50 protein-coding genes, 1 tRNA gene and 1 riboswitch (1 of these 52 cut by a window edge) are annotated in these 56,195 nt (G+C 68.4%); of the genes, 30 read left to right on the top strand and 21 right to left on the bottom strand.

Going from position 1 to position 56,195, the window contains the following annotated elements:
• On the top strand, positions 1–758 hold the 3' portion of the coding sequence (locus ACFQ50_RS05755; RefSeq protein WP_377994562.1) for a nitrilase-related carbon-nitrogen hydrolase. The gene continues 58 nt to the left of window position 1, outside the view; 758 of the gene's 816 nt are visible here — the last part of the coding sequence; its start codon lies beyond the left edge, outside the window; it ends in the stop codon at positions 756–758.
• A gap of 27 nt (positions 759–785) precedes the next feature.
• Here ACFQ50_RS05755 and ACFQ50_RS05750 read toward each other — a convergent pair whose 3' ends face one another.
• From ACFQ50_RS05750 to ACFQ50_RS05735, 4 genes are all read right to left on the bottom strand, one after another.
• Positions 786–2,213, bottom strand: coding sequence for a D-alanyl-D-alanine carboxypeptidase family protein (locus tag ACFQ50_RS05750; RefSeq protein WP_377994561.1), 1,428 nt, complete (start codon positions 2,211–2,213; stop codon positions 786–788).
• Positions 2,214–2,263: 50 nt separating this feature from the next.
• Positions 2,264–2,791, bottom strand: a complete 528-nt coding sequence (locus tag ACFQ50_RS05745; RefSeq protein ID WP_377994560.1) for a SixA phosphatase family protein — start codon at positions 2,789–2,791, stop codon at positions 2,264–2,266.
• Between the two features lie 46 nt (positions 2,792–2,837).
• Entirely contained in the window at positions 2,838–3,713 is an 876-nt protein-coding gene (locus ACFQ50_RS05740) for a winged helix-turn-helix domain-containing protein (RefSeq protein WP_377994559.1), read from the bottom strand.
• Between the two features lie 598 nt (positions 3,714–4,311).
• On the bottom strand, positions 4,312–5,436 hold the full coding sequence (locus ACFQ50_RS05735) for a hypothetical protein (RefSeq protein WP_377994558.1): 1,125 nt from the start codon (positions 5,434–5,436) through the stop codon (positions 4,312–4,314).
• A gap of 197 nt (positions 5,437–5,633) precedes the next feature.
• Between ACFQ50_RS05735 and ACFQ50_RS05730 the strand changes: the two genes are divergently transcribed.
• The 6 genes from ACFQ50_RS05730 (at position 5,634) to ACFQ50_RS05705 (ending at position 15,140) form a co-directional block, all read left to right on the top strand.
• Complete coding sequence (locus ACFQ50_RS05730) at positions 5,634–6,374, top strand: response regulator transcription factor (RefSeq protein WP_003801275.1); 741 nt, start codon at positions 5,634–5,636, stop codon at positions 6,372–6,374.
• Between the two features lie 3 nt (positions 6,375–6,377).
• Complete coding sequence (locus tag ACFQ50_RS05725; protein ID WP_377994557.1) at positions 6,378–8,012, top strand: ATP-binding protein; 1,635 nt, start codon at positions 6,378–6,380, stop codon at positions 8,010–8,012.
• A 104-nt stretch (positions 8,013–8,116) separates the two neighbouring features.
• A riboswitch (cyclic di-AMP (ydaO/yuaA leader) is annotated at positions 8,117–8,268 on the top strand.
• 5 nt (positions 8,269–8,273) lie between these two features.
• Positions 8,274–9,137 carry a hypothetical protein gene (locus ACFQ50_RS05720; protein WP_377994556.1) on the top strand — a complete coding sequence of 288 codons (864 nt, stop codon included), beginning with the start codon at positions 8,274–8,276 and terminating at the stop codon, positions 9,135–9,137.
• Between the two features lie 274 nt (positions 9,138–9,411).
• Positions 9,412–10,884 carry a glycosyltransferase gene (locus tag ACFQ50_RS05715; protein WP_377994555.1) on the top strand — a complete coding sequence of 491 codons (1,473 nt, stop codon included), beginning with the start codon at positions 9,412–9,414 and terminating at the stop codon, positions 10,882–10,884.
• The gene (locus ACFQ50_RS05710) at positions 10,881–13,022 is read left to right on the top strand and encodes a glycosyltransferase family 39 protein (RefSeq protein ID WP_377994554.1); all 2,142 of its coding nucleotides are present in this window, start codon (positions 10,881–10,883) and stop codon (positions 13,020–13,022) included. The genes ACFQ50_RS05715 and ACFQ50_RS05710 overlap by 4 nt, the downstream gene beginning before the upstream one ends.
• A gap of 6 nt (positions 13,023–13,028) precedes the next feature.
• Entirely contained in the window at positions 13,029–15,140 is a 2,112-nt protein-coding gene (locus ACFQ50_RS05705) for an ArnT family glycosyltransferase (protein ID WP_377994552.1), read from the top strand.
• 56 nt (positions 15,141–15,196) lie between these two features.
• Here ACFQ50_RS05705 and ACFQ50_RS05700 read toward each other — a convergent pair whose 3' ends face one another.
• The 4 genes from ACFQ50_RS05700 to ACFQ50_RS05685 form a co-directional block, all read right to left on the bottom strand.
• Positions 15,197–15,877: an HAD-IA family hydrolase gene (locus ACFQ50_RS05700; RefSeq protein WP_377994551.1), complete on the bottom strand. Its 681-nt coding sequence runs from the start codon at positions 15,875–15,877 to the stop codon at positions 15,197–15,199.
• 46 nt (positions 15,878–15,923) lie between these two features.
• On the bottom strand, positions 15,924–16,301 hold the full coding sequence (locus ACFQ50_RS05695) for a VOC family protein (protein WP_377994550.1): 378 nt from the start codon (positions 16,299–16,301) through the stop codon (positions 15,924–15,926).
• Between the two features lie 69 nt (positions 16,302–16,370).
• Positions 16,371–17,006, bottom strand: coding sequence for a uracil phosphoribosyltransferase (gene upp / locus ACFQ50_RS05690; RefSeq protein ID WP_377994549.1), 636 nt, complete (start codon positions 17,004–17,006; stop codon positions 16,371–16,373).
• A 12-nt stretch (positions 17,007–17,018) separates the two neighbouring features.
• Positions 17,019–17,852 (bottom strand): phosphatase PAP2 family protein, encoded by an 834-nt coding sequence (locus ACFQ50_RS05685; protein ID WP_377994548.1) that lies wholly within the window; start codon positions 17,850–17,852, stop codon positions 17,019–17,021.
• 60 nt (positions 17,853–17,912) lie between these two features.
• On the opposite strand from ACFQ50_RS05685, the gene ACFQ50_RS05680 reads away from it, so the two are divergent.
• Entirely contained in the window at positions 17,913–18,428 is a 516-nt protein-coding gene (locus ACFQ50_RS05680) for a nucleoside deaminase (protein WP_377994547.1), read from the top strand.
• A 10-nt stretch (positions 18,429–18,438) separates the two neighbouring features.
• Here ACFQ50_RS05680 and ACFQ50_RS05675 read toward each other — a convergent pair whose 3' ends face one another.
• The 4 genes from ACFQ50_RS05675 to ACFQ50_RS05660 are packed head-to-tail and all read right to left on the bottom strand — an operon-like array spanning position 18,439 to position 22,309.
• A complete protein-coding gene (locus ACFQ50_RS05675) occupies positions 18,439–19,665 on the bottom strand; it encodes a DNA glycosylase AlkZ-like family protein (protein WP_377994545.1) in 1,227 nt (408 codons plus the stop codon).
• Between the two features lie 24 nt (positions 19,666–19,689).
• Positions 19,690–20,856 (bottom strand): glycosyltransferase, encoded by a 1,167-nt coding sequence (locus tag ACFQ50_RS05670; RefSeq protein ID WP_377994544.1) that lies wholly within the window; start codon positions 20,854–20,856, stop codon positions 19,690–19,692.
• Between the two features lie 7 nt (positions 20,857–20,863).
• On the bottom strand, positions 20,864–21,262 hold the full coding sequence (locus tag ACFQ50_RS05665) for a 6-pyruvoyl tetrahydropterin synthase family protein (RefSeq protein ID WP_377994543.1): 399 nt from the start codon (positions 21,260–21,262) through the stop codon (positions 20,864–20,866).
• A gap of 3 nt (positions 21,263–21,265) precedes the next feature.
• Positions 21,266–22,309: a zinc-binding alcohol dehydrogenase gene (locus tag ACFQ50_RS05660; RefSeq protein ID WP_377994542.1), complete on the bottom strand. Its 1,044-nt coding sequence runs from the start codon at positions 22,307–22,309 to the stop codon at positions 21,266–21,268.
• A 137-nt stretch (positions 22,310–22,446) separates the two neighbouring features.
• Here ACFQ50_RS05660 and ACFQ50_RS05655 point away from each other — a divergent pair.
• Positions 22,447–22,536: transfer RNA gene (locus ACFQ50_RS05655), tRNA-Ser, on the top strand.
• Positions 22,537–22,737: 201 nt separating this feature from the next.
• Positions 22,738–23,343, top strand: coding sequence for a dihydrofolate reductase family protein (locus tag ACFQ50_RS05650; RefSeq protein ID WP_377994541.1), 606 nt, complete (start codon positions 22,738–22,740; stop codon positions 23,341–23,343).
• Positions 23,344–23,630: 287 nt separating this feature from the next.
• Here ACFQ50_RS05650 and ACFQ50_RS05645 read toward each other — a convergent pair whose 3' ends face one another.
• Positions 23,631–23,984 carry a hypothetical protein gene (locus ACFQ50_RS05645; protein WP_377994540.1) on the bottom strand — a complete coding sequence of 118 codons (354 nt, stop codon included), beginning with the start codon at positions 23,982–23,984 and terminating at the stop codon, positions 23,631–23,633.
• Positions 23,985–24,097: 113 nt separating this feature from the next.
• Here ACFQ50_RS05645 and ACFQ50_RS05640 point away from each other — a divergent pair, with 113 nt between their 5' ends.
• A complete protein-coding gene (locus tag ACFQ50_RS05640) occupies positions 24,098–24,685 on the top strand; it encodes an SRPBCC family protein (RefSeq protein ID WP_377994539.1) in 588 nt (195 codons plus the stop codon).
• Here the strand turns inward: ACFQ50_RS05640 and ACFQ50_RS05635 are convergent.
• From ACFQ50_RS05635 to ACFQ50_RS05625, 3 genes are read right to left on the bottom strand one after another with little or no spacing between them, the layout of a single operon-like run.
• Entirely contained in the window at positions 24,675–27,812 is a 3,138-nt protein-coding gene (locus ACFQ50_RS05635) for an efflux RND transporter permease subunit (protein ID WP_377994538.1), read from the bottom strand. The two genes, ACFQ50_RS05640 and ACFQ50_RS05635, sit on opposite strands and share 11 nt — an antisense overlap.
• 1 nt (position 27,813) lies before the next feature.
• Positions 27,814–28,266: a hypothetical protein gene (locus tag ACFQ50_RS05630; RefSeq protein WP_377994537.1), complete on the bottom strand. Its 453-nt coding sequence runs from the start codon at positions 28,264–28,266 to the stop codon at positions 27,814–27,816.
• On the bottom strand, positions 28,263–31,421 hold the full coding sequence (locus ACFQ50_RS05625) for an efflux RND transporter permease subunit (RefSeq protein WP_377994536.1): 3,159 nt from the start codon (positions 31,419–31,421) through the stop codon (positions 28,263–28,265). The genes ACFQ50_RS05630 and ACFQ50_RS05625 overlap by 4 nt, the downstream gene beginning before the upstream one ends.
• A gap of 474 nt (positions 31,422–31,895) precedes the next feature.
• On the opposite strand from ACFQ50_RS05625, the gene ACFQ50_RS05620 reads away from it, so the two are divergent.
• The 4 genes from ACFQ50_RS05620 (at position 31,896) to ACFQ50_RS05605 (ending at position 40,271) form a co-directional block, all read left to right on the top strand.
• Positions 31,896–32,561 carry a DUF4232 domain-containing protein gene (locus ACFQ50_RS05620; RefSeq protein WP_377994535.1) on the top strand — a complete coding sequence of 222 codons (666 nt, stop codon included), beginning with the start codon at positions 31,896–31,898 and terminating at the stop codon, positions 32,559–32,561.
• A 158-nt stretch (positions 32,562–32,719) separates the two neighbouring features.
• On the top strand, positions 32,720–34,210 hold the full coding sequence (locus tag ACFQ50_RS05615) for an FAD-dependent oxidoreductase (protein WP_377994534.1): 1,491 nt from the start codon (positions 32,720–32,722) through the stop codon (positions 34,208–34,210).
• 51 nt (positions 34,211–34,261) lie between these two features.
• On the top strand, positions 34,262–39,376 hold the full coding sequence (locus tag ACFQ50_RS05610) for a DEAD/DEAH box helicase (RefSeq protein WP_377994533.1): 5,115 nt from the start codon (positions 34,262–34,264) through the stop codon (positions 39,374–39,376).
• Positions 39,369–40,271 (top strand): Fpg/Nei family DNA glycosylase, encoded by a 903-nt coding sequence (locus tag ACFQ50_RS05605; protein ID WP_377994532.1) that lies wholly within the window; start codon positions 39,369–39,371, stop codon positions 40,269–40,271. Before ACFQ50_RS05610 ends, ACFQ50_RS05605 begins: the two co-directional genes overlap by 8 nt.
• 31 nt (positions 40,272–40,302) lie before the next feature.
• Here the strand turns inward: ACFQ50_RS05605 and ACFQ50_RS05600 are convergent, their stop codons facing one another.
• Positions 40,303–40,947 carry a YitT family protein gene (locus ACFQ50_RS05600; protein WP_377994531.1) on the bottom strand — a complete coding sequence of 215 codons (645 nt, stop codon included), beginning with the start codon at positions 40,945–40,947 and terminating at the stop codon, positions 40,303–40,305.
• Between the two features lie 60 nt (positions 40,948–41,007).
• On the opposite strand from ACFQ50_RS05600, the gene ACFQ50_RS05595 reads away from it, so the two are divergent.
• Positions 41,008–42,489, top strand: coding sequence for a PLP-dependent aminotransferase family protein (locus ACFQ50_RS05595; RefSeq protein WP_377994530.1), 1,482 nt, complete (start codon positions 41,008–41,010; stop codon positions 42,487–42,489).
• Between the two features lie 13 nt (positions 42,490–42,502).
• On the opposite strand, the gene ACFQ50_RS05590 is transcribed toward ACFQ50_RS05595, so the two are convergent.
• On the bottom strand, positions 42,503–42,931 hold the full coding sequence (locus ACFQ50_RS05590) for a DUF4188 domain-containing protein (RefSeq protein WP_377994578.1): 429 nt from the start codon (positions 42,929–42,931) through the stop codon (positions 42,503–42,505).
• Between the two features lie 4 nt (positions 42,932–42,935).
• On the opposite strand from ACFQ50_RS05590, the gene ACFQ50_RS05585 reads away from it, so the two are divergent.
• Positions 42,936–43,292 carry a TetR-like C-terminal domain-containing protein gene (locus ACFQ50_RS05585; protein WP_377994529.1) on the top strand — a complete coding sequence of 119 codons (357 nt, stop codon included), beginning with the start codon at positions 42,936–42,938 and terminating at the stop codon, positions 43,290–43,292.
• Between the two features lie 130 nt (positions 43,293–43,422).
• On the top strand, positions 43,423–44,376 hold the full coding sequence (locus ACFQ50_RS05580; protein WP_377994577.1) for an RluA family pseudouridine synthase: 954 nt from the start codon (positions 43,423–43,425) through the stop codon (positions 44,374–44,376).
• A 15-nt stretch (positions 44,377–44,391) separates the two neighbouring features.
• Here ACFQ50_RS05580 and ACFQ50_RS05575 read toward each other — a convergent pair whose 3' ends face one another.
• Positions 44,392–44,922, bottom strand: a complete 531-nt coding sequence (locus tag ACFQ50_RS05575) for an O-acetyl-ADP-ribose deacetylase (protein ID WP_377994528.1) — start codon at positions 44,920–44,922, stop codon at positions 44,392–44,394.
• A gap of 133 nt (positions 44,923–45,055) precedes the next feature.
• On the opposite strand from ACFQ50_RS05575, the gene ACFQ50_RS05570 reads away from it, so the two are divergent.
• Complete coding sequence (locus tag ACFQ50_RS05570; protein ID WP_377994527.1) at positions 45,056–45,685, top strand: DedA family protein; 630 nt, start codon at positions 45,056–45,058, stop codon at positions 45,683–45,685.
• 54 nt (positions 45,686–45,739) lie between these two features.
• Here ACFQ50_RS05570 and ACFQ50_RS05565 read toward each other — a convergent pair whose 3' ends face one another.
• Complete coding sequence (locus ACFQ50_RS05565) at positions 45,740–46,045, bottom strand: hypothetical protein (RefSeq protein ID WP_377994526.1); 306 nt, start codon at positions 46,043–46,045, stop codon at positions 45,740–45,742.
• A gap of 67 nt (positions 46,046–46,112) precedes the next feature.
• On the opposite strand from ACFQ50_RS05565, the gene ACFQ50_RS05560 reads away from it, so the two are divergent.
• From ACFQ50_RS05560 to ACFQ50_RS05510, 11 genes are read left to right on the top strand one after another with little or no spacing between them, the layout of a single operon-like run.
• A complete protein-coding gene (locus ACFQ50_RS05560; RefSeq protein WP_377994525.1) occupies positions 46,113–46,442 on the top strand; it encodes a hydrogenase maturation nickel metallochaperone HypA in 330 nt (109 codons plus the stop codon).
• Positions 46,443–46,445: 3 nt separating this feature from the next.
• Positions 46,446–47,387: a hydrogenase nickel incorporation protein HypB gene (hypB, locus tag ACFQ50_RS05555; protein WP_377994524.1), complete on the top strand. Its 942-nt coding sequence runs from the start codon at positions 46,446–46,448 to the stop codon at positions 47,385–47,387.
• Between the two features lie 31 nt (positions 47,388–47,418).
• The gene (locus ACFQ50_RS05550; RefSeq protein WP_377994523.1) at positions 47,419–48,477 is read left to right on the top strand and encodes a hydrogenase expression protein HypE; all 1,059 of its coding nucleotides are present in this window, start codon (positions 47,419–47,421) and stop codon (positions 48,475–48,477) included.
• Between the two features lie 28 nt (positions 48,478–48,505).
• On the top strand, positions 48,506–50,299 hold the full coding sequence (locus ACFQ50_RS05545; protein WP_377994522.1) for a nickel-dependent hydrogenase large subunit: 1,794 nt from the start codon (positions 48,506–48,508) through the stop codon (positions 50,297–50,299).
• A gap of 3 nt (positions 50,300–50,302) precedes the next feature.
• Positions 50,303–51,487, top strand: a complete 1,185-nt coding sequence (locus tag ACFQ50_RS05540; protein ID WP_377994521.1) for a NifU family protein — start codon at positions 50,303–50,305, stop codon at positions 51,485–51,487.
• 1 nt (position 51,488) lies between these two features.
• A complete protein-coding gene (locus tag ACFQ50_RS05535; protein WP_377994520.1) occupies positions 51,489–52,295 on the top strand; it encodes a DUF5947 family protein in 807 nt (268 codons plus the stop codon).
• Positions 52,292–52,945: a DUF6084 family protein gene (locus ACFQ50_RS05530; protein WP_377994519.1), complete on the top strand. Its 654-nt coding sequence runs from the start codon at positions 52,292–52,294 to the stop codon at positions 52,943–52,945. The genes ACFQ50_RS05535 and ACFQ50_RS05530 overlap by 4 nt, the downstream gene beginning before the upstream one ends.
• On the top strand, positions 52,942–54,342 hold the full coding sequence (locus ACFQ50_RS05525) for a hypothetical protein (protein WP_377994518.1): 1,401 nt from the start codon (positions 52,942–52,944) through the stop codon (positions 54,340–54,342). Before ACFQ50_RS05530 ends, ACFQ50_RS05525 begins: the two co-directional genes overlap by 4 nt.
• A gap of 11 nt (positions 54,343–54,353) precedes the next feature.
• Positions 54,354–54,458, top strand: a complete 105-nt coding sequence (locus ACFQ50_RS05520; protein WP_377994517.1) for a DUF6893 family small protein — start codon at positions 54,354–54,356, stop codon at positions 54,456–54,458.
• The gene (locus ACFQ50_RS05515) at positions 54,455–54,964 is read left to right on the top strand and encodes a hydrogenase maturation protease (RefSeq protein ID WP_377994516.1); all 510 of its coding nucleotides are present in this window, start codon (positions 54,455–54,457) and stop codon (positions 54,962–54,964) included. The genes ACFQ50_RS05520 and ACFQ50_RS05515 overlap by 4 nt, the downstream gene beginning before the upstream one ends.
• Before the next feature lie 14 nt (positions 54,965–54,978).
• Entirely contained in the window at positions 54,979–55,251 is a 273-nt protein-coding gene (locus ACFQ50_RS05510; protein WP_377994515.1) for a HypC/HybG/HupF family hydrogenase formation chaperone, read from the top strand.
• Positions 55,252–55,266: 15 nt separating this feature from the next.
• Here ACFQ50_RS05510 and ACFQ50_RS05505 read toward each other — a convergent pair whose 3' ends face one another.
• Positions 55,267–56,040 (bottom strand): DUF6390 family protein, encoded by a 774-nt coding sequence (locus ACFQ50_RS05505; RefSeq protein ID WP_377994513.1) that lies wholly within the window; start codon positions 56,038–56,040, stop codon positions 55,267–55,269.
• Positions 56,041–56,195: the final 155 nt, after the last annotated feature.

Below are 56,195 nucleotides of genomic sequence, written 5' to 3'. Positions count from 1 at the left end.
GCATGATCGGGGACGCGATCCAGGCTGCGGTAAAAGACGGCGTGCAGCTACTCGTCCTGCCGGAACTGGCCACCAGCGGTTACTACCTCCGGCCCGACGAGGCTGGGCGATGCGCCCTCGCCTCCGACGATCCCGTCTTCGGGGAGTGGGCGTCGCTGCTCGATCCGGGCATGGTGCTGGTCCTGGGATTCTGCGAACGCGGCGAGCATTCCCTCTTCAACAGCGCCGCCATCATGACACGCGCCGGTGTCATATCCGTGTACCGAAAGACACATCTCTGGGATGAGGAACAGTCGCTCTTCGAGGCGGGCAGCGCGCCGCCGCCGGTCGTGCCGACCCCGCTCGGGCCGCTCGGGGTGCTGATCTGCTACGATCTCGAGTTTCCGGAAATGCCCCGGTCGCTGGCCCTCGGCGGGGCCGAGATCATCGCAGTTCCCACGAACTGGCCTTTGGTGCCGCGGCCAGCCGGCGAACATGCCCCGGAAGTGGTCCAAGCCATGGCGGCGGCGAGAGCATCATGCGTGGCCATCGTCTGTTGTGACCGTGCCGGCACGGAGCGCGGCCATACCTGGACCCAGGGCACGTCAGCGATCGGCTGCGACGGATGGCCCGCCGGCGCGACCGACGCTGCGGGCCGGCTGGATACGGTCATCACCGTGCCGGCCGGACGCACCCGCATCGGACCGCGCAACGATACCCTCAGCGACCGGCGCCCGGCCCTATATTCGTCACGGCTACGGGCTGACCCCCACGGCTAGGGACGCATGTTCCGGGGAAGCCGCCGGCTACCGGAAGATGTTGTACGGCTGCCAGCCCGGTCCGACAGGCCGGAGACCCGTGAACTGGCTGTTGCCCAGGCTGTAATACACGAGGCGCCCGTCGGTGGTCTTGGCGGTGAGTCCGCGCGTCCCCGGCCCCTGGAACCCGAACGATGCGTGGGACTGGGCCAGCGCATTCCAGCCGGTCCCGACCCGGCGGCGGGCTTCCGCAACAAACTTTCCGGCGCCGTCGGACCTGTACAGCAGGAGTTCGCCGGACGCCCTGGTGACCAGCAGGTCCTGGCGGCGGTCGTTGTCGAAGTCGGCCATGGTCAGTTTCATGCCCTGGAATCCTTGCCCGAGCCGCAGCCGCGCGCCGAGCGCACTGCCCGTGGCGTTCGGGTAGAAGAACATGGCGCCGTCCGCTGCCGTGCCCACCACGCCCGGATACCGCTGGCCGCTGTGCCATTTCCCCACGGTGATGTTCATGGACTGCCACCCGGCGCTGCCCACGCGGACGGGGCTGAGGAACCCGCCGGAGAGCTTGCCGCGGTACACGGAGAGCGTCCCGGTCTTCCACTGGGCCACGATGTCGTTCACACCGTCGGCATTCCAGTCAGCGACGAAGCCGGCCTTAAGGCCGGACCAGCCCGGCCCGATCCGCACGCGGGTGCCGAAGCCGCCCCGGCCGTTGGCCGGGTAGGACCACAGCACGCCACTGGAATCGGCGGCTAGCACGTCGGCCCCGCTCCTGACGGTGGGGCGGGCGGCAAAGTACTGTTCCATGGTGGGGATGCCGCGGCTCTTCATGTCGGTGGCCAGCGGAACGCCGACGAACCTCAGGTGCCAGGGTTCGTATGTGTAGCCGGTGATGCCGGAGTAGCCCTGCGGGTAGCGCACGATGAAACCGTAGCGGTGGGCGTTCGCCGCCACCCAGCGCCCGCCCGGAGTGGTCCCGAAGCAGTCCGTCAGCCCACAGGCGCCGCCCGCATTGCCGACGTCCGCCGCCAGCCCGGTCTGGTGCTCGCTGTAGCCCGGCCGCGCCGAAATCTGGTCGGCGTAGGCCTGCCCGTACATTTGCACGTACGAGCTGTACAGGGCGCTCTGGGAGGCATAGGACCGGTAACCGCTGATGACTTCCAGGGAGTAGCCGGCAGCACGCGCCCCGGCGAACAGCTGGCCCAGGGCGCCCGTGACCTGGTGCCGCAGCAGATGGCCGGTGCCGTTCCAGCTGACGAGGTCCGACGGCGCGAACTGGCGTGGATTCAGCGGACGTGACTTGTTGACCAGGACCCATGCATTGCCGGGGTTCGAAACAACCTGCGTGGACAGCGGCTCACCGGACGGTGCCGCGGCTGCCTGCTGCGCCCCGGCGCAGAGCATCAGGAGAACGACGACGGCGGCAGCGCACCGCCGGGCACCGGCCCGGCACCGGGCGGTTACAGAATTCAGCATGGCGGCCCTTCCCCATTAGACGACGCTGGGGACAAGCCTACTCGTCCGCGCTAGTGTGGGCGCGGGACCTTGAAGTGCGTGAGCCTGGCGTCCTGGCCGTCCAGCTCGGCCCAGGGCTTGTCCGTCTCCAGCACGGTCAGGCCGCTGGTGGGAAAGCGTGTGGCGGCATCCATGTAGGCGTCGTGGTTGGAATCCCGTGAGGCCAGGTGCATGGCCAGGTCCTGCACGCCGGGCATGTGGGAAATCACCATCAGGGTGGTCACGGTGTCCGGCACGTGGTTGATGACCGCAAGCATGCGCAGCGCGGAGGCGCCGTACAGCCCGTCCTCAAGTTTCGGCGTCGGGGCCTTCTCGCCGAGTTCACTGCAAACCCACGTGCACGTCTGCCGTGTCCGGAGGGCACTGGAGCACAGGATGAAGTCCGGGACGATGTTGTGCTTGAGCAGCCATTTACCGGCAAGCGGAGCCTCGCGGTGGCCCCGTTCCTCCAGGGGACGCTCGTGGTCAGCCACCCCGCCGGGCCAGTCAGCCTTGGCATGGCGCATAAGGACCAACCGCTTCTTATGGTGCGCACTCATGGCCCAAGCCTAACGCCAGCCGCCTGGGCCGTTCGGGCGGAGGAGGCTAGATCGAGTACTCCGGCGCGGCCCAGACAACAACCTCCGGGTGCTCGTAGAACCGGTAGCCCTGGCCGCGGACCGTGCGCACGGTGTTGGCAAGGCGTCCCAGCTTGGAGCGGAGGCGGCGGATGTGGACGTCGATGGTGCGCTCGTTCGGCACCTCTTCGGCGTTGCGCCACAGGCCCTCGAGCAGTTCGTCGCGGCCCACGGTGCGGGTGCCGTTCTCCACGAGGTAGTTGAGCAGTTCGAATTCCTTGAACGTCAGGTTCAGGGACTCGCCGTCGAGGTGCACCTCGCGGCGGGCGAGATCGATCAGGACACCGGAGGGACGGGGATCCTGGGCTGGCTGGACGCGGGCAGTCTCGGTGCGCTGCCGGGCGTTGACGGTGGGGTCACCGAAAGTGGAACGGACGACGTCGAGCGCCGAGCCAGGCGCGCTGGCCGGCGCCACAGCGACGGCGGCGTAGCTTTCGGCGCCGGTAACCAGAGACTGGGCGTAGGCCCGGATCTCCTGGGCAAGCTTGGCGATCGAGGTGCCGGCGGCGGCCGCGGTCTCCTCGTCAATGCCCATGTACAGGACAAACCCGCGGGCGACGTTGTCGTTGGGAACCGGGCGGACCGGCGCGGTGGCGGCCGGGGCCACAAGAGGCGTGGGTGCGGTCAGCGGTGCGGCTTCCTCAGCCTGCACGGCGCGCAGCTGGCCGTAGGAGTTCGGGTTGTAGCCCTGGGGCGCGTAACCCGGGGCGGCGGGAATGCTGTTGGCCGGGCCTGCCGGGGCGAAGGCGGGGCGGGCGCCGAATCCCTGGCGCAGTCCCTGCGCCTGGCCAGCCTTGTTGGCGTTACGGACTGAGATGTGGACGTATCCGGATGCAACGGTCATGTTTGCTTACCTCAAATGTGAATGGCCGTCATCGCGGCTCGAATGCTTGGTTCCCCGCAATGATTCTGGGGAGGGGCGCCCTACGCTGGGCTGGGGGCGAATGCCTAAAAACTTCGTGGGGTGGTGAAAGTTAGGCGTGCATTCGACAACAGCGCATGTCGGCAGCAGCGGGTGTGCTGGGCCAATATTCTGCGGCTGCAGGTGCTGTTGAGTTCTTGTTCACATTTGAAAGTGTGCAACGTAACAATGAAAACTTGCAAGTAACAATGGACGGAACCGTCCGCATGCTGAGACAAACGGCCAGTTTGTGCGACAAATCACAGTTTTGAAAGCCGCCGATTTTTTGATCCTTTTTCCTGAACGGACGGTCGGAAAGCTACTCCTGCGGAATCTTCTTCGATTTTTCCGTAAATTCGCGCTGAATATTCAATGACATCTGAATTGCTGGAAACCCGCAGCGGCGATACGCCGATTGTCCAGCTATGACGCAGCCCGGACGAAGTTTTTTTGCCCACGCGCGGGTTTGGGGTCGTGGTCAAATCCGCCAGAACGACGGCGGCAGCGCCCGGTTCACCTGGGCGCTGCGCCTTCCCGTCGATCAGCTCGACTGGCTCGATCCGCTGGTTCCGCCCGACTGCGTCGCGGTCCCGCTCACCTGAACGCTCTCCGCCGGAAACGCCGAGCCATCCTTGCCGGCCACAATCCGCACGGTGGCTCCGGACACGATGTCGGCCACTGTCAGGCCGCCGGTTGCTGACTGCTGGCGCCTCTGCAACATATTGCTCACCACCGTGTCGTCACTGAGTGTGTAGGTCCGCGTGAACCCGTCGGCACTCTTTACTGTCACCGCACCAGAGGAAACGGTGGAAACGGTACCGAGCTGCGCCACCTTGGAGACGTACTCCCCGTTCTCCTCGACGACGTACTCCGAATGAACCGCCGCAGAGACGCCGCTGCCCATGCCGCCGAGGCCGTTGGGCGCGAAGTCGCCGCCCGGCGCCTGCATGCCGCCCGGGCCGCCCATCGACCCGCCATCCTGGGGCAGGCCGCCCTGGCTCAACCCGCCCTGTGTTCCGCCCTGCGCCAAACCGCCCTGCGGGCCGGCGGCCGTTCCGCCGGCAGCGGCCGCGTTGCTGCCCAGGCCGTACACGGTGGCTCCTGCGCCGGCGGCCAGAACCGTCGCCGCACCGGCCACGACCAGCCCGCGCTTCATGGTCCACGGCTTGCCGCTGGCAGCCGGTCCGCCGGATTTTCCGGCCGACGGCGGCCCTCCCCAGCCTGCGCCCGCGGCGCCGTCGGCCGGAGGCTGGGCCCCGCCGGCACCCCAGCCCGGGTACGGGGCCGGAGAGTTCGGGGCCTGGGCACTTGGTCCCTGGGCATCTGCGGCCTGGGAGGAAGGGGTTTGGGTGTTCGGATCGCCGCCCGGGGCGGGAGAGTTCGACACGACGGCGTGCGGTGCGGCATGGAAAGCGGCACCGCCGGAGGAGAACGTGCCGAGGGACGTCACCGGTTCAGTTGCGGGTTCCGCGGGTCGGGCGCCGGCTGAATGGGGGTCGTCCGTGTTGTCCTCCGCTGCGTAAGCGGAAGGTGCCGGACCGGCGTTCGCGGGGGCCGGCGTCGGCGTTCCCCCGCCAAAGCCCCAGCCGGCGGAATGCCCGTCCGGCTGCGGCGCCGGGGGCAGGGGCGTGGTTTCCGGAACAGGTGAATGCTGCTGTCCGCTCATTGTTATCTCCTTAGGGGTGCGGAAGTGTCCGTTCCAGACTGGAAAGCCTTCCTGTGTTTGGCCTGTGCGGCGCAAGAGCCATGGCTGTGACCTGAAAAATGCGCACGCGCTGCCTTTCAGCTCGCTAGGCTGGGATTCACAGCCGGCGCACAGGGTTGCCAAAGCGGCGGCTAAACACCAGAACGGAGAGTTGTCACATGGCCACTTCGCACTCCATGACCAACAACCTTCCCCAACTGACCCACCCGGACGGCTCCCCCATCCGCGCCCTGGTGGTCGACGACGAGCCGAGCCTCTCAGAGCTCATGAGCATGGGCCTGCGCATGGCCGGCTGGTCCGTGGCCGTCGCTGCCGACGGTCCCGAGGCAGTGAAACTCGCCAAGGAGTTCCGCCCGGACGTGCTGGTGCTTGACGTGATGCTTCCCGGGTTCGACGGCGTCGAGCTCCTGGGCAGGATCCGTGCCTTCGCGCCGGAGGTCCCGGCACTCTTCCTCACGGCCAAGGACGCGGTTCAGGACCGCATCGTGGGCCTCGCCGCGGGCGGCGACGACTACGTCACCAAGCCGTTCAGCATGGAGGAGGTCCTGCTGCGCCTGCACCGGCTGGTCCAGCGCTCCGGTGTGGCCGCCATGGATTCCGCTGAGCTTGTGGTGGGCGACCTCGTCCTGAACCTCGACACCCGTGAAGTCACCCGCGCCGGCGACGAGCTGCAGTTGACGGCCACCCAGTTCGAGCTGCTGCGGTACCTGATGGAGAACCCCAAGCGTGTGGTCAGCAAGGCCCAGATCCTGGACCGGGTGTGGAACTACGACTTTGGCGGCCAGGCCAACATCGTCGAACTGTACATCTCCTACCTGCGCAAGAAGGTGGATGCCGTGCATCCGCCGATGATCCACACGGTCCGCGGCGCGGGCTACGTCATCAAACCGGCAGAGTAGGCCGTGGCAAACCTTTCCGGTGCAGTCCGTACCCAGCGCCGAAGCTGGCTGAAGCCGGGCACCTGGCATCTGCGCACCCGCCTGGTCCTCGTGGCCATGGCCCTGCTGGTGGCGATTTGCAGTGCCATCGGCCTGTTCAGCTACGCCTCGATGGACTCCTTCCTGACCCAGCAACTCGACAAGCAGCTTACGGAGGCCGCCCGGCGGTCCAGCGACTTTGGCCGGCCACCGCTGGGCAACCCCGGCACCAAACCCGATCCGCTGGGCGCACGCGGCCAGCGGGTGGGGACGGTAACGGCCCGGATCGAGGGCGGCACCGTCATCAGCGCCGGTTTCATTGACAGCGACGCCACCCTCGCCTCGCTGTCCGCCGCGGACGACCAGGTCCTCCTGGAGCTCCGCCGCGACGGCGTGCCGGTTGAACGGAAGCTGTCCTCGGGCACCTACCGGCTCGTGGCCGCCCAGGCGCCCTACGGGGACGTCATCGTCACCGGGCTTCCCCTCGCCGAAAAGCAGAACACCCTGACCTCGCTGGTCTGGACCATCACCATCGTCTCGCTGGGTGGCCTCGTGCTGATCGGCCTGGCCGGGACGGTGCTCATCCGGCGCACCATGAAACCGCTGGAACAGCTCTCCGAGGTGGCCACGCAGGTGTCGCGCCTGCCGCTGGACGCCGGTGAGGTGGCACTCGCCGTCCGCGTCCCGCCGTCGAACGCCCATCCCGGAACCGAAGTGGGCAGCGTGGGGCACGCCCTGAACCAGATGCTGGACAACGTCTCCAATGCGCTGGAGGCGCGGCAGGAAAGCGAAATGAAGGTCAGGCAGTTCGTGGCGGACGCCTCCCACGAACTCCGCACGCCGCTCACGGCCATCCGCGGCTACACCGAGCTGATGCGCATGACCGAAAAATTCACCCCGGACGGCCAGAGGTCCCTTGCACGCGTGCAGAGCCAGTCCGAACGCATGACCGCCCTGGTGGAGGACCTCCTGCTGCTCGCCCGGCTCGACGAGGGCCAGCCGCTCAAGCTCAGCGACGTTGACCTCACGCAGCTGGTGATCGAGACCGTCAGTGACGAAAAAGTCATGGCGCCGGACCGGGCCTGGCATCTGGACCTCCCGGAGGAACCCGTGTCGGTCCGGGGTGACGACTCGCAGCTGCACCAGGTCCTCGTGAACCTGCTCTCCAATGCCCGCAAGCACACCCGTCCCGGCACCACGGTGACCACCGGCGTGATGCGGTCGGCTGACGGCAGTGCTGTGATTACTGTCACGGACGACGGCGCCGGCATCCCGCCGGAATTCGTGGACAAGGTCTTCGCGCGCTTTGCCCGCGCAGACGCCTCACGGGCGACGCCGGCGCAGCCGCCCCTGTCGCCTGCCTCCGCAACGGCGAAGGGTCCTGCCACCGGTGGCGCCAGCGCGCAAACAGCCCTCCGTACCGCGGATTCGCGGGGAGAAACAGGGCCTTCGCAGGCAGAACCTGGCGTCGCCTCGGCAGAGGGAACCAGCGGCCTGGGACTGTCCATCGTGCAGTCCATCGTGGAAGCGCACGGCGGCACGGTGGAGGTCACGTCCCGGCCCGGCCGGACGGAATTTGCGGTCCGGCTGCCCATGCAAGGCGCCGCGCCGACGCCGTGACTCCCGTTACCTAAATGTGACTTAATCAGAAGCCTCCTGTACCGTCGATATGGTGCGGCCGCCACTAGCGCCGCATCTCCGGATTGACGCCCAGCTCTGCCGCTTCCCGGATTCCGCTACATCAGGCAGAGGCGGGGGAACCAGAGTCCCGGGCTTTCCGCATCAGCCCTTGGGGTGAAGCCGACACGTGAATTTCCGTGCGGCCGGATGACCTCATCCGAACCCGACAGCTAACTCCGCAGGTGTGAGAGGCAATCCACCATGTCTGAATTTAAGACTCAGGCGCGCCCTGAACGCGCCTCAGATCAGTCTGACCGCACGACGTCACGCCAGGGCATTTCCCGGCACCGCGCCGAACCGGCCCGGCCTACGACGGCCTGGGGCCGTCTCACTTCCGGCCTTCCGTCCTTTGGCCGCCGGGCGGCTGTCCTGACCACTGCCGCCGCGGTGCTCGTTGGCGTCGGTGCCGCAGGCCACGCGGCCGACCAGGCCACGCCTTCCGCCGCCGAGCCGGCAGCGGCCACCGCGGACGCCGGGCAGACGCTGAGCTTCGACAAGACGCTGATCTCCGCCCTTCCGGCCCCGTCCGCGGCGTCCATCGCTCCGCAGTCCTCGTCCCAGGCCGCTGCCAAGGAGTCTGCGGCCAAGGCTGCCGCTGCAAAGAAGGCTGCCGCCGCTAAGGCCGCCGCCGCCCAGGCTGCTGCCGCAAAGGCCGCCGCGGCTAAGGCCAACGCCGCCGCCGTCCAGGCTGCCGCAGCGAAAGCTGCCGCGGCCAAGGCGGCCGCAAAGGCCCGGGCCGCTGCGCCTGTGGCCCTGAACGATCCCTCCGGCGCACAGGCCTACGCAGCCGCCAGGCTCGGATCCTTTGGCTGGTCCGCAGACCAGATGCAGTGCCTGCAGCGGCTCTGGACCAAGGAATCGGAATGGCGCACCACGGCCACCAATGCCAGCAGCGGCGCCTACGGCATCGTCCAGTCGCTGCCCGCAGAGAAAATGGCGAGCGCCGGGGCGGACTACCGCACCAACTACCGCACCCAGATCAACTGGGGCCTGGACTACATCAAGGAGCGCTACGGCTCCCCGTGTGGCGCCCTGAACTGGCACCTCGCCCACAACTGGTACTGACCGGTTTGCCGCGGCCGAACCGGCTGAGGGCGAGCATTTCTGCACCGCTTTAGAGTGCCCGAGGGCCCCGGATCCGCCAGGATCCGGGGCCCTCTTGCCGTCCGTGCCCACCCGCGGCCGGCAAAGAGGTGCAGAAATGCGGCCACCCACCGGCCGCTCATTCCGGCCGCCACAAGCCGCTCATTCTGGCCGCCAGCGAGCGCTGAGGAACTTCCACAGCCCCTGCACAGCTTCGCCCTAAAACCCTCATAACAGCGGCCGCCACTGTTGATGCATGACCATCACTGACCAGGCCTCCGGACCCCAGCCGCACCCACCGCTGCACACCCGGCCGCACGCGCTCCATGGAGCCGGCGCGGCCGGAGATGCCCCGTCCCAGACCCTCATCAGGCATACGCGGCGGTCGCCGATCGATACCTCCACCGCGGTACCGGTCCTGGACGTGACCATCCCGGTCTACAACGAAGAACGCGACCTGGAGGAGTGCCTGCGCCGGCTCCACGCCCACCTGCGCGGCACGTTCCCGCACTCGTTCCGCATCACCGTTGCGGACAACGCGAGCACCGACGGCACGCTCCAAGCGGCCGAACGCGTGGCCCGAGAGCTCCGCGAGGTCACCGTGGTGCACCTTGCGGAAAAGGGCCGCGGCAACGCCCTGCGGAAAGTGTGGCTGGCTTCGCCGTCGCCTGTCCTGGCCTACATGGACGTGGACCTCTCCACGGACCTGGCCGCACTGGGCCCGCTCCTTGCCCCGCTGATCTCCGGCCACTCGGACCTTGCCATCGGCACGCGGCTGACCCGCAACTCCCGCGTGGTCCGCGGGCCGAAGCGCGAATTCATCTCCCGCAGCTACAACTTCATGCTGCAGTCCCTGATGGGCGCCCATTTCAGCGATGCGCAGTGCGGCTTCAAGGCCATCCGCGCCGACATCGCCCAGCAGATCCTGCCGCACACCGTGGACACCGCCTGGTTCTTCGACACCGAACTCCTGGTCCTCGCCGAACGGTGCGGCCTCCGCGTCCACGAAGTGCCTGTGGACTGGACCGACGACCCCAATTCCAGCGTGGACATCGTCCAGACGGCACTCGCCGACGTCCGCGGCATGGCCCGGCTCAGCAAGGACATGGTCAGCGGCCGCATCCCCGTCGCCGAGCTTCGCGCGGCCCTTGCCCGCGGCCCCCTTCCGGCCGCATCTCGCAGCCAGGAGCAGAGCCCGGGCGGCAGCCTGTTCGGCCAGCTGGTGCGGTTCGGCACCATCGGCGTGGCATCCACCCTGGCGTACCTGGTCCTCTTTTACCTCTGCCGCAACCTGATGGATCCGCAGCTGGCCAACCTGCTGGCCCTGCTCACCACGGCCGTGGCCAACACCGCCGCGAACCGTCGCTTCACGTTCGGCATCGCCGGCAACAGCGATGTTGCCCGCCACCACTTTGAAGGGCTGCTGGTTTTCGGGATCGGGCTCGGCCTCACCTCCGGCGCGCTCGCCCTGGTCCACAGTGGGGCCCTGCCCGGAGGCACGACGCCGGACCGCTGGGTTGAGCTGGCGACCGTCACCGCCGCGAACCTCGCGGCCACCGCGTTGAAGTTCCTGCTGTTCCGGCTGTGGGTCTTCCGACGGCGCCCGGTCCCCACCAACGCTCCCGCAGATCCTGCCGCCTCCCCCACCAACGCTCCCGCAGATCCTGCCGCTTCCGAGGCATCCCTCCCGCAGGCATCCGACCCGACCACAGAAATGGCACAGTCATGAGCACCACCGTCACTCCCCCAGACCAGACGACAGTCCCGACAACAGACCAAACTGCCCCGGCCGTGCCCGAGGCTCCCCGCCAGGCCGTCCCCGAGCAAACCCGCCCGGCCGGCATGGCATCCCGGCTGCTGCTGGGAAACCAGCCTCGCTGGATCCGGCCCTCGGCAGCAGCGCTGCTGGCGTTCACCGCCGTGCTGTACCTGTGGAACCTCGAAGCCACGGGATACGCCAACTCGTTCTATGCCGCCGCCATCCAGGCGGGCACGAAAGACTGGACGGCGCTGCTGTTCGGCTCCCTCGATGCCGGAAACGCCATCACCGTGGACAAGCCCCCGGCGGCCCTATGGATTCCCGCCCTGGTGGGCCGGGTCTTCGGCTTCTCGCCGCTGAGCATGCTGGTGCCGCAGGCACTCATGGGGGTGGCCGCCGTCGGACTCCTCTACCTCACGATCAAGCGCGTGTCCGGCCCCGCCGCGGGTCTGCTCGCCGGCGGCGCACTGGCCCTGACCCCGGTGGCGGCGATGATGTTCCGGTTCAACAACCCCGACGCGCTGCTCACCCTGTGCCTGGTGCTCGCCGCGTACCTGACCACCCGTGCCATCGAAAAGGCCGGCTGGAAGTGGCTGGCCGCCGCCGGCGCAGTGATCGGCCTGGCGTTCCTGACCAAGATGCTGCAGGGCTTCCTGATCGTTCCCGGCCTGGCCCTGGCTTACCTGTGGGCCGCCCCCACCACCCTCGGCAGGCGTTTCCTGCATCTGCTCGCCGCGGCCGGCGGCATTGCGCTGGTGGCCGGCAGCTACATCGCACTGTTTCAGCTCACGCCGGCTTCGGCCAGGCCGTACATGGCCGGGTCCGAGACCAACAGCTTCCTGGAACTGACCTTCGGCTACAACGGCCTGGGCCGCATCACCGGCTCCGAAAGCGGCATCGGTGGCGGCGGCATGCCCGGCGGGGGCGGCGGGGGCGGCGGCTTCGGCGGGAATGTCGGCTTTGGCGGAGCCGCGGGGATCACCCGGATGTTCGGGACCAGCTTCGGCGGCGAGGTGTCCTGGCTGCTTCCGTCGGCCCTGATCCTGCTGGGTGCCGGCCTGTGGTTTACCCGCCGCGAGGCACGTACGTCCCGTACCCGCGCGGCACTGGTTCTCTGGGGCGGCTGGCTGCTGGTAACCGCCGGAATCCTGAGCTTCATGAGCGGCACTGTCCACCCGTACTACGCTGTTGCGCTGGCCCCGGCGATTGCCGCGCTGGTGGGCATCGGTGCAGTGGAACTGTGGCGCGGCCGTAACTACTTGCCCGCCCGGATCACGCTGGCCGCCACGGTCCTGGCAGGGTCGGTCTGGTCCGCGGTGCTCCTGGGACGCGACGCCACGTGGCTGCCCTGGATGAGGGTGGCCGTGGTGATCCTCGGTGTGCTGGCCGCCGCCGCGCTGCTGCTCCGGCTCGATTCGCTCCAGGCTGTTCCGGCCCGGCTCCGCAAGACTGCGACTGCCACTGTCGTGGCGGTTTCGCTGCTGGCCGGCGGGCTGGGCAGCACTGCGTGGACCTTCGCCACGGCAGCCCAGCCGCACTCCGGATCGATCCCGACGTCGGGACCCACCGCGTCCGCGATGGGCGGCTGTGGCGGCCAGGGCGGACGCGCCGGCCTCACCGGGCCGGGCAGCTCCGGCTCAGGCCTGCCGGACGGTTCCGGGCTGCCGGACGGTTCCGGTTTGGCCCCCAACGGCGCAACCGACGCCGGCAGTGCTTGCGGCGGAAACGCTCCCGGCGGTACGGTTCCCGGCGGTGCGATGGGTCCCGACGGTTCCGGCACGGCGAACTCCGAACTCACCGCGCTGCTCAAGGCCAGCACTGCCAAGTGGTCCGGGATTGTGTCGGGCGCCAGCCAGGCAGCCAGTCTGGAACTCGCCACGGGCACCAACGTGATTGCCCTGGGCGGCTGGAACGGCGGCGACCCCTACCCCACGCTCGCGCAGTTCCAGGAGATGGTGGTCAACGGCGAGATCGGCTACTTCATCTCCGGCGGCGGGATGGGCGGAGGCGGCGGACGCGGCGGAAACTCCGAGGTGGCCACCTGGGTTGCGGCCAACTTCGAGGCCCAGACCGTGGGCAGCTCCACCGTCTACAAGCTGACCGATTAGGCAATCATGGCCAACACCATTCCACGTTCGCCATCCACGGCAGAATCCCGGATCCGCCGCCGCTGGCTTCTGCGCCCCGGCCTCCAACGGACCAGGCAGCAACGGACCGGGCAGCAGCAGACCGGGCAGTTACAGACCCCACAGTCACAGACCGTACCGCGGCAGCAGCTGCAGCGGCTGCCCCGGCAGGAACTGCGCTCCCGGCTGGAACTTGCAGGACTCCTGCTCGGAACGTCCGTCCTCTACCTGTGGAACCTGGGCGCCTCCGGCTGGGCCAACGCCTTCTACTCGGCGGCGGCCCAGGCCGGGTCCCAGGACTGGGCAGCATGGTTCTTCGGCTCGTCCGACTCCGCCAACGCCATCACCGTGGACAAGCCGCCGGCCGCGCTGTGGATCACCGGCCTCTCCGTGCGCCTCTTCGGCCTGAATTCGTGGAGCATTCTGGTGCCGCAGGCCCTGATGGGCGTGGCTACGGCGTGGCTGCTCTATTTGGCGGTGCGCCGCGCCGCCAGACCTGCCACCGGCGACGACCGGCTGGCCCACCTCGGTGGCCTGCTGGCCGGCGCGGTGATGGCCCTGACGCCGGTGGCCACCCTGATGTTCCGCTTCAACAACCCGGACGCGCTGTTGGTGCTGCTCATGACCGCGGCAGCCTATGCGGTGCTGCGCTCCATCCAGGACGCGCGCTTCCGCTGGCTCCTGCTGGCCGGCGTGTTCCTGGGCTTCGGTTTCCTGACCAAGCAGCTGCAAGTCCTGCTCGTTGTGCCGGGGCTCGCGGCCGGTTATCTGCTCGCCGCCCCGGTCCGTCTCGGGAAGCGCGTGCTGCACCTTGCGGGTGCCGGAGCGGCGCTGGGGGTGTCGGCCGGGTGGTGGCTGGCCGCTGTCGAGCTCATCCCCGCCGAAGACCGGCCCTACATCGGCGGCTCGCAGACCAACTCCATCCTGGAACTCACGCTCGGGTACAACGGCCTGGGCCGGCTCAACGGCGACGAGACCGGCAGCGTCGGCGGCGGGAACGGCTGGGGAACACCGGGGCTGCTGCGGCTCTTCAACAGCGAGTTCGGCGGGCAGATCGCCTGGCTGCTGCCATCGGTCCTGGTTCTCGCCGGAGCACTGCTGTGGCTCGGCAGGCGGGCGCCGCGGACCGACGCCGTCCGGGCCTCCGTCGTGATCTGGGGCCTGTGGGTGGTGGTCACCGGACTGACGTTCAGCTTCATGGCCGGCATCATCCACCCGTACTACATGGTGGCCCTGGCACCGGGAATCGCGGGTCTGGCCGGGCTGGCCGGCGTCCTGCTCTGGCAGCGCCGTTCCCTGCCGGCCGCGGCGGTGCCGCTCGCCGCAGCGGTGGCGGCCGCCGGCGCCATGGCCTTCCAGCTGCTGGGCCGCTCCCCCGCCTACGTCCCGTGGCTCCGCTGGGTGGTGCTGCTCCTGGCGCTGTTGGCCGTGGTTCTGCTGCTGGTCCCGCCCGCACCCGCCGGAGCTGGCAAGGCACTGCAACGCACGACGGCGGCTGCCGCGGTCGCGGCGGTGCTGGCCGCGCCGCTGGCCTACTCCCTGACCACCGCGGCGACTGCGCATTCCGGCGCGATTGTCAGCGCCGGGCCAGCCGCAACAGGGGTCCGCGGCAACCTGGCCGGGCCGGGAAATTTTAGCCGGCAGGGAACGCTCGCCGGGCCGGGCACGCCCGCCAATCCGGGCACGGCCAACTCCGCCACCCAGGCAGCGGGCGGATTCGGCGGCCGAGGGGGCGGCGGTGGAATGGGAGGCCTGTTGGGCACCAGCACACCGTCGGACGCCCTGGTGACCGCGCTGCAAACCGGCGCGGCAAAGTACACCTGGGCCGCCGCCGTCGTGGGTTCCAACAACGCCGCCGGCTACCAGCTTGCCGCCGAGTTGCCGGTCATGGCCGTCGGAGGCTTCAACGGGACCGATCCCGCGCCCACGCTGGAACAGTTCCAGCAGCTCGTGGCGGACGGCAAGATCCACTACTTCATTGGCGGAAGCATGATGCAGGGTGAAACCGGCTCCGATGCCGCGGCGCGCATCTCGGAGTGGGTGGCGGCGAACTTCCAGGCTGAGACCATCGGCGGTGCCACGGTCTACGATCTGTCCTGACGGGTTACGGCTCCGACGGGTCCAGCCTGACTGGCCTCCGGACCGAACAGGCCCGGCTACAGGCGCAGGGAGATCGCCGGGCGCCCATCCTCGTCCGTTTCCACCGTCGCAGTGACGGCGGTGTAGTCCGGGATATGCAGGACGCCGTCAGGAAGGGCGCCGGTGTTCGGGCCCACGGCGACAGTCCTGATGCCGGCGGCGACTCCTGCCGCGATGCCGGCGGGAGCGTCCTCGAACACCACCGCTTCCGAGGGGTCGGCGCCGAGCAGGGACGCGCCGAGGAGGTAGCCCTCGGGGTGCGGTTTGCCGCGGGAGACGTCCTCGGAGGTGACCATCGCCGCCGGAAGCTCCACCCCTGCCGCCGCCATCCGGACGGTGGCGAGGTCTCGCGACGCCGACGTCACCAGGGCCACGGCGTCGGCCGGCAGCGACTCGAGCAGCTGCAGCGCACCCGGCACCGCGACGATGCCGTCGGTTTCGGTCAGTTCCATGTGTCCCAGTTCGGCGGCCAGGGCGTGGACGTCGGCGCCCTCCGGGGCGAAGCGGCGGACCGTGTCCAGCGCCTGCACCCCGTGGGAGGTACGGAGGATTTCCGCGATGTCAAGGCCATAACGGCCGGCGAATTCAGTCCACACGCGCTCCACGATGGCAGTGGAATCAACGAGCGTGCCGTCCATGTCGAACAGGACGGCTCGGGCTGTCAGCGTGATGGTGGCGGACTGGGCAGGAAGGCTCATGTCTTCCATCCTGCCTTATCCGGTTCCCGGACACGCCCTTCGTTACTCAGCCGTTCGGCCGGTTTGGAAGGTACTGCACCGCCCACTTGTTGCCGTCGGGGTCCGCGAAGTAGACGAAGTGGCCCCAGTCCTGGACGTCCACGTCGCTGACGTCCACGCCGTTAGCCTTGAGCTGGCTGTGGGCCTTATTGATGTCGCTGACCACCAGCTGCAGGCTGGGAGCCGTGCCCGGCGGAGCATCGTTGAGGCCCTCACCGATGGCGATCGAGCAGCCCGATCCGGGCGGGGTCAGCTGGACGAAGCGGATGCCGTCCATGGGCCGCTCGTCATAGTCGGCATTGAAACCGACCTTGTTGACGTAGAAGTCCTTGGCGCGGTCCACATCGGACACGGGGACGAACACGAGTTCAAGTTTCCAGTCCATGCTGCACAGGCTAGCCGGGGCGGACTGCGCACCGGAAGACCTCCGCCGGTGAACTTTGGTGCTGCAGGTCTAGCCAGCGATGCCGTAGAGCCGGTCGCCGGCGTCGCCCAGGCCCGGGACGATGTAGGCCTTCTCGTTCAGCTTCTCGTCGATGGAGGCGAGGACGATAGTGACGTTGGCGTCCTTGAGCTCCTCCTCCAGCTTGGCCAGGCCCTCCGGAGCGGCCAGCAGGCAGATGCAGGTGACATCGGCGGCGCCGCGCTTGAACAGGAACTTGATGGCCTCACGCAGCGTGCCGCCGGTGGCGAGCATGGGGTCGAGGACGAAGATCTGGCGGCCCGAAAGGTTGTCCGGCAGGCGCTCCGCATAGGTGATGATGTCCAGGGTTTCCTCGTCGCGGGCCATGCCCAGGAAACCCACTTCGGCCGTGGGGACCAGCTTGGTCATGCCCTCGAGCATGCCCAGCCCGGCACGCAGGATGGGGACCACCAGCGGGGTGGGCTTGGTGAACGCGGTGCCGACAGTGGTGGCGACCGGGGTTTCGATGGTGACCGGCTGGGTGCGGACGTCGCGGGTGGCCTCGTAGGCGAGCAGCGTGACCAGTTCCTCGGTGAGCTGGCGGAAGACCGGCGAGGGGGTGTTCTTATCCCGCAGGACGGTGAGCTTGTGGGCGACCAGCGGATGGTCCACGACGAGTGTGCGCATGGGTCAAAACTATCACCCGGGGCTTGTCTCCCCGCCCCGGGTTGCGGCCCCTCCTCCGGCATCGGAAGTCCCTTGCAGCGCTTCCTTCTGCTCAGCCTTGCTGCCTTTCAGATGGGCCGGATGCTCGAACGTGGGCGCCGGGCCGGCATGCTCCCGCCGGCGAATGAGGTGGAACAGCCGGTGGGCCAGGATCACAGTGCCCACCCAGGCCGCCCCGATCAGCCAGGCGGCCATCACGTCCGTCAGCCAGTGGTGGCCGAGGAACACGCGGCTCAGTCCCATGGCGATGATGAACACCGCCCCCGCAATGATCACCCATGTCCGGGCCGCCGTCTTCCGGAACTGCAGGCACACCAGATACACCACGATCCCGATCACCACCGTGGTGTTCAGCGTGTGTCCGCTGGGGAACGACGGCGAGAACTCGAACGGTGGAACGGCGTCGATATGGTCCGGACGGGTGCGGCCCAGCAGCGTCTTTCCCACGCTGGTGGCGGTGACGGAGACTGCCGCCGCGCCGCCCACCAGGATGAGCGGCCGCCAGCTGCGGCTGACGTAGATCAGCCAGGCCACGAGGATGCTTGCCAGGATGGGCATTCCAATGCCGCCGCCGACGTTCGTAAAGGCCGTCACGGCTGAGTCGAGTCCGGGGTTCCGGTATTCCTTGGCAAGCTGGAGGGCGGGTTTGTCCAGTCCCGAGACGCCGTTCTGGTCCACGACACTGTCGTATACCTCGGCGCTGAGCAGCGTCAGGGCCACCACCAGGAAACCGCCGATGACCAGGGTGATCCACAGGGCAGCGTAGGGACCGAGCCACCTGCCGTACTTTTCAGTGGGGGACTTCATCGCTACTCCCGGCACTCGCGTTGACCGATGCTAAGTATCCTTCGAAACTATCATTGATCCATGGCCCCGGCAGATCCGCAACACCTCGAATGGATGGGCCTTGCCCTCGACGAAGCCCGGCGGGCGCTGGCCACCGAGGACGTGCCGATTGGCGCCGTCGTGATCGGTCCGGACGGGACAGTCCTGGGGGCCGGCCGCAACGAGCGCGAGGCCCTCGGGGATCCCACCGCGCACGCCGAGGTGGTGGCCATCCGTGAGGCCGCCGCGCGGCTGCGGGAACGTGCTGCCCTCGACGGCGGCAGCGGCGACGGCTGGCGGCTGGAGGACTGCACCCTGGTGGTAACCCTGGAACCGTGCGCCATGTGCGCCGGAGCGATCATCCTGGCCCGGATCCACCGCGTGGTGTTCGGGGCCTGGGACGAGAAGGCCGGGGCGGCGGGCTCCGTGTTCGACATTCTGCGCGAGCGCCGCCTCAACCACTGGGTGGAGGTTTACGCCGGCGTGCAGGAGGAGGAATGCGGCCTGCTGCTGCGCGAGTTCTTCGCGGTTCACCGCACCGGCAGCAGGTCAAGCTAACCCCGCCGGGTTATCCGCAAGCAGCGTCCAGCGCGTCGATCCGCTCCTGCCGGGACGCGGGCGAGTCCAGGCTGAAGGAGCGGAAGTCGCCCAGGTCCTCCCGGATCCACTCCTCAACCTCGGCGATGCGCTGTTCGACGGCGGGGGTCGGGCCCGCAAAGAGCCAGGCGGCGATCCTTTCCCTGCCGGGATCGTACTGCCAGAGTCCGATGATCCTGCCGCGGTCAAAGATGGGGTGGTCCGGAAGGTCCGCCCGCAGCGCCAGGGTGGTGTTCAGCAGCTTGAGGTCCCGGTCTGCGTCCGCAAACAGGTCACCCGCGTTCCGGCGGTGCAGCACGAGCGAATCGGTGCCGGCCAGCAGCTGGATCTGTTCCCCTTCCGGAGGACTGAAGTCCGCGAGGCGTTCGACGTCGGCCGGCAGCATCCAGAGCACCTCGCCGGCGGCGGTGGGAACCTCCACGGCGCCGACAGCGGCGAGCGCCGCCTTGCTGTCGGTGAGGGTGAAGCCGGTAAACCACTGGGATTGCTTGATGGTGGCGCCGCCCGTCCAGCCCAGGTAGCGGCGGACCAGTTCCTCGCGGGCACCTTCGGGGCCGAGCCGGCTGGGCGGCAGGCCCCACGGGGTGTAGGCGTAGCGCTGCTGGTCCAGCCGCCCGTTGACCGGGACGCGGCGGATCCGGCCGTCTGCCTGCAGCAGCCCCAGCGCCGTGGGCAGCGTGGTGGCAGCCCCCTTTTTCTTGCCTTCCTCGCCCAGGTTCCGCACCGATTCCCCGAGCTCCTCCTTCAGCTGCCTGGGATCCAGCGGACCGTCCGCCTCGCCGAGAACATGCAGGATCTGTTCCTCCAGCAGCGTGATCTCGCCGCGGTCCACGCCGAGCCTGGCCAGCACCCGGAAGGCCTCTTCAGCACTTTTGCCCAGGCTCAGCGCCCAGTCGAAATCCTCCCGGCCCAGTACGTAGGTGCAGCCGCGGGCCGTGGGCAGTTCGTGAATCCTGAGCTCGCGGACGTCCGCGTCCACCTGACCGCGGCGGATTCCGGCGCGGGCGAAGAGGGTCAGGTACGGGTTGGCGCCGCCCACTGACCTCGCCCAGCCCGCCGCGGCGAGCACCTCCTGTGACGTATGGCCGTCGAGCGTTCCGTCCAGCCCCTGCCGGTGCCAGGCCCAGGCGCGGAGCAGCTCCGGGGTGAGGGCGGCAGCGGTTTCCAGAGTGCCGACGGGCTGGACGCGGGTAGTCATGCCTCATTCTCCATCAGCAGGCGGTTACGAGGAATGGCCGCCACGCGGTGCTTCCGGCGCCACGAAGCCGAGCACCTGCCGTGCGGTGGCGTCCCAGCCGGGCAGGACTTCCCTGCCGGCGAGGGCCCGCCGGCGCCACTCGGCACGCAAAGCCGGGTCCGTGAGCCAGCTGCGCAGCAGGAGGGCCAGCGGCTCCGGGTTCCCCTCGGCAGAGTCCCCTTCCGCATCGGCAGATTCCCCTTCGGCAGGTTCGCCGCCGAGTTCGACGACGGCGCCGGGCAGGGCGGGCTCCGCACCTTTCGGAGGCCCCGGGACGGTTTCCGATCCCAGTCCCAGCGCCTCCACCGCACCGGTGCCGGCCCGGACGATGACCGGCACCCCGCGGGCCACCGACTCGGTGACCGCCATGCCAAAAGCCTCCACCCGGGAGATCAGCATGCTCAGGTCGGCGGCGTGCCACTGCTGCTCGAGTGCCTCGCCCGTCAGTTCGCCCGGAAGCCCCACCCGGCGGCCCAGCCCGTTCCGTTCCACGGCCACCGCTACCTGGCGGGCGTAGCCGGGGTCGGCCGTGGCCGAGCCTACGAGGGCTGCCGTCCACTCGAGGTCCTGCAGCCGGGCCAGCGCACCAAGGAGAACCAGTTGGTCCTTGTTGGGCAGCAGTGCCGCCACGGCAAGCAGGCGCGGCGGCTGTGATCCGCCCGCCACCCGGGCACGCTGTGTTCCGGGCAGCGCCGCGCGGACCCCGGACAGGCCGTGCCGCCGGGTGATCTCTGCGGCGGCCGAACCGCTGGTGCAGATCACGCCGGCGGCCGCCCGTAAGGCACGGGCTTCCAGGTCCGGGTGCCCGTCCAGCGGCATGTGCAGCAGGACCCACGGCGCGTGGCCGCCGGCGGCGGCCGCCTCCATCGCTTCGGGGGCCCCGGAGGCGACCAGACCGTCAACGATCGTGACGGCGGCGGCGGGTGCCCCAGCCATGGTCCCAGCCGGGGTTCCTGCCGTGAGCAAGCCGGCCAGCCGCCGTCGTTCTTCCTTGCTGCCCACCGGCCAGTTGCCGGCAACCTGCTGGATGGTCACCCCGACGCCCAATTGCTCCAGGCCCCGTGCCAGCGCGGCGTTGTAGACGTTGCCGCCGGAGTTGTGGCGGATGTTCCCGGGAACCAGGAGCCGGATGGCCGGAAGCGGCGGCGGCATGGCGGCCTTAGCGGTGGTCGAACTCGAGGGAGTAGCTCGCCCAGGCGTCGGGGTTTTCGCGCAGGGTGACGTCCAGCCCGGCGAGTTCCCGGCCGTCCGTGTCGTCACGCAGTCGCTCCGCGACGTCGTTGGCGATGTACTGCGCCAGCGCCTCCGTGGTGCTCAGTTTCCCGGCGAAGTCAGGATGGTCGTCCAGGTTGCGGTAGTTGAGGCCGGCCAGGACCTCCTCGATCATCCCGCCGGCAGCGCCGATGTCCAGCACGATGGCGTCGTCGTTGAGGGCCCGACGGCGGAACGTCACCTCCGCCACGAAGGTTGCCCCGTGCAGGCCCTGGGCGGGCCCGAACGCCTCCCGGGGAAGGCTGTGGGCGATCATGAAGTGGCGGCGTACGGTCAGGCTGAACAACGGTTACCTCGCGGTTTCTGTGGTGGTGTGGTGGTCGTCAGTGACGGGACCGGCTGCGGCGGGGTACTCGATCACGTGGCAGAGCGCCTCGAGCCGGCCGCCGGCCAGGTCCCGGACCACGCCCGGCAGTTCGGCAAACTTGGAGGCGCCCGTGAGGAAGGCGTCGAACACCGGATCCTTCAGCAGGGACACGGCGAGCTCCAGCCGGTCGGCGCTGGTCCGGCGGTGCCGGCGGGCCCGTGCCACGGCGCCCACTTGGCTGGCGCGGATGGACAGCCTGCGGGCGTGGAAGTCCTCGCCCAGGGGGATGGTGATTTTCCGGTCGGCGTACCAGGACATTTCGATGATGTCGCCCTCGTCCCCCACCAGTTGCAGGCTGCGTTCCAGGCCGCCTTCGGATGCGGAGCAGTGGAAGACGATGTCGCAGTCCGGCAGGGCGTCGTCCGGATGGGCGAAGTCCACGCCAAGTGCGTCGGCGAGGTCCTTGCGGGCGGGGTCGAGGTCCACGAGCTGGAGCCGGCCGAGGGGGAACGTGCGCAGCAGCGTGGCCACCATGCCGCCGACCAGCCCGGCCCCGATTACGGCAACGCGGTCGCCCAGCCGTGGCCCCGCCTCCCACAGGGCGTTCACGGCCGTTTCCACGGTGCCGGTGAGGACCGCGCGGCGGGGAGGAACGCCGTTGGGAACGCGGGTGAGCGAGGCGACCGGCACCACGTAGCGGTCCTGGTGCGGATGCAGGCAGAACACGGTTTGCCCCAGCCAGTCCGCCGGGCCCTGCTCCACCACGCCCACGGACAGGTAGCCGAACTTCACCGGCGACGGGAAGGAACCCTCCTGGTGCGGGGCACGCATCTCCTCGGCGACGCAGGGCGGAACAGCGGCCTGGTGGACCACCAGTTCGGTGCCCTTGCTGATGCCCGAATACAGCGAGCGCACCAGAGCCTCCTCCGGGCCTGGGGCGGGCAGAGCCTCGCTGCGCAGTTCACCCTCGCCGGGGCCTACTGTCCAATATGCGGTTGCTTCGGTGTGCTGCTGGAAAGTACTCATCTTGCTGATGAATCTAGTGCCCGTCCCCGATTTCCGGGAAGATGCGTCCCGGCGTGGCCGCGCCGGACCGGTTGCGCGGCCGGGAGAAGCATCCCGTTTTGTGGATGCGGGCCTTGCTCCGGTACCCTATTGAGGTTGGTGACGTGTCCGAGCGGCCGAAGGTGCAACACTCGAAATGTTGTTTGGTGTAAAAGCCAACGTGGGTTCAAATCCCACCGTCACCGCCACATAGAAAGACCCTGGTTCCCTGGTAAACAAAGGGAACCGGGGTCTTTTGCTTTGCCAGGCAAGAGTGCCGCGGCAAACGTAGCGGCAACCCTGCCGGCGACCTGCCGCCGGAAGCGTCCGGCGGGGATTCCAGCACGTGCTAGGATCCGCAGAACCGCCACACAACCGCGTGCAAGTCGCAATCACCCTGGAGGTTCGCAGTGCCGGACACCACCTGCCACATGTCGATCTCGCTGGACGGCTTCGTCGCCGGGCCGGACCAGAGCCGTCAGGACCCCCTGGGCAAGCGGGGGCTTGAGCTGCATGGCTGGCACATCGGGGACCCGCGGGCCAACGATGCCGACAGGGTCGCGAACGAGTGGCTCATGCGCCCCCGGGGCGCGTATGTCATGGGTCGGAACATGTTCGGCCCGATCCGCGGGGACTGGGACGAGGAATGGACCGGGTGGTGGGGAGCCGAACCGCCGTACCACGCGCCGGTGTTCGTGCTGACCCATCACGAACATGACCCGATCCGGATGGACGGCGGGACCACCTTCCACTTCGTCACCGAGGGCTTCGACGCGGCCTACTCCGCGGCCTGCCAGGCCGCCGGGGACAACGGCGTGGACATCGCCGGTGGGGCCTCGACTGTCCGACAGGCACTGACCGCAGGCGTGATCGACGAGCTCACCCTCGACATAGCACCGGTCCTGCTCGGTTCGGGCGAGCGCATCTTCGACGGGGTTGAATCCTTCGGCTTCGAACCCGCCGAGGTGCTTCACTCACCGCTGGCCACCCACATCCGCTATCGCCGCGTTAGCTGACTGGCCAGGGCTGCCGGCTGGCCGGGGCGGCGGCCCGCTCATTCCCCGGTTCGCAGAGCGGGCCGCCTTCCGACGCCGTAGATCCGTGAGACCCGTTACGGCGACGGTAGCGGGATAGTACCGCCGAGGGCTTGGGAAAAAGTGGCGCCGATTTGAAACCTAAGCAGGCTTTCCATTAGTTTGGAAGGGAGCGCTCCGTGTTCCCCCATATACGGAGCGGTTGCCTGGAAGTACCCGCTGCACTCCGGTGCAGCGGGTACTTCGCTTAAGGCCAGAGCCGGGGCCGGTTACTCCTGGCCGGGCTTCTGTTCCCGGTCGAGGAGGTTCCTCTTGATCTCGTCCAGCTTCTCCTTGATGACCCGCTCCGCATCCGAGATGGTCTTTCCCGCCGTGCTCAGCGGATCCAGCTGCACATACACCTCGTGCGCCACGGGCAGGTCGTACTCATCCTTCAGGTGCGTGCCGCCGCCGACACCGTCCAGGGTCAGGTACACCTGGGCTTCGGTCCGGGCAATTCCGGCGATCCTGCCGAACACCACGGTGAAATCGTTCGGCTGAAAGCTCACCGTCTGGCCCACATGACTGCGGTCAAGATCCCCTGCCGTCACGGCCTTCTCATACTGGCTTCCGCTGTAGTTCATCGCTACTCCTCAATTTCGGGGTGGTGACTTACGCCTGCAGTCTATGGCGGACGGCCGGCACGCGCTTGAATGGTTGCAGATCTTTTCGCGGGCAGGAGCTGCAGGAGGCACACATGAACGCCAAGGGCGCCAGGAGCACGGACTACACCTTCTTCACGGCCTGGCGCGTGGCCGGGAGTGCGGAGGACGTCGCGCAGATCCTGGGCGACCCCGTCGGACTCGCCCGGTGGTGGCCGTCCGTATACCTCCGGGTGGACCTCATCCATCCGGGCAAGGAGAACGGTGTGGGCAGGATGGCGAGGCTGCACACCAAGGGCTGGCTCCCCTACACCCTCCGCTGGACGCTGACCGTCACGGAACCGATCACCGGCAAGGGCTTCGCCATCCGCGCAACCGGCGATTTGGACGGGACCGGACGCTGGACGTTCGAGCAGGACGGCCCGGAAGTCCTGGTCACCTATGACTGGCGGGTCAGCGCCACCAAGCCGCTACTGAGGCGGCTCAGCTGGCTGCTCAAACCCGGGTTCTCGGCCAACCACCGCTGGGCAATGGCCCGCGGGCAGGAGAGCCTGGCGCTGGAGCTGCGGCGCCGGCGGGCGGGAACCGGTACGCAGTCCGTGCCCGCACCACCGCCGCCCACGTTCCGCGGGTGGCGGGGCGTGGGCGGCGGATGGACCAGCGGGTTCGCGGCTAGGCGTTAGCCAGGACGGGCTCCGGCGGCGCCTGGTTCCGGCTGGCCTTCGGCTTGGCGAACCGCAGGTACAGTGACGGGACCACGAAAAGGTTGAGCAGGGTGGACGTCACCAGCCCGCCGAGGATCACCAGGGCCATGGGATGTTCAATCTCATGCCCGGGGATGTTCCCCAGGACCACCAGCGGCACCAGGGCAAGCCCCGTGGCCAGGGTGGTCATGAGGATCGGTGAGAGGCGTTCCCCGGCGCCCCGCAGGACCAGTTCCGGGCCAAACTTCTCGCCCTCATATTTCTCCAGGTGCTGGCAGTGGTTGATGAGCAGGATGCCGTTCCTGGCCGCGATGCCCATGACCGTCAGGAATCCCACAATGGAGCCCAGTGACAGGACACCTCCGCCGATGAAGGCGGCGAACACTCCGCCCACCAGGGCAATCGGCAGGGTGAGGATCACCAGCGTCGCCAGCCGCCAGCTTCCGAAGGCCACCTGCAGCAGCAGGTAGATCACGGCCAGTGCCCCGATGGCGAGTGTCAGCAGGGTGTTGGTCGCCGCCTGGCGCTCCTGGAACTCACCCAGGATCTGCGTACGGAATCCCGGAGGCAGCTCCACTTTCTTGAGCCCGTCCTCCATGGCCGCAACCACGTTGGCCAGCGTGCCTTCCTTCACATTGGCCTGGATATCGATGCGCCGGGAGTGCGCATCGCGCTGGATGACGTTCGGTGTCGGCTTGACCTGGACGCTCGCCACATCGGACAGCAGGATCTTCTGCCCGCCCGGTGTATCGATCGGCAGGTTCCTGATGCTGCTGATATCGGAACGGACCTCCGGCGGGCTCCACACCTGGACGTCATATGCCTTGCCGCCCCGGTAGACGTCGCCCACTTCCTCGCCGGCGACCAGCGTTGCCGCGGCCCGCCGGACGTCGCCCGGCTTCAGCCCATAGCTCTGGGCCTTCGCCAGGTCAACCTCGATATTGACCTGCGGGATGTCCTTTTGCAGCGCCGTCTGGACGTCGATGGCTCCTTCGGTGGCGTCAAAGATGGAATGGATTTCCGCCGCCTTTGAGCGCAGGAGCGCCAGGTCGTCCCCGTAAAGCCGGACGACGACGGCGTTGCTGGCACCGGTGAGAACCTCACGGATCCGCTCCTTCAGGTAGGTCTGGACGTCACGCACGATGCCGGGATAGCCGTCCACCACTTCATGGATTGACTTCAGCGTCTTGTCATAGTCGACTGCGGGGTCGATGCTGATCCAGTTCTCGCCGAAGTACACACCCACGACCTCGTCGGCGTTAAAGGCCTGCCCGATGTGAGATCCGCAGTTCCGGACCCCCGGGATCGTCAGCAGTTCCTCGCAGGCCTTCTGGCTGACGCGGTACTCCTCGGAAACCGACGTGCCCGGCTGGGTCAGCCAGTGCATCAGGAAGTCGCGCTCCTTGAAGTCAGGCAACAGCGACTGCCCGAGCAGCGGTGCCGTGATGGCGCCGATGGCCGCCATGGTGCCGAAGGTCGCGTACCCCGCCACGGGCCGCCTTACCATCCGGCCCAGGACCGCGCGGTAGCCGCGTTTCAGCACCCTCACCAAAGGCGGTTCCTGCTCCTTCAGCGGGACTTTCCGCATGAAGATCAGTGCTAGCGCGGGGGTGACGGTCAGCGCCACGAGCATCGACGCCAGCACGGCCAGGGTGTAGGAGATGGCCAGCGGCCTGAAGAAGGCCCCGGTCAGACCCTGGAGGAAGAAGATCGGCACCGCCGCGGCGATGATGATCAGCGTGGCATAGATGATCGGCCCGCGGACCTCCAGCGAGGCCTCCAGGACCACCGATGCCGTGGATCTTGTGCCACCCTCAGCCCTGTGCTGCCGGAGTCTTCGGATGATGTTCTCGATGTCGATGATCGCATCATCCACCACCACCCCGACCGCAATCACCAGCCCCGCCAGGACCATGGTGTTCACCGATGCCCCGGTGAGGTAGAGGACGGACGCGGCCGTCACCAGCGACAGCGGGATGGCGATCAGGCTGATCAGCGCCGTGCGCCATTGGAAGAGGAATGCACCCAGAACCAGCACCACGAGGATGCAGCCCAGCATCAGCGCGCGGCTGAGGTTATTCAGGGACTCCTCGATGAAGGTTGCCGGCCGGAAAATCTCCGTGTCGACAGTGATGTTGCTGAGTCCCGGCTTCATCTGATCCAGCGCGGCCTCCACGCCCCTGGTGACTTCCAGGGTGTTGCCCCAGGGAAGTTTCTCGACGATGAGCATCAGCCCTTCGCCCTGGTTGATCACGGCGTCGCCAATGAGCGGCTGGTGGTCTTCCACGACGTTGGCCACGTCACCGAGGCGGAGCGGCTTCCCGTTCTTCTCCTCGATGGTGATCTCCGCGAGGTCCTTCGAAGTGGTGATCGGCAGCACGTGCTGGATGCTGAGCCGCTGGTTAGGCGTCTCAATGTGGCCGCCGGTACCGATGACGGAACCCGGCGAGTACTGCAGCAGGCCGGCATCGAGGGCGTTGGCGGTGACCTCCATGACCTGGTTCAGGCTGACGTCGTTGGCCTTCAGCTTCTCCGGAATGGCCTGCACCTGCAGCATCTGCAGGCGCTCACCCCAGATGGCCACGTTGGCCACGCCCGGGACCCGCAGCAGGTGGGCGCGGATCTTCCAGTAAGTGATCATGGACATTTCCATGAGCGAGCGCTGGTCCGATGTCAGGCCGATCTTCATGACCCGGCTGGTGGACGAAAGCGGCTGCAGCATCACCGGCGGCGCCGCCCAGGTGGGCAGCGACGGCGTGACGGTGGCGATCCGCTCCGAGACCAGCTGGCGGGCCTTGAGCAGGTCCGCCCCCGGGGCGAAAATCATCACGATCGAGGACAGCTGCTCCACGGACTTGGAGCGGATCTCGTCCAGGCCCTCGACGCCGTTGAGGGCGTCTTCGAGCGGAACGGTCACCAGCTGCTCCACCTCGGCGGCGGTCAGGCCAATGGCGATGGTCTGGATCTCCACCTTCGGCGGGGCGAATTCGGGAAACACATCCACCGAGGCCGTGCTGAGCTGGACGCCGCCGAACGCCATCATTGCCACCGCGATGGCCACCACCAAGGCGCGGAATTTCAGGCTGAACCCGACAATCCGGCGCATGTCAGTGACCCTTTGTGCCGAATTCGGCGCCGAACAGTTCCGCGGCACCAACGGTGACAACATCGGTTCCTGCAGGCGGACCGGAGCGGAGCTGCACCTTGTTGTCGGCGATCTTGTCCACCGTCACCGCGGCCCGGATGTAGGTCCGCGGCCCGGGATTGGTGTAAACCCAGGTCTTGCCGTTGGCATCGTAGACCAGGGCTCCATAAGGCACCTGCAGCGGACTGCCTTCACCCTTGGCCACCTTGACCGTGGTTACTCCCAGCCTTTCCACTGCCTTGTCCGTCAGGGTCAGCCGGTTCAGGTCCGGGCCGGCCTTCTCCATGGTGGACGCCGCCTGCCCGGCGGGCGCCGCCGCCGTTTTTACCGCGGCGCATCCGGAGAGTCCCGTCGACGCTGCGCAGGCCAGCACCAGAACAGAACGCCAGACCCCAAAACTACTATTGCTTTTCATGACAATTCCGACCTCTCTGCCAGAACCGGTCCGTTGTTGATCACCAATGAGCTCCCCCAGTCCGTGTTGGAGCGTGGACCAATGCGGAGGAAGAGGATCGGCAGAATAAAGAGGGTCAGCAGGGCAGAAGTGATAAGCCCGCCCCACACAACCAGTGCCAGCGGAAGGATCATGCCCCCGCCAACCGGGCCGCCGAGCAGCACCAGCGGCACCAGTGCCAGTCCGGTGATCACGGTGGTCAGAACCGTTGGCAGAAGCCGCTCCCCGGCCGCCTGCCGCATGAGATGCGCCGGCGAATCCGACGGGGCGCGGGACTGCAGGGACTGGTACGTTCCCATCAGCATGACCACGTCCCGGATTGCCAGGGCGAGGACTGCTGCCAGCGCCACCAGCACGTAGACGGAGCCGAAACCGCCGCCCAGATCGGCGGCGAGAATGCCACCGGACAGTGCCACCGGGAGCAGCAGGAACACCAGACCGGCGAGCCGCCAGTTGCCCAGGACGGTCAGCAGCAGGACCAGGATGCCGGCTGCCGCCGCGAGGGCGAGCCACCAGATAAACGCACCGGCGGCCTGCTTTTCGGCGTACTGCGGCGGGATCTCAGCGTGGTACTCCACCGGGAACTGCATTCCCTTGATGGCGGCCTGGACGTCCCGGGTGACATCGCCCAGGTTGCGGCCCTGGATGTTCGCCACGACGTCGATGCGCCTGGAGGTGTCGTCATGATGGATCACGGCCTGGTTCGGCCGGAGCGTGACCTTGGCCACGTCGCCCAGCCGGACCTGCCCGCCTTCAGGCTTGTCAACCATCAAGTCGGTAACGCTGGTCAGGCTGTTCCGGGTGGATTCCGTACCTTTGACGATCACCTGGAAGACCTTTTGCTGCTCGAACAGATACCCCACCTCGATGCCCTGCAGAACGGTGGCAGCCGCCCGCCGGACATCGCCGGGCTTGACGCCCTGCTTCTGCGCCTTGGCCAGGTCAACCTCGATTTCCGCAACAGGCTGGGCTACCGTGACATCCACCTGAGGGTCAACCACGCCGTTGGTACGCGAGAGGATCCCGCGGATTTCGTCTGCTTTCTGCCGGAGGATCTCCAGGTCCACGCCGAAAACGCGCACCCTGAACTGCCGGTTGTCGATCGCGCTGGCAGCAGCAACCTGCTGCTCCGGGTAGGTGGTGACCTTCGCCGTCAGGCCCGGGTATCCCTCAACAATCTCCCGCACTTCAGAGCGCACCCTGCTAACGTTGACGCCGTCCTCCATGGTCACCCACAGCTCGCCGGCGTTGACGTCCGAGGAGGTATCGGAGGTAATGGCCCGTCCAACGTGGCCGCCCACAGAGGAGACTCCGCGGATTCCGCTGAGCTCTTCGCTGGCCTTGGTCATGACCCTGTTCATCACGTCAGTCCCGGTGCTTGCCGCCGCTTCCCATTCCACGAGGAGGGTCCGGTCGGGTACAGCGGCCACAACCGGAAGTTCCTTCGTGGCAGCAGGGACGATGGCAAGTGCCGCAATGGCCATTGCCGCCGCCGCAAGGGCGAACACCGTGGCCACGGTTCCGGTGAAGGCCCGCGCCGAACGCTCGTAGCCGAGCCGCGCCTTGCGGACCACCGAAAAGCTGCGCCGGGGCCGCCGGTGACCCCGCAGCAGCAGGCTCGCAAGGGCGGGCGTGACTGTCAGGGCGACGAGCATTGCCACGGCGGTGGCCAGCAGGTAGGACAGCACCAGAGGCTTCAGGAACGCACCCTCCACGCCAGGCACGAACAGCGCCGGCGCCACTGCGAGCAGCGCCGTGAGTCCGGCGAACAGGACGGGAACGCGGGACCGCTGCAGCCCGTGGGCAAGCAACGCTTCACGGGATACCCGGTCGTCGGCCGATTCCCGCCGGAAGCTGTGCAGGTCGGCGATGACGTCGCCGATGACAACGAGCAGGGCAAGGACCAGGCCGGCGAACGCCATGACGTTCAGGACCGCTCCCTGGAACTGCAGCACCAGCGCCGCAGCCATGGCCGCCACGGACATGGAAACGAAGGCCAGCACGGCGTACCGCCAGGAGCGGAACGCGATGCCGACCGCCGCCGTGACCACCAGGAGGCTGACCAGCAGGGCCAGGCCCAGGCTGCCGACGGCGGACTCAACGAATGAGGCCGGCCGGAACACCGTGGAGTCCACGGTGATGCCCGAAAGGCCAGGACGCAGGCCGTCCAGCACCGCCTCAACACCCTGCGTCACATCCGCGACGCTCGTGTCCGGGAACTTCTCGATGACCAGCAGCAGGCCCGGCGACTTGCCGGTGACGGCGTCACCGATCAGCGGCTGGTGGTCCTCACTCAGTGTGGTGACGTCAGCCAGCGTCAGCGATTTGTCCGTTGCGCCTTCAACGCTGACCTTGCCGAGGTCTGCCGGTGTCCGGATCGGAAGCACGTGCTGGATGCCGATGCGCTGGTTGGCGGACTCGAGGAAGCCGCCTGTGCCCGGAGTTGATGCTTCCAGGAAGCTCAACGGGGACACCCACACCGCGTTGCCGGCGGTCTCGACCACCTGGTTAAGGGTGATGTTCTTCGCACGGAGCTGCTTCGGGTCCACCTGCACCTGCAGCTGCTGTTCACGCTGGCCGTAAATGGAAACGTTGGCCACGCCCGGGACACCCATCAGCGCCGGCTTGACGTCCCAGCGGGCCAGGACGGACATGTCGATCGGTGACACGTCCTGGGAGGTCATCTGCACCATCATGACGCGGCTGGTCGAGGAGAGCGGCTGCATCAGAACCGGCGGGGATGACACGTTGGGCAGCGCGAAAGCCTGCGTCAGCCGCTCTGCAACGAGCTGCCGGGCACGGAGAATATCGGTGCCAGGCTCAAAAACCATTTCAATCGAGGAGAGCCCCGGGACTGACTTCGAACGTATTTCGTCGAGCCAGGCAACCCCGTTCAGCAGGTCGGCCTCCATGGGCGAGGTAATAAGCTGTTCGACCTCCACGGCGGACAGGCCCAGTGCCTCGGTTTGGATCTCCACATGGGGTGGAGAGAATTCTGGCAAATTATCCACTGGCATGGACGGCAGGGTGGTTAATCCGAACCCCAGAATGCCGGCAGCAGCGGCTAAAACAATCAATCGAAACTTAAGACTCCAGCGGACAAGCCAACCGGTCATAACCTCAGCCCCCATCGTTATTGGCTTCGGCGGCGTTGCCGGAAACCAATGACTGATGCGCCTCTTCAGGTACGTCCGCAGCGGCGTTGCAGCGGACGAGTGCCGAGCTGTCTCCCCCTCAACCCTGCGCATCCTCCTTTGCCGGAGGACACTTCTGGCAGCGGGAGCGATGACGGACCGCGGCCAGACTACGAGCGGCATTTCCTTGCTGGCTTCTCAAATTCCTACAAGGTGTGGACAAGTGAGACCAAGATCATTTTGGCACACCGAAAACTGCAGATCAACGCAACTTTTCCTTCGAAATTGGCTTATTTAGCACTACCAAAGTGGTTTATCGTTGCATCAACGTCGGTTGGAACCGTTTTGGACCGAACGGCGAATCCCGCCACCTCCGATGTCACAATCCGGGCATCAAATCAGGGCCACCGCCGCGCCTTCGTTGACTCCGGGAGGAACGCCCGCAATGTTAGAGCCATGAGGCCTCAGCGAACCAACAACGGACTACTATGCACGACGGCGGCTGCCGCACTGGCGCTGCTGCTCACCGCCTGCGGACCAAGCCAGCCCGCCACCCAGGGGACAACCGAACCGGCACCCGGCTCAACCACCCCCAGCACTCAGGTGGCCCCCGAAACTTCCGCACCGCCGTCGTCCTCTGCTTCACCTGCCCAATCGCAGCCGGCTACGACTTCAGCGGCACCGCAGTCCACCGCCGCCGGCGCCCAGCTGTGCAAGGCCTCAGGACTGAAGGCCACCACGGACGCCACAGGCGGCGGTGCCGCGGGCAGCGTCTACATGGAGCTGATCCTCACCAACAGCGGCAAGGCCTCCTGCCACCTGAAGGGGTTCGCGGGCGTGTCCCTGACCACCGGACCTAACGGGCAGCCGATCGGGGCCCCGGCCCAGCGCGACACGTCCGTCGCCGTCCAGGACGTCCTGCTGGCGCCGGGGAAGTCAGGCACCGCGGTGCTCCGCTACACGCAGGCGGGGAACTACCCGGACTGCACCAAAACCGCTGCCGCCGGATTCCGGATCTACCCGCCGGAGGACACGGCGTCGCTGTTCGTGGCCCGGCCCTCGGATGCCTGCAGCAATGCCTCCATTCAGCTGCTGAGCATCGGCGCATTCCAGGCCCGCTAGCGCAAAACTTGCCCCAAGCAACCTGCACTGCCCTAAGCCTGTTCGGGCCAGAACTTCGTAAGTACACTTACGGTTACGTCGGGGTCTGGCGGGCAGCGCCGGGCCTGCCGCGGGAACGCCCCGCGACAAAGACGCAGGCCAAAGGCAGGTAGAGACACGTGACGTCACTCTGGTTGGACCGTACCGACACTTTCACCGGCGACCCGTTCACCCCCGGCGAATCCTTTGACACCGTGGTGGTGGGTGCGGGCCTGACCGGACTGACCACGGCGCTGCTGCTGGCGCGCTCGGGACAGGACGTGCTCGTGCTGGAGGCACGGGGACTGGGTGCCGCGGCCACCGGCAACACCACCGCCAAGGTCACCCTGCTGCAGGGCACCGTGCTTTCCGCCCTCCGGCAGCAGTACCCCCAGAAAGTGGTGGACGCCTATGTGTCCGGCAACCGGGAAGGGCAGGCGTGGCTGCTGCGGTACATGGAGCAGCGCGGGGTGCCGTTCCAGCTGCGCGACGCCTACACCTACGCCGCCACACAGCAGGGCACGGAGGCAGTCCGCGGGGAGCTCACGGCTGCCCTCGCCGCCGACCTGGAGGTGGACTACGTACGCGATGCGGGGCTGCCGTTTCCCATCCGGGGAGCAGTACGCCTTCGCGGGCAGGCCCAGATCAACCCCATGGATGTGCTCACCGCGCTGGCAGCGGATGTCCGGGGCCACGGCGGCCGGATCGTCACGGGGGTCCGGGTCCGGAACGTCACGGGCGCGGGACCGTCGACCGTCCACACTGACCGCGGATCGGTCCAGGCCGACTCGGTGGTGCTGGCAACGGGCAGCCCCATCCTGAACCGCGGCCTTTACTTCGCCAAGCTCAAGCCGAACCGCTCCTACGCCGCAGCCCTGGAGCTGGCAGGAGGCGCGGCACCGCCGGAAGGCATGTACATTTCCGTGGAGCAGCCCGTGCGTTCCCTCCGGGACTACCCGGCGGACGGAAGGAATCTCCTGCTGGTGGGCGGCAACGGGCACCCGGTGGGCAAAGCCCGCTCGGAACAGGCACATCTGGAGAACGTCCTGTCATGGGCGCGGCAGCATTTCCCGGATGCCACCGTCACGCACACGTGGTCCGCGCAGGATTACCAGGCCACTAACCTCATGCCGTTCTTCGGCAAGCTGCCCCGCGGCCGTGGGCGCATCCTCTTCGCCACCGGCTACAACAAGTGGGGCATGACCAACGCGGTGGCCGCATCCCTGGGCATCGCGGCGGACATCCTCGGCGGCCAGCTGCCGTGGGCCAACACCATCCACCGCCGCGTGACGTCACCTCCGGGCGCTGCCTCCGCCGTAACCCTCAACGCGGGCGTGGCCGCCACGCTGGCCAAGGACTGGGGCAGGGTCCGGCAGCTGCCTCCGTCGGACGGCACCGCGCCGGCGGAGGGCACGGGCACCGTGGCCATGCGCGGACGGAAGCCCGTGGCGACCTCCACCGTTGATGGAACGACGTGCAGCCTGTCTGCCGTCTGCACGCATCTGGGCGGGATCCTGCACTGGAACGACAACGAAAAATCCTGGGACTGTCCGCTGCACGGCTCCCGGTTCAGCAGCACGGGGCAGGTGCTGGAGGGGCCGGCCACCCGGGACCTTCCGCCGGCCGGGTAAGGCATCCCCGGTGCTTCATTCAGTGTCAGTGCCGTGAGGCATGATGGAGGCATGCAACCGCGGGAGCCTGCCGGCACGTCCACCGGCACTTCACCAGGGGACCCGATGGGCCAGTTCAGCCGGCCCACCAGGGAGTGGTTCCTCGGTGCCTTCTCCGAGCCCACCCCCGCCCAGCAGGGCGCCTGGAACGCGATCTCGTCCGGCTCACACGCCCTGGTGGTCGCGCCCACGGGCTCCGGCAAGACCCTGGCGGCGTTCCTGTGGGCGCTGGACAGGCTCCTGGTGTCCGGGTCGGCTGCACCGGCTGCCGCTTTGCCCGAGGCTGCCGGCCCTGATCCTGCCGCGCTGCCCGGCCTCGAAGAGCCTCCGGCCGGCACCAAGACCAGGCAGTCACGGGCGCGGAAGCCCAAGCGGAAAACCCGTGTGCTGTACATCTCACCGCTCAAGGCGCTTGGCGTCGACGTCGAACGGAACCTCCGGTCGCCCCTCATCGGCATCACCCAGACTGCCAAGCGGCTTGACCTGCCGGCTCCCCTGATCACCGTCGGAGTCCGGTCCGGGGATACCCCCGCCTCGGACCGCCGCGCCCTGCTCAGCAACCCGCCGGACATCCTGATCACCACCCCCGAATCCCTGTTCCTGATGCTCACGTCCAGGGCACGGGAAACGCTCAGCGAGGTGGACACCGTGATCGTGGACGAGGTCCACGCCGTGGCCGGCACCAAGCGCGGAGCTCATCTTGCCGTCTCCCTGGAGCGACTTGACGCCCTGCTCCCCGCACCGGCGCAGCGGATCGGGCTCTCGGCCACCGTCGAGCCGCGGGAACTCGTGGCGCAGTTCCTGGCCGGTTCCGCCCCGGTGGAGATCGTGGCCCCGCCCTCGCGGAAGAACTGGGACCTCACGGTGTCCGTCCCGGTGGAGGACATGTCCGATCTGCAGGGCGCAGCCGGGGCCTTCGATTCCGGGCCGGCTTCCGGACTGCAGCCGCAGGCCTCCATCTGGCCCCATGTGGAGGAAAAGATCGTGGACCTGGTGCTGGCCAACCAGTCCACGATCGTCTTTGCCAACTCCCGCCGGCTGGCGGAACGCCTGACCGCGCGGCTCAACGAGATCCACGCGGAACGCCAGCTCCTGAGCGTGGGCGGAGGCTGGGATGACCCCGCCCCGCCCCCACCCGGAGGCGTTCCGGCGTCGACCGCCACACCCGCCCACATGATGGCGCAGGCCGGCAGCACTGCGGGGGCCGATCCGCTGCTGGCCCGCGCCCACCACGGTTCAGTGTCCAAGGACCAGCGTGCCCTGATCGAGGACGACCTGAAGTCCGGCCGGCTGCGCTGCGTGGTGGCCACGTCCTCGCTGGAACTCGGCATCGACATGGGTGCCGTGGACCTCGTGGTGCAGGTCGAGTCGCCGCCCTCGGTGGCCAGCGGGCTGCAGCGGGTGGGCCGTGCCGGGCACCAGGTGGGCGAGATCTCCCAGGGCTACCTGTTCCCCAAGCACCGGGCTGACCTCGTGCACACCGCCATCACCGTTGAGCGCATGCTGGATGGCAAGATCGAGCGGCTCAGTGTCCCGGCCAACCCCCTTGACATCCTGGCCCAGCAGACCGTCGCGGCCACCGCGCTGGGCAGCATCGACGTGGAGGAATGGTTCTCCACCGTCCGCCGCTCGGCACCGTTCGCCACGCTCCCCCGGTCCGCCTTCGAGGCCACGCTGGACCTGCTGGCCGGCCGGTACCCCTCGGATGAGTTCGCCGAACTCCGCCCGCGGATCGTCTGGGACCGCAACGCCGGGACCATCGAGGGCAGGCCGGGCGCCCAGCGGCTGGCGGTCACGTCCGGCGGCACCATCCCGGACCGCGGGCTGTTCGGCGTCTACATCATCGGCACGGAGACGGAGGGCTCGGCCTCACCTGCGGGAGCGGGTGACGGCAAGGGCTCGGGCACGGCCCCGGCCAAGGGCGGCCGGCGGGTCGGCGAACTCGACGAGGAGATGGTCTATGAATCCCGCGTCGGCGACATCTTCGCCCTGGGTGCCACCAGCTGGAAGATCGAGGACATCACGCACGACCGCGTGCTCGTCTCGCCGGCGTTCGGCCAGCCCGGCAAGCTGCCCTTCTGGAAGGGTGACTCGCTGGGACGTCCCGTGGACCTGGGCCGAGCCCTTGGCGCGTTCGTCCGCGAACTGTCGGCGTCCGACGCCGGCCCTGCCACCGAGCGCTGCAAGGCCAGCGGCCTTGACGACTACGCCGCCAACAACCTCCTGCAGTACCTGTCCGAACAGAAGCTGGCCACGGAAGTGGTCCCCAGCGATACAACCCTGGTGGTGGAACGGTTCCACGACGAACTCGGCGACTGGCGGGTCATCCTGCACAGCCCCTTCGGCATGCCGGTACACGCACCCTGGGCCCTCGCGGTGGGCCAGCGGCTGCACCAGCGGTACGGGCTGGACGGATCAGCCATGGCCGCCGACGACGGCATTGTGCTCCGCGTCCCGATGATGGAGGACGAGCCGCCCGGCGCGGAGCTGTTCCTGTTCGACCCCGAGGAGCTGGAGCAGATTGTCACCGCGGAGGTGGGCGGCAGTGCCCTGTTTGCGTCGCGCTTCCGCGAGTGCGCGGCGCGCGCCCTGCTGCTGCCCCGGCAGACGCCCGGAAAGCGGCAGCCGCTGTGGCAGCAGCGGCAGCGGTCCGCCCAGCTGCTGGATGTTGCCCGGAAGTACCCGCAGTTCCCGATCGTGCTGGAAACCGTCCGTGAATGCCTGCAGGATGTGTACGACCTGCCGGCGCTGAAGGACATCGCCGCCTCGGTGGAGCGGCGCGAGCTCCGGATTGTCCAGACCACCACGCAGCAGCCGTCCCCTTTCGCCAAGTCGCTGCTGTTCGGCTACGTGGCGCAGTTCCTCTACGAAGGCGATTCCCCGCTCGCCGAACGGCGGGCGGCCGCGCTGGCCCTCGACTCCACGCTGCTCAACGAACTCCTCGGCCGGGTGGAACTGCGCGAACTCCTGGACGCCCGGGTCATCGACGCCACCGAACGCGAGCTGCAGCGCCTTGCCCCCGACCGGAAAGTCCGCGGCATGGAGGGCGTGGCCGATCTTCTGCGGCTGCTCGGCCCCCTGGACCCCGGGGAAGTCGCCGCCAGGCTCGCCCCGCCGGCTGAGCCCGCCGACTCTCCGCAGGCTGAGCCCGTCGACTCTCCGCTGGTTGAACCCGTCGAAACCAGGCCCGCAGACACCCCGCCGTCCGAGGCCACAGTTTCCGGGGCCGCCGCCCACCTCACGGCCCTGCAGCGGGCGAACCGGGCCATCAAGGTGACCATCGCCGGCGCCGAACGCTTCGCCGCCGTGGAAGACGCGGCCAGGCTGCGCGACGCCATAGGTGTTCCGCTGCCCATGGGCGTCCCGCTTGCCTTCATCGAGCCGGTGGCGGACCCGCTGGGCGACCTAGTCTCGCGCTATGCCCGCACCCATGGCCCGTTTACCGCCACCGAAGCCGCGGCCAGGCTGGGACTTGGTGCCGCCGTCGTCGGAACTGCCCTGAAGCGGCTGGCGGCCGACGGCCGCGTGGTTGAGGGCGAGTTCCGGCCCCACACGGAGCCTCCCGCCGCAGAGCCCGCTGGCGAAGGCTCAGCTGCCGAGTCGGATCGCGATTCCGGCCTTGACCCCGTCGCGGAGGCCGCGGCGGCGTCGGCCGTCGCCTCCGCGGCAGTGGCACTGGCCGGCAGCGAATGGTGCGACGCCGAGGTCCTCCGCAAGCTCCGCCGCCGTTCGCTCGCTGCGCTGCGGGCCGAGGTGGAGCCCGTCGACGTCACCGCCTACGGCAGGTTTCTGCCCGCCTGGCAGAACATCCGCACGCCCGGCGCTGGACGGGGACAGCCGGGGCTGCGCGGACTCGACGGCATCATCACTGCCGTGGACCAGCTTTCCGGCGTGCCCATCCCGGCTTCGGCCTGGGAACCGCTGGTGCTCGCCAGCAGGGTGTCCAATTACCAGCCCGCCATGCTGGACGAGCTCATGGCCGCCGGCGAGGTCCTCTGGTCAGGCGCCGGTGCGCTGCCCGGCAACGACGGCTGGATCAGCCTGCACCTGGCGGATTCGGTGGAGCTGACGCTGAATCCGGCCCCGGATTTTGAACCGGGCGACGCCCAGCGGCGGCTGCTGGACCATCTGCAGGCCAACGGTGGCGGCTACTTTTTCCGGCAGCTGACGGACATTGCCGGCGGCATGGACGCGGTGCTGGGCGACCAGGACGTCGTGTCGGCGATCTGGGATCTGGCGTGGGCCGGCCGGGTCACCGGGGACACGTTCGCCCCGGTCCGGTCGCTGATCGCCGGCGGGCACACTGCCCACCGGCAGGTTGCGCGTTCGCCGCGGGCCAGGGCGCCGCGCCTCAGCCGGCTGGGACGGTCGCACGGCGCGGGCCTGCTCGGCTCGCCGGGCCTGTCCGGCGGACGGTACGGGTCGGCCGGCGGCGCGGTGCCCACCCCGCCCCTCGCTGCTGGGCGCTGGTCTGCACTCCCGACACCTGAACTCGACCCCACTGTCCACGCCCGGGCCACCGCGGAGCTGCTGCTCGACAGGTATGGCGTGGTGACCCGCGGCTCGGTCATGGCGGAGAACATCCTGGGTGGATTCGGGCTCATGTACAAGGTCCTGGCCCGGCTGGAGGAGGCCGGACGCTGCAGGCGGGGGTACTTCATCGAGCATCTCGGTGCTGCCCAGTTTGCCGTGCCCGCAACCGTCGACCGGCTGCGCTCGTACACGGAGGACGCCCAGCTGGCCAAGCCGGAACCCGTGGCGCTGGCCCTGGCGGCAACGGATCCGGCCAACCCCTATGGCGCCGCCCTGCCGTGGCCGGCCGGCAATGTCGAAGCAGGCACCGGGCACCGGCCGGGGCGGAAAGCCGGGGCGCTGGTGGTGCTGGTCGACGGCGCGCTGGTGCTGTATGTCGAACGTGGCGGCAAGACGCTGTTGGTCTTTGCCGAAGACGAATCCGTCCTCGCCGCGGCTGCCGGTGCCCTCGTGGACGTGGTGAAACGGGGCGCGGTGGACAAGCTCGTGATGGAAAAGGTCAACGGCCACGGCATCCTCGACACCGCTGCGGCATCGGCCTTGACGGCCGCCGGGGCCTACTCCACCCCAAAGGGGCTGAGAATCCGTGCCTGAAGGTGACTCCGTCTGGCGTGCCGCCAACCAGCTGCACGCTGCCCTTGCAGGCCAGAAACTTCTCGCGTCCGACTTCCGCGTGCCCCGTTTCGCCACGCTGAACCTGGCCGGCTGGACCATGGAGGAGGTTGTTCCCCGCGGCAAGCACCTGCTGATGCGGCTGGCCGGACCTGCCCAGGAGCGGCTGACCATCCACTCGCACCTGAAGATGGAGGGCAGCTGGCAGGTCTACCCGCCGGGCGGCAGGTGGCGGAAGCCGGGATTCACGGCCCGGTGCGTGATCCGTACGGCCGCGGCAGACGCCGTCGGGTTTTCCCTTGGCCTGCTCGAGGTGATCAGGACCAGCGAGGAGGACAGGGCTGTGGGGTTCCTCGGCCCGGACCTGCTGGGCCCGGACTGGGACCCGGCCGAGGCCGAGCGCCGGGTGCTGGCGAGGCCGGACGTGCCGGTGGGCGTGGCCCTCCTGGACCAGAGCAACCTCGCGGGCATCGGGAACATCTACCGCTGCGAGGTGTGCTTCCTGGCCGGCATCCACCCGGCGTCGCCTGTTGCCGCGGTGAAGGACTGGCCGGCCATGTTCGCCGACGCCAAGCAGCTCCTCGAGGCGAACCTGGGACCGGGCCGCCGGACCACCCTGCTCAACGCCCGCGGAACTCCGGTGGGCCGGGCAGCCGGCCGTCCGGGCTACTGGGTGTACCGGCGCGAGCACCAGCCGTGCCTGCGCTGCCGGACGCCCATCCGGCACGGCGTGCTGGGGAAGAGTGTGCCGGGCAAGAGTGGTGCGGGAATGGCTGCGGCGGGGAATCCCGGCAGCGCGCCCCCGGCGGTCACCGAGGAGCGCGACATCTACTTCTGCCCGACATGCCAGCCGCTGCTGGGCGGCTCCGACGCCTGAACAGTGTCGGGACGGCTGCGGGTGGCCAGCGTCAGGAGGTGGCCACCTCGGACTGGCCCTCGCGGTCCCCGGACTTTGGATCGACGGTTTTGCCGAGGGCGGCCGGAACCATGAAATAGGGCAGCAGCAGCTGGACCAGCGGGCCGATCGCCAGCGCATAAACCACTGTTCCCACGCCCACCGAACCGCCCAGGAGCCAGCCGGCGCCGAGCACCACCACCTCGATCAGGGTGCGGGACAGGCGCACGGACCAGCCGGTGCGCCGCGCCAGGCCGGTCATGAGCCCGTCACGGGCGCCGGGGCCGAAGCGGGCACCGATGTAGCACGCGGAGGCGATCCCGTTCAGCACCACCGCACCGCCCAGCATCGCGATCTGGCCCCCGAGGTGCGAGAACGAGGGGATCAGGGCGAGCCCGACGTCGGCAAAGACGCCCACGAGGACGGCATTGCACAGGGTACCGAAGCCCGGCCGCTGCCGCAGCGGAATCCACAGCAGGAGCACCAGGAAGCTGATGATGATGACCACGACGCCGATGCTCAGGCCCGTCTTGCCGGCGACACCCTGGTGGAACACGTCCCAGGGGTCCAGGCCGAGTCCGGCCCGGATGAAGAGGGCCAGCGAAATGCCGTACATGGCGAGGCCGGTGAAGAGCTGTACAAGTCTGCGGATCATCATTGAACCATCCTGCGGTAGCACTGGCCTTGTTTTCCATGGCCAGTTTGAAATACTGGCCCCATGTCCGGATCACTCACGCCCACCGCCCTCGCCCGCTCCCTGGGCCAGTGGCACCGCGGCAACGCTCCCGCCTACCGCGAGCTGGCCGACGTCGTCCGTCTTTTGGTCCTGGACGGACGCATCCCGCTGGGCACCGCGCTGCCCAGCGAGCGGACGCTGTCCGCGACGCTCGCCGTCAGCCGCACCACTGTGACGGCGGCGTATGCAAGCCTGCGCGAACAGGGGTTCCTGAGCAGCGGCCAGGGCACTCGCGGCCGCACGTGCCTGCCGCGGACGGCCTACACAGCAGGCCAGGAACGGGACTCCCGGGCGGCGTTATCGGGGGCGCCGGGCCTGGCTGTTCCCGACGGCGTCATCGACCTCGCGTATGCGTCGCTCCCGGCCAGCGGCGAGGCGGTCCACCAGGCCTTCGCCGCCGCCCTCACGGAGCTGCCCGCCCTGCTGCCGGGCTTCGGCTACGACGCCCTGGGCGTGCCGGCCCTTCGGGAGGCGATTGCCGGCCACTATGCCGACGCCGGTGTGCCCACCACGGCCAGCCAGATTCTGGTGACGTCCGGCGCGCAGCATGCCCTCAACGTCGTGCTGCGGGCGCTGGTCGGCAAACAGGACAGGGTCCTCATGGAGCAGCCAACCTACCCGAACGCGCTGGACGCCATCCGCGCCACCGGCTGCCGCATGGTTCCGGTGCCCCTGCCGCCTGCGCCGGAGCGGGGCTGGGACCTGGACTCGACCGAGTCAGCCCTCGCGCAGCAGCGGCCCCGCATGTTCTACACGGTCCCGGATTTCCACAACCCCACCGGCCGGCTGATGCCCGACGCGCAGCGCCGCCGCCTGGTCCGCGCCGCTGCGGCGTCGGGCACTGTCCTGGTGGTGGATGAGACGCTCCGTGAGTTAAACCTCGACGGCGCCACGACGGCACCGCTGGCTTCCTTCAGCCCGGCCGTGGTGTCCATCGGATCGCTGAGCAAGTCCCACTGGGCGGGCATGCGCACCGGGTGGATCCGCGCGTCGGAGAGCCTGATTCAGCGGTTCGCGGCCGTCCGGACCACGATGGATCTGGGCGGTCCGGTGGTGGAGCAGCTTGCGGCGGCGCACCTGGTGCGGAACCTGGCCGACCCCCTGCCGGCCCGCCTGTCTGCGCTCCGGGAGAACCGGTCCGCGCTGCTGGAACTGCTGCAGGCGCACCTGCCGCAATGGGAGGCGGAACGGCCCGACGGCGGCCTGGCAGCCTGGTGCCGGCTGCCGTCACCCAGCAGCACGGCCCTGACCGTCATCGCCCCGGAGTTCGGCATCCGCCTTGCCGCCGGGCCGCGCTTTGGTGTGGGCGGGGTGTTCGAAAACTTCCTCCGCATTCCGTTCACCCTGCCGCCGGACCAGCTGGAGACCGCAGTCCTCGCGCTGCGGGCGGCCCAGGACAGGCTGGACGCCGCCCCGCAGCTCCGGCGGACACTGCGGGACTCGCCCGCCACCGCCATCGCCTGACTTGCGGTGGCGCCTAAGCTCCAGCGGGAGCGGATCTACCCGGCCGCCCAATGCGCTGCCGCGCCGTGTTGCTGCCCGGCCCGACGGCGACCTGCGCCGTAGCCTTGGCCAGGCCGAAGAGCGGCATCCCGTTGTAGATGGTTTCAATCCCCTCGGCAGGCACGTGGTACGTCTCATGCCACACGCCCACATCCCCTGAACCGGCCACCTCCTTCATGAACCGGCGCCAGGGCTCCAGGTGCGGTGACTCACGGTCTGCCGCGAACTTCTGCAGGTGCTCCGGGCTTTCCCAGTAGCTGACCATGACAGTCGTGCGCCCAAACCACTGCTCGCATCCCAGCATGCCCGACGCCGGGTTCCCGGCGAGGTGGCGGAGCATCCTGGGCATTGCCGCCGCAACCTTGGCCACGGTTCCCACCTTCCACCACCGGTTCGCACGCATGCCGATGAGGAAGACAGTCACAGACCCGCGCGGCCTGGGCGTGGCGTACAGGACCTGGGCTTTGGAGCACCAGGCCCTGTACCGCCTGATGTTCGGCGGCGCCATGGCGGCCTACACGGAGTGCCAGCCGAGCCCCGAGGTCGCCGCTGGCGCCATGGCTCCGCTGGCTGAGGCCGTGGCATCGGCGCAGTCCGCCGGCACCCTCTTGCAGGTGCCCGTGGAAGCGGTGGCCACGGCCATCTGGGGACAGGTCCATGGCCTCGTAAGCCTGGAATTGGCGCGCGTCGGCCCTCCGGAAACCGACTGGCAGTCGGCGTATTCCGCGGCGCTGGACGCGATGATCCGGGGCTGGGCCGCCTGACCCGGGGGTGTCCCTTGCCGTTTCGACGGTTCCCTGCGTGTTCGACGGCGCGGGCCGTCGAGTGGGCAGGGAACCGTCGAAGTGGGGGCGGGGAAGGCGGGATTCGGGCGCAAAGTAGAATGGACCGGTGATGCAATCCCCCCTTCCCGTGCGCGACGGCGTGAACGCGACCCGCCTGCGTCTCCCGGACGAGGGGCCCTGGGACACCGCAATGGACTACATGATGCACCGCTGGGGGCACATCGACCCCCAGGGCATCGAGGACCGGTTCGATGCCGGCGAGATCGTGGGCGAGGGCGGCATCCCCCTGCACCGCGGCACCAGGCTCGAGGACCACACCTTCATCTGGTACTACCGCACCCTCCCACCGGAAACCCGGCTGCCCGTGGAGCTGAACATCCTGCACCAGGACGAGCACATCCTGGTGGTGGACAAGCCGCACTTCCTGCCCACCACCCCCGGCGGCACATACATCCAGGAATCGGCGCTGGTCCGGCTCAGGAACCAGCTGGACCTCCCGGACCTGATCCCGATGCACCGCCTGGACCGCATGACCGCGGGCATCCTCCTGCTCTCCACCAACCCCGAGACGCGGGGGAAGTACCAGGTGCTCTTCGAAAAGCGCCAGGTCCAGAAGGAATACGAGTGCGTGTCCGCGGCGGAACCGGCCGCAGGGCATCCCGCCGTCGAATTCCCGGTAGTGGTCCGCAACCGGATGACCAAGTCCCGGAGCTACCTTCTGGCGGAAGTCATCGACGGCGAGCCGAATGCGGAGACGCGCATCGACCTGCTGCGGACGTTCGACGGCGGTGCTGCCGGCGGCCAGACGGCCGCCGGAGCAGGACGCCTCGGCCTGTACCGGCTCGAACCGCATTCCGGGAAAACCCACCAGCTCCGCGTGCATATGGCCTCACTGGGGCTGGGTATCCTGCACGATTCGTTCTACCCCGAGCTGCTGGACAAGGCACCCGACGACTACACCAAACCGCTCCAGCTGCTGGCACGCGGCATCCGGTTCGTGGACCCCATCACCAAGGCGGCCGTCGAGTACCGCAGCCGCCTCCAGCTGAGCGAAGTCCGCTAACCAGGCCGAAGTCCGCTAGGAAGCACCTTCAAGGACAGTCCGGAAGACCGCCACGGTTTCCGGGCTGAAGAGCACGAACTCCACCAGCTCCACGCCACCTTCCCCGGAACGGGCGGGATAGGACCGGACGGCGTCGAAGGCTATCTGCGCCACTTGGCGGGCGTCCCAGCCGTAAACCCCCGCGCTCACCGCGGGAAAGGCCAACGACCTGGCACCCAGGCCCTCGGCGACCCGCAGGCACTCGGTGAAACAGGACGCCAGCAGTGCCGGGTTGGTCTGCCCTGCGTGGCGGTTGGGCCCGACGGTGTGGATGACCCAGCGCGCCGGCAGCCCGAACCCGGGGGTGGCCACGGCAGCACCCACGGGCAGCCCGTCCCGGAGCGTCGTCGCCCTCAGCTCGCGGCAGGCGACCAGCAGTTCAGGCCCAGCCGCGCGGTGAATCGCCCCGTCCACACCACCGCCGCCCAGCAGCGAGGAATTGGCCGCATTGACTACCGCGTCCACCGGCCGTCCGGTGATGTCACCCTCAACGATCTCTATCCGCATGCAGCCAGTGTGGCACTGTCCCGCGGCCAGTCGTAGGCCCGCCAGGCGGACAGGGTCCGCCGGGCGGAGAGTCCTGCCACGTGGGGGCCATGCTCCCGGCGCGCTCCCCTTCCGTGTGCGGTACGTTGTGCAGATGGACTTCGGCAATCCGGACACGTGGAGCACCGCGATCTACTTCTGGATCGTTCCCGCTGTGCTCGGCGATGCCATCTTTCCGCCCATCCCGTCCGAGATGGTGCTGATCACGGGCGGTGCCCTGTCCGCCGAGGGCCGGGCCAACCTGTTCCTGGTCGGCCTCCTGTCCGCCACCGCATCGTGGCTGGGCGACATGGTGGTGTTCCAGCTGTTCAAGCGCAGGCTGAGCCATATCCTGGACCGCTGGACGTGGGGCCGGAAGGTCCACCGTGGCATCCACGAGGCCATCGCCAAGGCCGGCCGGTCCTCCGCCTACGGCACCATCATCGGCGCCCGGTTCATCCCCGGGGGCCGGCTTGCGACGTCAGCCGCCGCGGGCATCGCCGACGTCTCAACCCGGGGCTTCAGCCTGTGCGCCGGGCTGGGAGCGGTGCTGTGGGCGACGTGGCTCGTGGGTCTCGGCTACTTCACGGGCTCCGCCACGCGGCTGCCCTTCTGGGCGAGTTCGCTGATCGGTGTTGCCGTTGGCCTGGTGATCGGTGCTGTCGTGGGCCTCATCGTCACCCGCCGGCGCGGCGACCGCTCCCCGGTGGACGAACCGGGCAGCGCCCCCGGGCCAGGCATGTAAGGTCCCGGCGCCCAAGCCTAAAACGCGCGCCCAAGCCCAAAAGACGCGCCCAGCCTAAACGGACGCCCAGCGGCCGCGGCTGCGGCGGAGCACCGAAAGTGAGCCTGTCAGCGCAACGCGTTCGACGGCGTCGCGCATCACGGCGGCCGACTCCCGGGCTGCACTGTTCTCACTGCTGTATGCGGTGGCCTCCACGAGGAACCGCAGGTTCAGCTGCGGCACACCGCCGGCCAGTTCCAGCTGGTGTGACTCCACGTGGTGCCGCGACCGCAGCGACTCGACGGCGGTGTCCATCACGGCTTCGGGAGGGTTGCCCGGCTTCAGCCCGGTGATCTTGAGTCTGGTCTGGAAGGACGGCATCCTCCCACCCTAGCGCCGGTTGCGTTTTGTCTGGCGCGAGCCTATCTTGGCAGGAAGGGGCGCGATTATGCACGAACTCTCCATCACGCAGGGCCTTATCGACGCCGTTCTCAACCGCACAGGCGAACGGACGGTCACGGCGGTCAACCTGAGGATCGGTCCCCTTTCCGGCGTACTGGCTGATGCCGTGCGCTTTTGTTTTGACGTGGCAACGGCGGGCACTCCGCTGGCCGGCGCGCGGCTGCAGATCGAGGAACCGCAGGGCCGGGGACGGTGCCGCACCTGCCAGGCCGAATTCAGCCTGAGCGATCTCATCCTGCTTTGCCCTTGCGGAAGCGCGGACGTCGAAGTCCTCGGCGGCCGTGAGCTGATGCTGATGTCCGTGGAGGTGGCATAGGACATGTGTACAACATGCGGTTGCGGCGATGACGCCGGCACCCGCATTTCAAACCTCGCAGGCGAACTGCAGGCGCCCGGGCAGGGGCACCCGCACAGCCATACGGACGAGCACGGGCGCACATACACACACGAGCACGCAGACTCCCATGAGCACCCCCACGTCCACGCTGACTCCCCCGACCACCACCACGGGCATGTCAACGCGCACCACCATGCGGATCCGGGCACGGAGACCATCGTGCTCGAACAGAACGTGCTGGCCAAGAACGACCTGCTGGCCGCCACAAACCGCGGCTGGCTTGCCGGCCGGGGAGTCCGTGCCTTCAACGTCATGAGTTCGCCGGGCGCTGGCAAGACCACCCTGCTGGTCCGCACTTTGACCGAGCTCGGCGGGCGCCTGAACGCAGGCGTGATCGAAGGGGACCAGGAGACCTCCCTCGACGCGGACCGCATCCGCGCCACCGGGCGCCCCGTCATCCAGATCAACACCGGAGCAGGCTGCCACCTCGACGCCGACATGCTGCAGCGCGGCCTTGATGCGCTATCCCCGGAGCCGGGCTCCACGGTCTTCATTGAAAATGTGGGCAACCTCGTCTGCCCCGCGCTTTTTGACCTTGGCGAAACAGCCAAGGTGGTGATCGTCTCGGTTACGGAAGGTGATGACAAACCCCAGAAATACCCGCACATGTTCATGGCGGCCGACCTCGTGATCGTCAACAAGTCGGACCTGCTCCCCTACGTCGACTTCGACGTCGACGAGTGCCTGCGCCGCATCCGGCAGATCAATCCGCGGGCCGAATTCCTCACGCTGTCCGCCACCACCGGCGAAGGCCTCGCCGCCTGGTACGGCTGGCTCGATGGCGGCACCTCCTCCGCGGCGGCGCCGATCCCCGGGACAGCCCGGTCAGAACCCCTGACCGGCTCCCTGACAGAAGCACACTGAGCCCCGCAGGGGGCACTGAAAAGAGGCAACGATGCCTACGGAAACTTCCCTCAAGGCCGAAGAAGCCCTTATCCACGTGCTGTGGATCAACGCAGGGCTCAGTTGTGACGGCGACTCGGTGGCGCTGACCGCGGCCACCCAGCCGAGCGTCGAGGAAATCGCCCTCGGGGCGCTGCCCGGCCTGCCGAAGATCGCCATGCACTGGCCACTGATTGACTTCGAATGCGGCCCGCAGGAAGGGGCAGACGACTTCCTGGAATGGTTCCGCAAAGCGGACCGCGGCGAACTGGAACCGTTCGTGCTGGTGGTCGAGGGATCAATCCCCAACGAGAAACTCCACGACCCCGGCGGCTACTGGTGCGGGTTCGGCAACGACCTTGAGACCGGCCAGCCCATTACCACCAGCGAATGGCTGGACCGCCTGGCTCCCAAGGCCACGGCCATCATCGCCGCCGGAACCTGCGCAACCTACGGCGGCATTCACGCCATGGCGGGCAATCCGACCGGCGCCATGGGCGTGCCGGACTACCTGGGCTACGACTGGAAGTCCAAGGCCGGCATTCCCATCGTGTGCGTGCCCGGATGCCCGATCCAGCCTGACAACCTCTCCGAAACCATGACCTACCTGCTCTATCAGGCCACCGGCCAGGCACCGATGATTCCGCTGGATGAGGCACTGCGCCCCACGTGGCTGTTCGGCAAGACGGTCCACGAGGGCTGCGACCGGGCCGGCTACTACGAGCAGGGCGACTTCGCAACCGAATACGGTTCCCCCAAGTGCATCGTCAAGCTCGGCTGCTGGGGTCCCGTGGTGAAGTGCAACGTGCCCAAGCGTGGCTGGATGAACGGCATCGGCGGCTGCCCCAACGTTGGCGGCATCTGCATCGGCTGCACCATGCCGGGCTTCCCGGACAAGTTCATGCCGTTCATGGACGAGCCTCCCGGCGGCAAGCTGTCCACCAGCACCATCCGCCCCTACGGCGCTGCCATCCGCACCCTGCGGGGCATCACGACGCACACGCTGGACCAGGAGCCCAAGTGGCGCCGGCCCGGACCCGAGCTCCTCACCGGGGCCCGGCGCACCTGGTAACCCACCCACTTCCAGACAGGCGAAGACAATGACGTCAACAATTCCCATGGGTTCCGGAAGCGGAACGGGTAACAACAACCTGGTGGAGATGAACTGGGACCCCATCACCAGGATCGTCGGCAGCCTCGGCATCTACACCAAGATCGACTTCGAGAACAACCAGGTCGTGGAATGCAAGAGCACGTCCTCGATCTTCCGCGGCTACTCCCTCTTCATGAAAGGCAAGGACCCGAGGGACGCGCACTTCATCACCAGCCGGATCTGCGGGATCTGCGGGGACAACCACGCCACCTGCTCCTGCTACACACAGAACATGGCCTACGGCGTCAAGCCCCCGAACCTGGGCGAATGGATCGTCAACCTGGGCGAGGCCGCCGAGTACATGTTCGACCACAACATCTTCCAGGAGAACCTCGTCGGCGTGGACTACTGCGAAAAGATGGTCTCCGAAACCAACCCCGGCGTCCTGGCCAAGGCGGAAAACACCAGGGCACCCCACGAGGCCGACCACGGCTACCGGACCATCGCCGACATCATGCGCTCGCTGAACCCGTTCACCGGCGAGTTCTACCGGGAAGCGCTGCAGGTCAGCCGCGCCACCCGTGAAATGTTCTGTCTCATGGAGGGCCGCCACGTCCACCCCTCCACGCTGTATCCGGGCGGCGTGGGGACAGTGGCCACCATCCAGCTGATGACGGACTACCTCACCCGCCTCATGCGCTACGTCGAATTCATGAAGAAGGTCGTCCCGATGCACGACGACCTGTTCGACTTCTTCTACGAGGCCCTGCCCGGCTACGAGCAGGTGGGGCTGCGGCGGACCCTTCTGGGCTGCTGGGGTTCGCTGCAGGACCCGGACTTCTGCAACTTCGAGTACAAGGACATGACCGAGTGGGGCCGGAAGATGTTCGTCACGCCGGGCGTGGTGGTGGACGGCAAGCTGGTCACCACCGACCTGGTCCGCATCAACCTGGGCCTGCGGATCATGCTCGGCTCCTCGTACTACGAGGACTGGGAAGGCCAGGAAATGTTCGTCACCCACGATCCGCTGGGTAACCCGGTGGACCGCAGGCACCCCTGGAACCAGCACACCAACCCGCGGCCGCAGAAGCGCGATCTTTCGGACAAGTACAGCTGGGTCATGTCACCGCGCTGGTTCGACGGACAGGACAACCTCGCCCTGGACACCGGCGGCGGCCCGCTGGCCCGGCTCTGGGCTACCGCGCTCGCCGGACTCGTGGACATCGGCTACCTCAAGGCCACCGGCAGGAGCGTGCAGATCAACCTGCCCAAGACCGCGCTGAAGGGACCCGTCACTTTCGAGTGGAACATCCCGCAGTGGAGCAACACGCTCGAACGCAACCGTGCCCGCACCTACTTCCAGGCTTACGCAGCGGCTGCCGCACTGCACTTCGCGGAAAAGGCGCTGGAGGAAATCCGGGCGGGCCGCACCAAGACGTGGGAAACATTCGAGGTCCCCGATGAAGGCATCGGCTGCGGTTTCACCGAGGCGGTCCGCGGTGTCCTGTCCCACCACATGGTGATCCGCGATGGCAAGATCGCCAACTATCACCCTTACCCGCCCACCCCCTGGAATGCCAGCCCCACCGATTCCAACGGCGTGGCCGGCCCGTACGAGGACGCGGTCCAGGGGCAGCCGATCTTCGAGGAGAACGACCGGGAGCACTTCAAGGGCATCGACATCATGCGCACCGTCCGCAGCTTCGATCCCTGTCTGCCGTGCGGTGTCCACATGTACCTGGGCAACGGGCAGACGCTGGACATGCTGCACTCCCCCACCCAGACCCTGACCGGCGAGTAGGCCATGCTCGGCGGGGACCGGCCGCCGCCGCAGAACGGCGACCAAATCGGCACACTCCTTGACGCGCTCGGCTCCGGCGGGGCGGTGGCCCGCGGCCGGGCCGAGGACCTGGTCCGGCAGGTCACAGACCTGTACGGGGCCGGACTGCAGCGGATCATGGAGATCCTGCAGGCCCAGGGAAAGCTCGACGACGGCACTCTGGAAGCGCTGACCGCGGACAGCCTGGTGGCCGGGCTCCTGGTGATCCACGGACTGCACCCCCATTCGATGGAGGCACGGGTGGCCGCGGCGCTGGACAGCGTCCGGCCCTACCTGGGCTCCCACGGCGGCGACGTGGAACTGGAAGGCATCAGCCCCGACGGCGTGGTGCGGCTCAAGCTGCTGGGCACCTGCCAGGGCTGCCCGTCGTCGTCCGTCACCCTCAAGTACGCCGTTGAGGAGGCCATCCAGAACGCAGCCCCCGAAGTGACGGCCATCGACGTCGTCGAGGCGGAAAAGCAGCCGGGTGCGCCGGCGCTGATTCCGGTGGATTCGCTGCTGGTCCGGGTGAACAATCCAGCGGGCGGCATGCCCGCAGAATCCTGGCACGACATGGCCGGCGGCACCTGGGAACCCGTTCCGGAGATTGCAGGGCTCGAACCCGGCGAGGTGGCGGGTTTCCTCGTCGGCGGCTATGCGGTGCTGGCCTGCCGGACAGGTCAGGACATCTACGCGTACCGCGATTACTGCCCGCGCTGCACCGGTTCGATGGCCGGCGCCGTGCTGCAGCGCGCCCTCGCGGCACCGGTTGGCGGAGGCCTGCTCACCTGCCCCACCTGCCGCGGCCACTATGACGTGCGGCGGGCCGGCGCCTGCCTCGAGGACAAAGGCCTGCACCTGGAGCCACTCCCGCTGCTGGTCCGGAACGGCGTGATGTCCGTGGCGGTCCCGACGGTGTCCGTGCAGGCCTCACCGCTCCCGGTTCCACCGGTACCGGCGGCCCCGGCAGCCGTGACGCCGGTGCAGGCACTCCCGCTGGTGACACCGGCAGGGCGGGACGTTCCGGCGCGGCTTGGACCGGCAGACCCCATGCCGGAACCTGCGGTGTCCGTGCCGGCGGTGTCTGTGCCGGCGGCGTCGGTGCCCACCCCGGCACCGGCAGCCGGCATGGCCCACGAACTGCAGGCAGCCGCGGGACAGGACCGCTGAGATGGACATGAAGATGAACGTGGGAAACGGAGGAGGTACAGGGCGCGGTGCGGGGACCGGTCAGGCCAGCGGCGCCTTGCCGGTAGCCCTGTTGCGGCGGATTTCCGCGAACCGGCCCGCCCCCGCCGCCGGGGAATGCTGCGAAATGTGCGGCGAACCGATCCCCGACGCGCACCAGCACGTGGTGGACCTGGAGAGCCACGCGATGATGTGCACCTGCCGGCCCTGCTACCTCCTCTTCACCGACGAGGCCGCGCACATGCGCTACCGCTCGGTGCCTGACCGGTACCTCTCCTTCCCCGGCTTCGATCTCGGCCCGGGGCAGTGGGACGAACTGGAAATCCCGGTGGGCCTCGCATTCTTCTTCCGCAGCTCCAAACTCAGCCGCACGGTGGCGTTCTACCCGGGCCCGGCCGGAGCCACGGAGTCGGAGCTGCCCCTCGCCGCCTGGGACGCCGTGCTGGCCTGCAACCCGGCCCTCGGCCTCGCGGCGCCGGACACCGAAGCCCTGCTGATCCGCGGCCCTGGTCCGGGCAAGGCCGCCGACTGCCACCTCGTTCCGGTGGACGCCTGCTACGAGCTGGTGGGCCGGCTGCGCCGCCTCTGGCGGGGGTTCGACGGCGGCCAGGAGGCACGCGATGAGCTCGCCGCCTTCTTCGACCGGATCGGCCGCCGCAGTGTTCCGGCCCCGGCAGGTTCCGCCAGCGCGGGTTCCGCCAGCGCGGGTTCCGCCAGCGCGGCGTCCGGCAGCGCGGCGTCCGGCAGCGCGGCAGGCGGCAACGCGTCCGGCAGGGGAGGCTTCCGGTGACCGAACTTTCGTTCGCCGTGCTGGAGATACGGCCCGAACCCTACGCCGCCGCCCCGCAGCTGACGGCCAGGCTGCAGGTGGCGGAGGCCACCGGAGCCGTGGTGCACGCGCTGGCCCTGCGCTGCCAGGTCCGGATCCTGCCGCAGCGCCGCGGCTACGCGCCCGAGGAGGAGACGGGCCTGCTGGACCTCTTCGGCGAGCGCGGCCGCTGGCCCACCACGCTCAAGTCGTTCCTCTGGATGCAGTGCAGCACCATGGTGCAGGGGTTCACGGGCAGCACCGAGGTGGACCTCCCGCTGCCCTGCACCTTCGATTTCGACGTGGCCGCCGCCAAGTACCTGCACGCCCTGGGCGATGGCGAGATACCGCTGGAGCTGCTGTTCTCCGGCACCGTGTTCACCAAGGGGCAGACGGGGTTCACGGTGGAACAGGTGCCTTGGGACCTTGAGGCGTCCTACCCGCTGCCGGTCGCGGCCTGGCGCAGCCTGATGGACCAGTACTTCCCCAACGCCGGATGGATCCGCCTGGATCGCGACGTCCTGGCGGCGCTGGCCCGGTACAAGTCCGGACGGGGCCTCACGTCGTGGGAAGCCACGATGGAGAAACTGCTCGCCCAGGCCACCGCCGATGTGTCCGGGGAACGGCCATGAACACCAGCCTGGCCCTTGCCCGTGCCGTCGCAGACGCCGTCCTCTACGAGGGCTATCTGCTCTACCCCTACCGTGCCTCCTCCCAGAAGAACCGGGCCCGCTGGCAGTTCGGGATCCTGGGTCCCCCGGGCGCCGCGGCGGACGGCAGCGGTGAGGAACCCTCCATGTCCGCCGACTGCCTGCTTGCCCCGGGAGCCCTGACCGGGCTGGAAATCCACTTCCGCTTCCTGCAGCTGCAGACGCGGACGGCGGAAAAAGCGAACGACGGCGGTGGGTTCAGTCCTGTGGACAGCCTCGCCGTGGGCGGTGCGAACTGGCTGAGCTGGGACGAGGCAGTTGAGCAGGAAAAAGTGTTCGGCCCCTTCTCCGTGTCCCAGCTCCGGGCAGGACGGGTCGTACCGTTGGACGTTCCGGCGGGACTCGACGTCGAGGAACTCAAGGACGGCGCCGGGAGGCCGGCCGGCCGACTGGTGCGCCGCCGTCGTGCCCTCCGCGGTGAACTGCGGCTCAACGCCGCCGAAGATTCCGGCGGGCTGCTGCGGCTCAGCGTCACCGCGGCAAACACGGCCGAACCAATACCAGCCGCTACAGTGCCAGCCGGTCCCCTGCCGGCCGGGAACCGGCAGGGCGCCATTGCGGTCTCCTTCATCGGGGCGCACCTGTTGCTGAGCGTGCGGGACGGGGATTTCGTCTCCCTGCTGGACCCGCCCGGGTGGGCGCAGCGGGCAGCCGGGCTGTGTTCCCAGCACCGCTGCTGGCCCGTGCTTGCCGGCCCCGAAGGCCAGACGGACGTGCTGCTGATCTCGCCCATCATTCTCTATGACCACCCCGCCGTCGCCCCGGAAAGTTCGGTGGCACTGTACGACTCCACCGAGATCGACGAGATCCTCACGTTACGGGTGCTGACGCTCACCGATGAGGAAAAGGCCGAGGCGCGGGCGACGGACCCGCGGGCCGCCGCCGTCATTGACCGCTGCGAGGCGATGTCGCCGGAGGACCTTCAGCATCTGCACGGCGCCCTGCGGAGCCCGCACGCGTTCGCCGCGGATCCCGACGGGGTTTGGACCACGGCCGGCCAGGACATCCCCTGGTGGAATCCCGAGGCGGAGGCCAGCGTGCGGCCTGACCAGGACGCCGTCGTGATCAACGGCGTCGCGGTGGCGCGCGGGAGCCGCGTGCGCGTGCACCCGAAGCGGCGCGCCGACGCCCAGGACCTGTTCTTCGGGGGGCAGACCGGGCGGGTCACCAGCGTGCATTTCGACGTCGACGGCAGCACCCACGTCGGGCTCGTCCTTGAGCAGGATCCGGCGGCCGATCTCCATGAGGGCTACGGCCGGTCCTTCTACTACGCCCCCGACGAACTCGAACCGCTGGAGGGAAAGGAAACCCCGCAATGAAGGCAATAGGAATGGCCACTGTTTCAGTGCTGGCAGCGATGGCCCTCTGGGGCATCTACGTCGGAATCCGCTCGGTTCCCGACATCAAGCGCTACATGAAAGTGCGGCGGATGTGACCGGCGGCGGCGTCCTCGTGGCCGGCGTGGGGAACATGTTCCTGCACGACGACGGCTTCGGCCCCGAGGTGGCGCGGCACCTGGCCACCCAGCCGCGGCCGCTGGCCCCCGGCGTTCGCGTGATGGACTACGGCATCCGGGGCATGCACCTGGCCTACGACCTTCTGGCCGGCGTCGACATCCTTGTCCTCGTGGACACGGTGCCCGCCGACGGGAAGTCAGCCCCAGGCAGCATCCGCGTGCTGCAGGTCAATGAGGCGGACCTGGACGGCCGGGCGGTGCTCGATCCCCACGGCATGGACCCGGCGGCGGTGCTGGGCCGGCTTCGGTCCATGGGTGGCAGCCTGCCTGCAACCTATGTGGTCGGCTGCGTCCCCGCCGACCTGTCCGAAGGCATCGGTCTCTCGGCTGCAGTGGCCACTGCCGTGCCCAAGGCCGCCGCCGCCGTCGGGTCCCTGCTCGGCCAGCACTCTTCCACTCCAAACCGGTCTTCCACTTCCAAGTAAGGCGGTGTCCCTCCATGTGCCTCGGAATCCCCGGCCGGGTCGTTGAAGTCCTCGAGGGCTACGGCGGCCAGCTCGCCCTCGTCGATGTGGCCGGAGTGCAGCGGAAGATCAACATCGGGCTGCTCGATGAGGGGCCCCTCGACCCCGGCACCTGGGTCCTGATCCACATGGGCTTCGCGCTGGAACGGGTCGACGCCGCGGGCGCGGAACAGGCCATGGAAGGGCTGGAACTGATGGGCCGCCCGGCAGATCCCGGGACCGGGACGCGGGCGCCGCAGTCACCTTAACCGCAGGATTGGTGGTCAGTGCTCCAGTGCTATGGCCGCGCCGCGGTGCTCCACGCCATTGTTGGCAATCCGGAGGTGCCGCGCCGTAAAGTTCTTGAGCTGCTGCAGCTGATGCGCCGAGAGCCTGTCGCACACCCAGTCCCAGTGCAGCGAGACGACGTCGCCCACGGCCAGCCCCGCCACGAAGCCGGTTCCGTTCACGGCGAACTTGGCCGTCTCCACTGCGGGTTCGCCAATGTCCAGGGCTGCGCCGTCCCAGACCAGCGGCCGGGACTGCACCACGGCGTCGTCGCCAGTTATTGCGAGCACCAGCCCCCAGCGGATCCGGCACCTGTCCAGCACGTTCAGCGCGGTCTCGTGCCGCCGTTCGTCGCGGAGCAGGCCCAGCCACGGATAGATCTCGAACACGTGGAAGCTGTGGTGCGGGACCCCGCCCGCCAGGACGCCTTCCACCAGGTGCGGGAACTGCCGTCCGGTGCGGGCCCGGAACCGGTCCTCCATGGAATTGCCGAGGTTGGTGATGCCCACGGTATCCAGCAGGCTGTTGCCCACCCAATAGGCCTCCACCACGCGGGCGTCCAGCGGGTCGGCAATGCCGTGCGCCCCTGCGATCAGCTCGAGGTAGGGCCACGCGCCGGCGAAGCCCCTGGCCAGTTCGCGAAGCCCCTGGTCCGTGACGCCGGACTGCCCGTAGTGCAGCAGGGCGTCACTGTCCGGCGGCCCACAGCTGCCGCGCGAATTCGGCGGATAGGCATAGCGGACGAACAACTGGGCACCATCGACAACCATGGCGTGGCCACCTTCTGCAAGCGTCCTTCTGAAAGTAGCACCGGGCCATTCCGCCGACAAGGGACGGCCCGCCGTCGGCAATTCCCGGAACGCCGGCGAAGGCGTTGACAGCCCTGCCCGTGAAGCGGATGCTGTGAAGACCCACTCGCAGGGAG

It is taken from the genome of Arthrobacter sp. NPDC056493, from assembly GCF_042795115.1.
Lineage (GTDB): Bacteria > Actinomycetota > Actinomycetes > Actinomycetales > Micrococcaceae > Arthrobacter.
This window is presented reverse-complemented; position numbering and strand designations above follow the sequence as displayed.

Bases quoted from the DNA above. Each gene is read 5' to 3' on its own strand.
- ACFQ50_RS05750 (WP_377994561.1), bottom strand. From the start codon at position 2,213: ATGCTGAATTCTGTAACCGCCCGGTGCCGGGCCGGTGCCCGGCGGTGC.
- ACFQ50_RS05745 (WP_377994560.1), bottom strand. From the start codon at position 2,791: ATGAGTGCGCACCATAAGAAGCGGTTGGTCCTTATGCGCCATGCCAAG.
- ACFQ50_RS05740 (WP_377994559.1), bottom strand. From the start codon at position 3,713: ATGACCGTTGCATCCGGATACGTCCACATCTCAGTCCGTAACGCCAAC.
- ACFQ50_RS05735 (WP_377994558.1), bottom strand. From the start codon at position 5,436: ATGAGCGGACAGCAGCATTCACCTGTTCCGGAAACCACGCCCCTGCCC.
- ACFQ50_RS05730 (WP_003801275.1), top strand. From the start codon at position 5,634: ATGGCCACTTCGCACTCCATGACCAACAACCTTCCCCAACTGACCCAC.
- ACFQ50_RS05720 (WP_377994556.1), top strand. From the start codon at position 8,274: ATGTCTGAATTTAAGACTCAGGCGCGCCCTGAACGCGCCTCAGATCAG.
- ACFQ50_RS05715 (WP_377994555.1), top strand. From the start codon at position 9,412: ATGACCATCACTGACCAGGCCTCCGGACCCCAGCCGCACCCACCGCTG.
- ACFQ50_RS05710 (WP_377994554.1), top strand. From the start codon at position 10,881: ATGAGCACCACCGTCACTCCCCCAGACCAGACGACAGTCCCGACAACA.
- ACFQ50_RS05705 (WP_377994552.1), top strand. From the start codon at position 13,029: ATGGCCAACACCATTCCACGTTCGCCATCCACGGCAGAATCCCGGATC.
- ACFQ50_RS05700 (WP_377994551.1), bottom strand. From the start codon at position 15,877: ATGAGCCTTCCTGCCCAGTCCGCCACCATCACGCTGACAGCCCGAGCC.
- ACFQ50_RS05695 (WP_377994550.1), bottom strand. From the start codon at position 16,301: ATGGACTGGAAACTTGAACTCGTGTTCGTCCCCGTGTCCGATGTGGAC.
- upp (WP_377994549.1), bottom strand. From the start codon at position 17,006: ATGCGCACACTCGTCGTGGACCATCCGCTGGTCGCCCACAAGCTCACC.
- ACFQ50_RS05685 (WP_377994548.1), bottom strand. From the start codon at position 17,852: ATGAAGTCCCCCACTGAAAAGTACGGCAGGTGGCTCGGTCCCTACGCT.
- ACFQ50_RS05680 (WP_377994547.1), top strand. From the start codon at position 17,913: ATGGCCCCGGCAGATCCGCAACACCTCGAATGGATGGGCCTTGCCCTC.
- ACFQ50_RS05675 (WP_377994545.1), bottom strand. From the start codon at position 19,665: ATGACTACCCGCGTCCAGCCCGTCGGCACTCTGGAAACCGCTGCCGCC.
- ACFQ50_RS05670 (WP_377994544.1), bottom strand. From the start codon at position 20,856: ATGCCGCCGCCGCTTCCGGCCATCCGGCTCCTGGTTCCCGGGAACATC.
- ACFQ50_RS05660 (WP_377994542.1), bottom strand. From the start codon at position 22,309: ATGAGTACTTTCCAGCAGCACACCGAAGCAACCGCATATTGGACAGTA.
- ACFQ50_RS05645 (WP_377994540.1), bottom strand. From the start codon at position 23,984: ATGAACTACAGCGGAAGCCAGTATGAGAAGGCCGTGACGGCAGGGGAT.
- ACFQ50_RS05640 (WP_377994539.1), top strand. From the start codon at position 24,098: ATGAACGCCAAGGGCGCCAGGAGCACGGACTACACCTTCTTCACGGCC.
- ACFQ50_RS05635 (WP_377994538.1), bottom strand. From the start codon at position 27,812: ATGCGCCGGATTGTCGGGTTCAGCCTGAAATTCCGCGCCTTGGTGGTG.
- ACFQ50_RS05630 (WP_377994537.1), bottom strand. From the start codon at position 28,266: ATGAAAAGCAATAGTAGTTTTGGGGTCTGGCGTTCTGTTCTGGTGCTG.
- ACFQ50_RS05625 (WP_377994536.1), bottom strand. From the start codon at position 31,421: ATGACCGGTTGGCTTGTCCGCTGGAGTCTTAAGTTTCGATTGATTGTT.
- ACFQ50_RS05620 (WP_377994535.1), top strand. From the start codon at position 31,896: ATGAGGCCTCAGCGAACCAACAACGGACTACTATGCACGACGGCGGCT.
- ACFQ50_RS05610 (WP_377994533.1), top strand. From the start codon at position 34,262: ATGCAACCGCGGGAGCCTGCCGGCACGTCCACCGGCACTTCACCAGGG.
- ACFQ50_RS05600 (WP_377994531.1), bottom strand. From the start codon at position 40,947: ATGATGATCCGCAGACTTGTACAGCTCTTCACCGGCCTCGCCATGTAC.
- ACFQ50_RS05595 (WP_377994530.1), top strand. From the start codon at position 41,008: ATGTCCGGATCACTCACGCCCACCGCCCTCGCCCGCTCCCTGGGCCAG.
- ACFQ50_RS05590 (WP_377994578.1), bottom strand. From the start codon at position 42,931: ATGCGTGCGAACCGGTGGTGGAAGGTGGGAACCGTGGCCAAGGTTGCG.
- ACFQ50_RS05585 (WP_377994529.1), top strand. From the start codon at position 42,936: ATGAGGAAGACAGTCACAGACCCGCGCGGCCTGGGCGTGGCGTACAGG.
- ACFQ50_RS05580 (WP_377994577.1), top strand. From the start codon at position 43,423: ATGCAATCCCCCCTTCCCGTGCGCGACGGCGTGAACGCGACCCGCCTG.
- ACFQ50_RS05575 (WP_377994528.1), bottom strand. From the start codon at position 44,922: ATGCGGATAGAGATCGTTGAGGGTGACATCACCGGACGGCCGGTGGAC.
- ACFQ50_RS05570 (WP_377994527.1), top strand. From the start codon at position 45,056: ATGGACTTCGGCAATCCGGACACGTGGAGCACCGCGATCTACTTCTGG.
- ACFQ50_RS05565 (WP_377994526.1), bottom strand. From the start codon at position 46,045: ATGCCGTCCTTCCAGACCAGACTCAAGATCACCGGGCTGAAGCCGGGC.
- ACFQ50_RS05560 (WP_377994525.1), top strand. From the start codon at position 46,113: ATGCACGAACTCTCCATCACGCAGGGCCTTATCGACGCCGTTCTCAAC.
- hypB (WP_377994524.1), top strand. From the start codon at position 46,446: ATGTGTACAACATGCGGTTGCGGCGATGACGCCGGCACCCGCATTTCA.
- ACFQ50_RS05550 (WP_377994523.1), top strand. From the start codon at position 47,419: ATGCCTACGGAAACTTCCCTCAAGGCCGAAGAAGCCCTTATCCACGTG.
- ACFQ50_RS05545 (WP_377994522.1), top strand. From the start codon at position 48,506: ATGACGTCAACAATTCCCATGGGTTCCGGAAGCGGAACGGGTAACAAC.
- ACFQ50_RS05540 (WP_377994521.1), top strand. From the start codon at position 50,303: ATGCTCGGCGGGGACCGGCCGCCGCCGCAGAACGGCGACCAAATCGGC.
- ACFQ50_RS05535 (WP_377994520.1), top strand. From the start codon at position 51,489: ATGGACATGAAGATGAACGTGGGAAACGGAGGAGGTACAGGGCGCGGT.
- ACFQ50_RS05525 (WP_377994518.1), top strand. From the start codon at position 52,942: ATGAACACCAGCCTGGCCCTTGCCCGTGCCGTCGCAGACGCCGTCCTC.
- ACFQ50_RS05520 (WP_377994517.1), top strand. From the start codon at position 54,354: ATGGCCACTGTTTCAGTGCTGGCAGCGATGGCCCTCTGGGGCATCTAC.
- ACFQ50_RS05510 (WP_377994515.1), top strand. From the start codon at position 54,979: ATGTGCCTCGGAATCCCCGGCCGGGTCGTTGAAGTCCTCGAGGGCTAC.
- ACFQ50_RS05505 (WP_377994513.1), bottom strand. From the start codon at position 56,040: ATGGTTGTCGATGGTGCCCAGTTGTTCGTCCGCTATGCCTATCCGCCG.